59 protein-coding genes (2 of these 59 running past the window's edge) are annotated in these 54,824 nt (G+C 62.9%); 32 read left to right on the top strand and 27 right to left on the bottom strand.

Annotated elements, in window-relative coordinates; translation table 11 throughout:
• Both LOZ74_RS17925 and LOZ74_RS17920 read left to right on the top strand, forming a co-directional pair.
• Positions 1-488, top strand: partial view of a DUF2497 domain-containing protein gene (locus LOZ74_RS17925; RefSeq protein ID WP_230292320.1) — the 3' portion only. It extends 394 nt beyond the left edge of the window; 488 of the gene's 882 nt are visible here — the last part of the coding sequence; its start codon lies beyond the left edge, outside the window; the stop codon is at positions 486-488.
• A 4-nt stretch (positions 489-492) separates the two neighbouring features.
• On the top strand, positions 493-912 hold the full coding sequence (locus LOZ74_RS17920; protein ID WP_230292319.1) for a ferredoxin: 420 nt from the start codon (positions 493-495) through the stop codon (positions 910-912).
• Between the two features lie 14 nt (positions 913-926).
• On the opposite strand, the gene LOZ74_RS17915 is transcribed toward LOZ74_RS17920, so the two are convergent.
• A complete protein-coding gene (locus LOZ74_RS17915; RefSeq protein ID WP_230292318.1) occupies positions 927-1,247 on the bottom strand; it encodes a hypothetical protein in 321 nt (106 codons plus the stop codon).
• 155 nt (positions 1,248-1,402) lie between these two features.
• On the opposite strand from LOZ74_RS17915, the gene LOZ74_RS17910 reads away from it, so the two are divergent.
• The 3 genes from LOZ74_RS17910 to xth all read left to right on the top strand — a co-directional run bounded on the left by LOZ74_RS17910 (position 1,403) and on the right by xth (position 3,028).
• Positions 1,403-1,834 (top strand): CBS domain-containing protein, encoded by a 432-nt coding sequence (locus tag LOZ74_RS17910; RefSeq protein ID WP_230279554.1) that lies wholly within the window; start codon positions 1,403-1,405, stop codon positions 1,832-1,834.
• A gap of 71 nt (positions 1,835-1,905) precedes the next feature.
• Positions 1,906-2,238, top strand: a complete 333-nt coding sequence (gene erpA / locus LOZ74_RS17905) for an iron-sulfur cluster insertion protein ErpA (RefSeq protein ID WP_230292317.1) — start codon at positions 1,906-1,908, stop codon at positions 2,236-2,238.
• A 13-nt stretch (positions 2,239-2,251) separates the two neighbouring features.
• The gene (xth, locus tag LOZ74_RS17900; RefSeq protein WP_230292316.1) at positions 2,252-3,028 is read left to right on the top strand and encodes an exodeoxyribonuclease III; all 777 of its coding nucleotides are present in this window, start codon (positions 2,252-2,254) and stop codon (positions 3,026-3,028) included.
• Positions 3,029-3,155: 127 nt separating this feature from the next.
• Here the strand turns inward: xth and LOZ74_RS17895 are convergent, their stop codons facing one another.
• From LOZ74_RS17895 to dnaQ, 6 genes are all read right to left on the bottom strand, one after another.
• A complete protein-coding gene (locus LOZ74_RS17895) occupies positions 3,156-3,827 on the bottom strand; it encodes a cell wall hydrolase (protein ID WP_230292315.1) in 672 nt (223 codons plus the stop codon).
• Between the two features lie 225 nt (positions 3,828-4,052).
• Positions 4,053-4,376 (bottom strand): DUF1491 family protein, encoded by a 324-nt coding sequence (locus tag LOZ74_RS17890; protein ID WP_230292314.1) that lies wholly within the window; start codon positions 4,374-4,376, stop codon positions 4,053-4,055.
• 4 nt (positions 4,377-4,380) lie between these two features.
• Complete coding sequence (locus LOZ74_RS17885) at positions 4,381-4,872, bottom strand: PaaI family thioesterase (RefSeq protein WP_230279559.1); 492 nt, start codon at positions 4,870-4,872, stop codon at positions 4,381-4,383.
• Positions 4,862-5,323 carry a PTS sugar transporter subunit IIA gene (locus tag LOZ74_RS17880; RefSeq protein ID WP_230292313.1) on the bottom strand — a complete coding sequence of 154 codons (462 nt, stop codon included), beginning with the start codon at positions 5,321-5,323 and terminating at the stop codon, positions 4,862-4,864. The genes LOZ74_RS17885 and LOZ74_RS17880 overlap by 11 nt, the downstream gene beginning before the upstream one ends.
• 242 nt (positions 5,324-5,565) lie before the next feature.
• The gene (gene hpf, locus LOZ74_RS17875) at positions 5,566-6,150 is read right to left on the bottom strand and encodes a ribosome hibernation-promoting factor, HPF/YfiA family (protein ID WP_230292312.1); all 585 of its coding nucleotides are present in this window, start codon (positions 6,148-6,150) and stop codon (positions 5,566-5,568) included.
• Positions 6,151-6,218: 68 nt separating this feature from the next.
• Positions 6,219-6,935 (bottom strand): DNA polymerase III subunit epsilon, encoded by a 717-nt coding sequence (gene dnaQ, locus LOZ74_RS17870; RefSeq protein ID WP_230292311.1) that lies wholly within the window; start codon positions 6,933-6,935, stop codon positions 6,219-6,221.
• Between the two features lie 112 nt (positions 6,936-7,047).
• Here dnaQ and LOZ74_RS17865 point away from each other — a divergent pair, with 112 nt between their 5' ends.
• Positions 7,048-8,049: a ligase-associated DNA damage response exonuclease gene (locus LOZ74_RS17865; RefSeq protein ID WP_230292310.1), complete on the top strand. Its 1,002-nt coding sequence runs from the start codon at positions 7,048-7,050 to the stop codon at positions 8,047-8,049.
• Positions 8,050-8,061: 12 nt separating this feature from the next.
• Entirely contained in the window at positions 8,062-9,690 is a 1,629-nt protein-coding gene (locus tag LOZ74_RS17860) for a cisplatin damage response ATP-dependent DNA ligase (protein WP_230292309.1), read from the top strand.
• Here the strand turns inward: LOZ74_RS17860 and wecB are convergent.
• Genes wecB through LOZ74_RS17835 form a run of 5 tightly spaced genes read right to left on the bottom strand, consistent with a single transcriptional unit; the run spans position 9,687 to position 14,487 of the window.
• Positions 9,687-10,775, bottom strand: a complete 1,089-nt coding sequence (wecB, locus tag LOZ74_RS17855) for a non-hydrolyzing UDP-N-acetylglucosamine 2-epimerase (RefSeq protein ID WP_230293956.1) — start codon at positions 10,773-10,775, stop codon at positions 9,687-9,689. The two genes, LOZ74_RS17860 and wecB, sit on opposite strands and share 4 nt — an antisense overlap.
• A 29-nt stretch (positions 10,776-10,804) precedes the next feature.
• Positions 10,805-11,377 (bottom strand): gamma carbonic anhydrase family protein, encoded by a 573-nt coding sequence (locus tag LOZ74_RS17850; protein WP_230292308.1) that lies wholly within the window; start codon positions 11,375-11,377, stop codon positions 10,805-10,807.
• Positions 11,374-11,955 (bottom strand): GNAT family N-acetyltransferase, encoded by a 582-nt coding sequence (locus tag LOZ74_RS17845; RefSeq protein ID WP_230292307.1) that lies wholly within the window; start codon positions 11,953-11,955, stop codon positions 11,374-11,376. The genes LOZ74_RS17850 and LOZ74_RS17845 overlap by 4 nt, the downstream gene beginning before the upstream one ends.
• Complete coding sequence (gene hemB, locus LOZ74_RS17840; protein WP_230292306.1) at positions 11,952-12,941, bottom strand: porphobilinogen synthase; 990 nt, start codon at positions 12,939-12,941, stop codon at positions 11,952-11,954. The genes LOZ74_RS17845 and hemB overlap by 4 nt, the downstream gene beginning before the upstream one ends.
• Before the next feature lie 49 nt (positions 12,942-12,990).
• Positions 12,991-14,487, bottom strand: a complete 1,497-nt coding sequence (locus tag LOZ74_RS17835) for a M23 family metallopeptidase (protein ID WP_230292305.1) — start codon at positions 14,485-14,487, stop codon at positions 12,991-12,993.
• Positions 14,488-14,744: 257 nt separating this feature from the next.
• Here LOZ74_RS17835 and LOZ74_RS17830 point away from each other — a divergent pair, with 257 nt between their 5' ends.
• From LOZ74_RS17830 to LOZ74_RS17805, 6 genes are all read left to right on the top strand, one after another.
• Positions 14,745-17,369 carry a helicase-related protein gene (locus LOZ74_RS17830; RefSeq protein ID WP_230292304.1) on the top strand — a complete coding sequence of 875 codons (2,625 nt, stop codon included), beginning with the start codon at positions 14,745-14,747 and terminating at the stop codon, positions 17,367-17,369.
• Positions 17,366-17,674 carry an RNA-binding S4 domain-containing protein gene (locus LOZ74_RS17825; protein WP_230292303.1) on the top strand — a complete coding sequence of 103 codons (309 nt, stop codon included), beginning with the start codon at positions 17,366-17,368 and terminating at the stop codon, positions 17,672-17,674. The genes LOZ74_RS17830 and LOZ74_RS17825 overlap by 4 nt, the downstream gene beginning before the upstream one ends.
• A gap of 58 nt (positions 17,675-17,732) precedes the next feature.
• Positions 17,733-18,071, top strand: coding sequence for a ferredoxin FdxA (gene fdxA, locus LOZ74_RS17820; RefSeq protein WP_230279571.1), 339 nt, complete (start codon positions 17,733-17,735; stop codon positions 18,069-18,071).
• A gap of 332 nt (positions 18,072-18,403) precedes the next feature.
• Positions 18,404-18,934, top strand: a complete 531-nt coding sequence (locus tag LOZ74_RS17815) for a CarD family transcriptional regulator (protein ID WP_066773380.1) — start codon at positions 18,404-18,406, stop codon at positions 18,932-18,934.
• 199 nt (positions 18,935-19,133) lie between these two features.
• A complete protein-coding gene (locus LOZ74_RS17810; RefSeq protein ID WP_230292302.1) occupies positions 19,134-19,934 on the top strand; it encodes a head GIN domain-containing protein in 801 nt (266 codons plus the stop codon).
• Between the two features lie 80 nt (positions 19,935-20,014).
• Positions 20,015-20,344, top strand: coding sequence for a hypothetical protein (locus tag LOZ74_RS17805; RefSeq protein WP_230292301.1), 330 nt, complete (start codon positions 20,015-20,017; stop codon positions 20,342-20,344).
• Positions 20,345-20,360: 16 nt separating this feature from the next.
• On the opposite strand, the gene LOZ74_RS17800 is transcribed toward LOZ74_RS17805, so the two are convergent.
• Positions 20,361-21,320, bottom strand: a complete 960-nt coding sequence (locus tag LOZ74_RS17800) for an L-threonylcarbamoyladenylate synthase (RefSeq protein ID WP_370638851.1) — start codon at positions 21,318-21,320, stop codon at positions 20,361-20,363.
• A gap of 82 nt (positions 21,321-21,402) precedes the next feature.
• On the opposite strand from LOZ74_RS17800, the gene LOZ74_RS17795 reads away from it, so the two are divergent.
• On the top strand, positions 21,403-22,245 hold the full coding sequence (locus tag LOZ74_RS17795) for a DUF815 domain-containing protein (protein ID WP_230292300.1): 843 nt from the start codon (positions 21,403-21,405) through the stop codon (positions 22,243-22,245).
• Here the strand turns inward: LOZ74_RS17795 and LOZ74_RS17790 are convergent.
• On the bottom strand, positions 22,242-23,621 hold the full coding sequence (locus LOZ74_RS17790) for a sorbosone dehydrogenase family protein (protein WP_230292299.1): 1,380 nt from the start codon (positions 23,619-23,621) through the stop codon (positions 22,242-22,244). The two genes, LOZ74_RS17795 and LOZ74_RS17790, sit on opposite strands and share 4 nt — an antisense overlap.
• 97 nt (positions 23,622-23,718) lie before the next feature.
• On the opposite strand from LOZ74_RS17790, the gene LOZ74_RS17785 reads away from it, so the two are divergent.
• Positions 23,719-24,201, top strand: a complete 483-nt coding sequence (locus LOZ74_RS17785) for a GAF domain-containing protein (protein WP_230292298.1) — start codon at positions 23,719-23,721, stop codon at positions 24,199-24,201.
• Here LOZ74_RS17785 and LOZ74_RS17780 read toward each other — a convergent pair.
• The 6 genes from LOZ74_RS17780 to LOZ74_RS17755 all read right to left on the bottom strand — a co-directional run bounded on the left by LOZ74_RS17780 (position 24,198) and on the right by LOZ74_RS17755 (position 30,124).
• A complete protein-coding gene (locus LOZ74_RS17780; RefSeq protein WP_230292297.1) occupies positions 24,198-25,166 on the bottom strand; it encodes a ParB/RepB/Spo0J family partition protein in 969 nt (322 codons plus the stop codon). The two genes, LOZ74_RS17785 and LOZ74_RS17780, sit on opposite strands and share 4 nt — an antisense overlap.
• Entirely contained in the window at positions 25,163-25,939 is a 777-nt protein-coding gene (locus LOZ74_RS17775; protein ID WP_230292296.1) for a ParA family protein, read from the bottom strand. Before LOZ74_RS17775 ends, LOZ74_RS17780 begins: the two co-directional genes overlap by 4 nt.
• Complete coding sequence (gene rsmG / locus LOZ74_RS17770; RefSeq protein ID WP_230292295.1) at positions 25,936-26,607, bottom strand: 16S rRNA (guanine(527)-N(7))-methyltransferase RsmG; 672 nt, start codon at positions 26,605-26,607, stop codon at positions 25,936-25,938. Before rsmG ends, LOZ74_RS17775 begins: the two co-directional genes overlap by 4 nt.
• Complete coding sequence (mnmG, locus tag LOZ74_RS17765) at positions 26,604-28,463, bottom strand: tRNA uridine-5-carboxymethylaminomethyl(34) synthesis enzyme MnmG (protein ID WP_230292294.1); 1,860 nt, start codon at positions 28,461-28,463, stop codon at positions 26,604-26,606. Before mnmG ends, rsmG begins: the two co-directional genes overlap by 4 nt.
• Before the next feature lie 74 nt (positions 28,464-28,537).
• Complete coding sequence (gene mnmE / locus LOZ74_RS17760) at positions 28,538-29,821, bottom strand: tRNA uridine-5-carboxymethylaminomethyl(34) synthesis GTPase MnmE (protein ID WP_230292293.1); 1,284 nt, start codon at positions 29,819-29,821, stop codon at positions 28,538-28,540.
• 45 nt (positions 29,822-29,866) lie between these two features.
• Complete coding sequence (locus LOZ74_RS17755) at positions 29,867-30,124, bottom strand: DUF6489 family protein (RefSeq protein ID WP_230292292.1); 258 nt, start codon at positions 30,122-30,124, stop codon at positions 29,867-29,869.
• Between the two features lie 115 nt (positions 30,125-30,239).
• Between LOZ74_RS17755 and LOZ74_RS17750 the strand changes: the two genes are divergently transcribed.
• Together LOZ74_RS17750 and LOZ74_RS17745 are read left to right on the top strand one after the other, a co-directional pair.
• Entirely contained in the window at positions 30,240-30,938 is a 699-nt protein-coding gene (locus LOZ74_RS17750; RefSeq protein WP_230292291.1) for a dienelactone hydrolase family protein, read from the top strand.
• Between the two features lie 9 nt (positions 30,939-30,947).
• Positions 30,948-32,564 (top strand): FMN-binding glutamate synthase family protein, encoded by a 1,617-nt coding sequence (locus LOZ74_RS17745; RefSeq protein ID WP_230292290.1) that lies wholly within the window; start codon positions 30,948-30,950, stop codon positions 32,562-32,564.
• A 12-nt stretch (positions 32,565-32,576) separates the two neighbouring features.
• On the opposite strand, the gene rho is transcribed toward LOZ74_RS17745, so the two are convergent.
• The 3 genes from rho to hemE all read right to left on the bottom strand — a co-directional run bounded on the left by rho (position 32,577) and on the right by hemE (position 35,612).
• Positions 32,577-33,830 (bottom strand): transcription termination factor Rho, encoded by a 1,254-nt coding sequence (gene rho / locus LOZ74_RS17740; protein WP_230279585.1) that lies wholly within the window; start codon positions 33,828-33,830, stop codon positions 32,577-32,579.
• A gap of 235 nt (positions 33,831-34,065) precedes the next feature.
• Positions 34,066-34,509, bottom strand: a complete 444-nt coding sequence (locus LOZ74_RS17735; protein WP_230292289.1) for a CopD family protein — start codon at positions 34,507-34,509, stop codon at positions 34,066-34,068.
• A gap of 74 nt (positions 34,510-34,583) precedes the next feature.
• Entirely contained in the window at positions 34,584-35,612 is a 1,029-nt protein-coding gene (hemE, locus tag LOZ74_RS17730; protein WP_230279587.1) for a uroporphyrinogen decarboxylase, read from the bottom strand.
• Between the two features lie 333 nt (positions 35,613-35,945).
• Here hemE and LOZ74_RS17725 point away from each other — a divergent pair, with 333 nt between their 5' ends.
• From LOZ74_RS17725 to coaE, 4 genes are read left to right on the top strand one after another with little or no spacing between them, the layout of a single operon-like run.
• Positions 35,946-36,791: a pyruvate, water dikinase regulatory protein gene (locus LOZ74_RS17725; RefSeq protein ID WP_230279588.1), complete on the top strand. Its 846-nt coding sequence runs from the start codon at positions 35,946-35,948 to the stop codon at positions 36,789-36,791.
• A gap of 10 nt (positions 36,792-36,801) precedes the next feature.
• Positions 36,802-37,380, top strand: a complete 579-nt coding sequence (locus LOZ74_RS17720; protein WP_230292288.1) for a Maf family protein — start codon at positions 36,802-36,804, stop codon at positions 37,378-37,380.
• Positions 37,377-38,240: a shikimate dehydrogenase gene (locus LOZ74_RS17715; RefSeq protein ID WP_230292287.1), complete on the top strand. Its 864-nt coding sequence runs from the start codon at positions 37,377-37,379 to the stop codon at positions 38,238-38,240. The genes LOZ74_RS17720 and LOZ74_RS17715 overlap by 4 nt, the downstream gene beginning before the upstream one ends.
• Positions 38,237-38,863 (top strand): dephospho-CoA kinase, encoded by a 627-nt coding sequence (gene coaE, locus LOZ74_RS17710; protein WP_230292286.1) that lies wholly within the window; start codon positions 38,237-38,239, stop codon positions 38,861-38,863. Before LOZ74_RS17715 ends, coaE begins: the two co-directional genes overlap by 4 nt.
• 54 nt (positions 38,864-38,917) lie before the next feature.
• On the opposite strand, the gene clpA is transcribed toward coaE, so the two are convergent.
• Entirely contained in the window at positions 38,918-41,311 is a 2,394-nt protein-coding gene (gene clpA / locus LOZ74_RS17705) for an ATP-dependent Clp protease ATP-binding subunit ClpA (protein WP_230292285.1), read from the bottom strand.
• A gap of 207 nt (positions 41,312-41,518) precedes the next feature.
• Positions 41,519-41,740: a DUF1192 domain-containing protein gene (locus tag LOZ74_RS17700; RefSeq protein ID WP_230292284.1), complete on the bottom strand. Its 222-nt coding sequence runs from the start codon at positions 41,738-41,740 to the stop codon at positions 41,519-41,521.
• Positions 41,741-41,949: 209 nt separating this feature from the next.
• Between LOZ74_RS17700 and LOZ74_RS17695 the strand changes: the two genes are divergently transcribed.
• The 4 genes from LOZ74_RS17695 (at position 41,950) to LOZ74_RS17680 (ending at position 46,367) form a co-directional block, all read left to right on the top strand.
• Positions 41,950-42,924 (top strand): NAD(P)H-quinone oxidoreductase, encoded by a 975-nt coding sequence (locus LOZ74_RS17695; protein ID WP_230293954.1) that lies wholly within the window; start codon positions 41,950-41,952, stop codon positions 42,922-42,924.
• Between the two features lie 22 nt (positions 42,925-42,946).
• Positions 42,947-43,570 (top strand): glutathione S-transferase family protein, encoded by a 624-nt coding sequence (locus LOZ74_RS17690; protein WP_230293953.1) that lies wholly within the window; start codon positions 42,947-42,949, stop codon positions 43,568-43,570.
• 161 nt (positions 43,571-43,731) lie between these two features.
• The gene (locus LOZ74_RS17685; protein WP_370638850.1) at positions 43,732-44,454 is read left to right on the top strand and encodes a DUF1013 domain-containing protein; all 723 of its coding nucleotides are present in this window, start codon (positions 43,732-43,734) and stop codon (positions 44,452-44,454) included.
• 182 nt (positions 44,455-44,636) lie between these two features.
• Positions 44,637-46,367 (top strand): long-chain fatty acid--CoA ligase, encoded by a 1,731-nt coding sequence (locus LOZ74_RS17680; protein WP_230292283.1) that lies wholly within the window; start codon positions 44,637-44,639, stop codon positions 46,365-46,367.
• Positions 46,368-46,415: 48 nt separating this feature from the next.
• On the opposite strand, the gene LOZ74_RS17675 is transcribed toward LOZ74_RS17680, so the two are convergent.
• Both LOZ74_RS17675 and LOZ74_RS17670 read right to left on the bottom strand, forming a co-directional pair.
• Positions 46,416-46,799: a polymer-forming cytoskeletal protein gene (locus LOZ74_RS17675; RefSeq protein WP_230279595.1), complete on the bottom strand. Its 384-nt coding sequence runs from the start codon at positions 46,797-46,799 to the stop codon at positions 46,416-46,418.
• A 4-nt stretch (positions 46,800-46,803) separates the two neighbouring features.
• A complete protein-coding gene (locus tag LOZ74_RS17670) occupies positions 46,804-47,985 on the bottom strand; it encodes a M23 family metallopeptidase (protein WP_230292282.1) in 1,182 nt (393 codons plus the stop codon).
• A 332-nt stretch (positions 47,986-48,317) separates the two neighbouring features.
• Between LOZ74_RS17670 and LOZ74_RS17665 the strand changes: the two genes are divergently transcribed.
• From LOZ74_RS17665 to LOZ74_RS17635, 7 genes are all read left to right on the top strand, one after another.
• Positions 48,318-49,613: a glutamate-5-semialdehyde dehydrogenase gene (locus tag LOZ74_RS17665; RefSeq protein WP_230292281.1), complete on the top strand. Its 1,296-nt coding sequence runs from the start codon at positions 48,318-48,320 to the stop codon at positions 49,611-49,613.
• A 70-nt stretch (positions 49,614-49,683) separates the two neighbouring features.
• Positions 49,684-50,733, top strand: a complete 1,050-nt coding sequence (locus LOZ74_RS17660; protein WP_230292280.1) for an aldo/keto reductase — start codon at positions 49,684-49,686, stop codon at positions 50,731-50,733.
• Between the two features lie 22 nt (positions 50,734-50,755).
• Entirely contained in the window at positions 50,756-51,421 is a 666-nt protein-coding gene (locus tag LOZ74_RS17655) for a nicotinate-nucleotide adenylyltransferase (RefSeq protein ID WP_230292279.1), read from the top strand.
• A 181-nt stretch (positions 51,422-51,602) separates the two neighbouring features.
• Positions 51,603-51,992 (top strand): ribosome silencing factor, encoded by a 390-nt coding sequence (rsfS, locus tag LOZ74_RS17650; RefSeq protein WP_370638084.1) that lies wholly within the window; start codon positions 51,603-51,605, stop codon positions 51,990-51,992.
• An 82-nt stretch (positions 51,993-52,074) separates the two neighbouring features.
• Positions 52,075-52,497, top strand: a complete 423-nt coding sequence (locus LOZ74_RS17645) for a 23S rRNA (pseudouridine(1915)-N(3))-methyltransferase RlmH (protein WP_230292278.1) — start codon at positions 52,075-52,077, stop codon at positions 52,495-52,497.
• Between the two features lie 4 nt (positions 52,498-52,501).
• A complete protein-coding gene (locus LOZ74_RS17640; RefSeq protein WP_230292277.1) occupies positions 52,502-53,671 on the top strand; it encodes a murein hydrolase activator EnvC in 1,170 nt (389 codons plus the stop codon).
• A 117-nt stretch (positions 53,672-53,788) separates the two neighbouring features.
• Positions 53,789-54,824 carry the 5' portion of a S41 family peptidase gene (locus LOZ74_RS17635; RefSeq protein WP_230292276.1) on the top strand. It continues 323 nt past the right edge of the window, so 1,036 of the gene's 1,359 nt are visible here — the first part of the coding sequence; its start codon is at positions 53,789-53,791; the stop codon falls past the right edge of the window.

Here is a 54,824-nt window from a genome sequence, read left to right as displayed (position 1 = left end):
TGGCCGAACTGCCCGAAACGGACAGCGAGCCGGACGACGACGCCTATACGCCCTATGTCGAAGAGGCATTTCCGCCCGTCGGCGAGGATGATGACGGGGATGATGACGGCGACAGTGGCGACGACAGCGACAGTTACGCTGCCCCCGTGGACGTGGCGGACCATGAAGAACCGCTCGATCTCGCCGCAGTCGAACCGGAACCGGCGCCCGAGCCCAACCCCGAGCCGGAACCCGCCCCGCAAACCGCCGCCGAAGGATTGATCGCGGGGGCCGCCGCCGATGCGCTGCGCAACCGTTTTTCCGCCTTGCAAGAGGCGGCGAGCACGTCGACCGGCCAGGTTGCCGCCCCTGCCCCCGCCAATCCGCTGGAGGATATGGTGCGCGAGATGATGCGCCCGATGCTCAAGCAATGGCTGGACGACAACATGCCGGGTCTGGTCGAGAAAATTGTCGAGCGTGAAATTGCCCGGATCACCGGACGCCTCTGACCCTATGGATCATGCGGATGATGCGGACCCGGAACTAACCGTCCGCCCGCATGTCGCCGTACCGCAAGCCAGGGCCACGCTATCCGCGATTGGCGGCGGCGCGCCGTTTACGCGGCATATCTTCCTGTGCGCCGACCAGACCAAGCCGAAATGCTGCCCGATGAAGGCCGGTCTGGAAAGCTGGGACTATCTGAAAAAGCGGCTGGCCGAACTGGGGCTCGATCGCAAGGGCGGCATCATGCGCAGCAAGGCCAATTGCCTGCGCGTCTGTGCCGCGGGGCCGCTGGCGGTCGTCTATCCCGAAGCTGTCTGGTACTGGGGTTGCAAGCCGCCGGTGCTGGAACGGATCATTCAGGAACATCTGGTCGGCGGCGTGCCGGTCGAAGACTATCGCCTTTATCCCGCCGACGAGCAGCCGGCATAGCCAAAGGGGCGGAACTAACGCCGTTCGGGATCGTCGCTCCAGAAATCCTTTGCCTCGTCCCCCATGCGGTCGTCGATCGCCGCATCGTGGCCCGTGCCGTTCGACAGGAACACCAACCCCATCAGCGCGGCGACCAGCATCATCATGAAACCGATGCCCAGCGTCCACGCGATATAGAAATGGATCGACAGCAACCCGTTTTCCGCCGTCAGCCAGCCCAGCACCAGCACGATGGTGGTCAGCGTCAGCGCCAGCATGAATTTCATCATCCGCTTATAGCGGGCCCATGCGAATTGCGCGTTATGCGGATCGTCGAGCGGGGAACGGCCAGTCATGCGCCGTTAGATGGCGATTGCAACGCGTGCTGGCAAGCGGGACCGATCAATGGCATTATGGCTTCGTCGGATCGGCCCAACGCATCACAAGCGGGGCATTCAGATCCCGCGCGAACCGGCTGGTCCCCGTCTGTTTAACCGGGGAAGGAAAGCCTATGAGCATCAAGCAGATCATCGCCCATCGCGACGCGGGCATCGTCAGTTGCCGCGCGGACCATACGGTTGCCGAAGCCGTCGCCCTGTTGCGCGGCCGCAGGATCGGGGCGATGCCGGTGATCGACGAAATGGGCACGGTGCAGGGGATATTCTCCGAACGCGACGTCATCCGCTGTCTGGATGAAATGGGAGCCGATTCGCTCTCTGCCCCCGTCAGCACGGCGATGACATCACCGCCGGTCACGGTCGATTCGGAAATGTCCGAACTCGATGCGCTGGCATTGATGACGCGGCGGCGGATTCGCCATTTGCCCGTGGTCGATCAGGGCCGCATGGTCGATTTCATCTCGATCGGCGATCTGGTGAAAGCCCGCATCGACCAGATCGAACAGGAAGCGCAGGACATGCGCGCCTATATCCGCAGCGCCTGACATCGCATTGCGGTCATGGTCGCCGCCGCGCATGGCTTGCCGCGCGCGGTGGTGCGCCCTATCTGTAGGGCATGGAAGAACAGCCGATCCAGCTAAGCCCCGCCGCCGCCAAGCGTGTCGATCTGATTGCCCGCAAACAGGGCAAGCCTGCGATCCTGCGCCTTGCCGTCGAAGGGGGCGGCTGTTCGGGCTTTCAATATCGTTTCGGCCTGACCGATGCGATAGAGGCGGACGATGTCTCGGTCGAAACGGACGGGGTGACATTGGCGGTCGATACGATCAGCCTCGATCTCGTGCGGGGCAGCGTGGTGGATTACGTCGAATCGCTGGGCGGCGCGGCGTTCAAGGTCGAAAATCCGAACGCGGCGGCCGGATGCGGCTGCGGTTCCAGCTTCGCCGTCTGATCGCCGGTTCCGCATGAAGATCGCCAGCTTCAACATCAACGGGGTCAAGGCACGCCTGCCCCGCCTGCTCGAATGGCTTGAAGAAACGCAGCCCGACATTGCCTGTCTGCAGGAAATCAAATCCAGCGACGAAACCTTTCCCGCGCATGAGTTCGAGAAGGTGGGATACACCCCCATCTGGCACGGGCAAAAGGGCTTCAACGGCGTGGCGATCCTGTCGCGCGGCGACGAACCCACGACCGAAGTGCTGCGCGGCCTGCCGGGAGACGACGAGGATACGCATTCCCGCTATTTGGAAGCGGATTACAGGGGCGTGCGGATCGTGTGCATCTATCTGCCCAACGGCAATCCGGTGCCCGGACCGAAATTCGATTACAAGCTGGCGTGGATGGAGCGGCTACGCAACCGCATGGCCGAACTGCGCGCGGATGAAATTCCCAGCATCGTGTTCGGCGATTACAATGTGATCCCCGAAGACAAGGATGTCTGGTCACCGCAGGCGATGGCGAGCGACGCGCTGATGCAGCCCGAATCGCGCGATGCGTTTTTCCGGCTGATCAATGATGGCTGGACCGATGCGATCGACCTGCACCACCCGCGCGGCGGCATCTGGACCTTTTGGGATTATCAGGCCGGCGCGTGGCAGCGCGACCACGGTTTCCGCATCGATCACGCACTGCTGTCGCCCGAACTGGCCGACCGCCTGGTCGCCAGCGGCGTCGACAAGAGCTATCGCGGGCGCGAAAAGGCCAGCGATCATACCCCTGTATGGGTCGAATTGCGCGATTGATCTTCCGGTAAACGAGAAAGGGCCACCGGCCACGATAGGGGGGACTGGCCGGTGGCCCTTTGCGCATCCGGCCCTTTGGGGGGACAGGCCGGTGCGGGGGAACTGTGCTGCGCGGATTCAGCCGCGATCAGCGATAGAAGATATGGTTATCGATCTGCGCCAGACGGGTCATCTTCCGGCTCCAGCGCGGACGGACATAATTGGCATGGAAATACAGGGCGCCCTCGGCCTCGCTTTCCCAGCCATTCTCATCGGCAATCAGCGCCAGCTTCTTGGCGCGCTGCCATGCGCGGCTCGACCTGTTGATCGCGGGCATCGATTTGCCGCGAACAAAGCTGAACTGGTGCCGCTGATAGACCACGCCGCAATAGCTCGACGGGAATTTCGGCGATTCGGCGCGCGCCACGATTACGCGGGCCACGGCCAGCTGACCCGACAGCGGTTCGCCCTTTGATTCGTGATAGATCGCACCGGCAAGACAGTTCAGCTGCTTGTCGAGGCCCTCGGGCGTGGGAAGGCCCGCCAGATAGTCGCCAAGATTGGCAGCCATCGGCACGGCAGCCTGCGTCTCGACCTCTGGCGTTTCGGGGATCGTCTGCACGACCGGCTGCGAAACGAAACTGGGTGCGGGCTGATCGTCCTGCTGGGTGGTGACGGATTCCGCCACGCTTTCGATCGCTTCCACGGGAACATAATCGCCCATTTCAGCGTAAGCACTCGTGCCCTCAAATCCGAAGAGAGCGATTCCTGCCATGACAGCCAGCGACAGCGCGCTGGCGCCTTTAACCTTACGGCCCATTAATTACGTCGATCGAATGCGGTGAACGCGCCTGTCGCAAGGTTTCGGCGGGCCTGCACCCCGGGGGATGCGTTTATCTGGCCTGCCGGAAAGACCCTTGCCGGTCGTTCCCCGTCTGCGCGCTTGCCATGCGGTGCCGATATGCACGCCATGACTGCCTACGCCCGTCCGTTGCGGGCGCTATCTGTGTTTGTGGCGAGAATGTGTCAACCCGCGGGTTCCCGATTAAGGGATAAAACGTTCCGCCTGTGCGATTTCGACATCGATAATCCAGCAATCCGTGTCCTGATTGCCACGCTTGCTTAGATAGTCAGAAAATTCCCGTTCTTTTTCAATGGGTTCTTCGCGCGTTTTGGTCCATTTCCGGTTACCGTCCAGATCGGGCATCCGTTCATAAAGACATAAATTGTCGTGCTGGTGGCGCGTTGCGATCAATATGGTGCCCGCGTCGCGCTCTCCCTTGTGCAGGATTGTTGCGAAACCGCCGGCATTATTTACGGATCTTACAATGCCCGAAACCTCGATATGGGCGGGCAAACGGGCATTCATCGCCCTATTCGCCCGAATCGGGGCCGGTCGATTCGGCCATGCGATATCCCGGCAGGCCCGAAAGCGGGATCTGCGACCGCATGAAAGTGCCCGTTCCGCGGCCCACTTCCTCGCCCTCTTCGTCCAGCAGCCGCGATTCCGCCACCAGCACGCGGCGGCGGCCGCTGATCCAGCGCCCCTCGGCACGGATCTGCCCGCCCTTGATCGGGCGCAGGAATTGCAGGTTGAACGATGTCGTCAGCAGGAACCGGTCGCTGATCAGCGTATTGGCCGCATAGAACGCGGCATCGTCCAGCATCTTGAAATAGATCGTGCCATGCGCCGCGCCGGCGGCATGGAACACGCTTTCGTCGATGTCGAACAGGATCGTCGCGGCACCCTCCCGCTCGATCGAAAGGGTCGAACGGAAGGTGCGATTGATCGGAGCCGAGGCGTAAAGCCGCTCCAGCGCGCGCCAGTGCAGCGCCGCGCCATCGCCCGAACCGTCAGGCAGCATCCCGCTCGGACACATTGGCAAGAAGCGCATAGACCGCTTCGTCGCCCGGGGCTTCGATCAGCCGGTCGCGCATGCGATCGTCGCGCATCGTGCGGCTGATCGCGGCCAGGGCATGCAGATGCATCGCCCCCGCTTTTTCGGGCGACAGCAGGCCGAACACCAGTTCGACCGGCATGCCATCGGCAGAATCGAACGAAACCGGCGTCGCAAGTCGCATGAAGACGCATACCGGCTGCGACAGCGCATCCAGCCGGGCATGCGGGATCGCGGTGCCGCGCCCGAAACCGGTGCTGCCCAGCTTTTCCCGCTCTTCCAAAGCTTCCAGGACCGAGGACTGGTCGAGCCCGTACACAGCGGCAAAGCGCTGGGCCAGCGCTTCCAGCACGCCCTGCTTGTCCTCTGCATCGCAGCTACCGACAGCTGCGGGATCGAGTACGAATAGCGATGTCATCGTTTCGGTATCATCATTTCTGCGGCCCCATGCGGGACCATCCCAGTTCCGAATGCCCGTATCTGGCCGGGCGGCGGCCTGCAATGCAGACCCGTCGCGAAGGGTGCCATTAAAGGGCAAAGCCCCCTGCGTCGGCGGCTCCATCGCACAAAAGGCTTGGCAAAATGCTAAGCCCGCCGCGCAAGAGCAGAATCGGCAGGGGGGCCGGAAATTCCCGATCCGGGTGCGACTATGTCCCGAAATCAGCTGGTTGCGTTGGGTTCAACCCATCCGATCGTCCCGTCGGAGCGGCGATAGACCATATTATGCCGTCCAGTGCCAGCATTTTTAAAGAATAACGCGGGCGTATCGCGCAGATCCAGCATCATCACCGCATCGGATACTGATGTTTCGGGAATATCGGTGCGCGTTTCGGCGACAATCGCGGGCGCATCGCTCGCTTCGACTTCTTCGTCGCCCGTTTCCGGTTCGGGACCGGCAAAGACCGTATAGGCCGCGACTTCTTCGCGAATGGCGTGATCGGCCTGTTCGTGCCGGTCTTTCAGACGCCTTTTATACCGGCGCAACTGCTTTTCGATCTTGGTCACAGCCTGATCGACAGCCTGATGCGCTTCCTGCGCCTCGCCATGGCCCTTTACGATCAGGCCCTGCATCACATGGGTCACGATGTCGGCGGTAAAGCTTTCATGCGGTCCCCGCCCTAATGTGACCTGCGATGAAAGCGCTCGATTGAAATATTTTTCGACGATTCCCGTAAGCCGTTCCGAGGCGTGTTCCTGAAGGGCTGCACCGGTTTCGACCTGGTGACCGGAAACGCGAATATCCATCGACTACTCCTTCGTCTTATTCTCGCCCCGTATCGTGGCGGGGGGCTTGCCGCCATTCGGGTCGCCGCTCAGCGCCTCCTGTTCAGAGGCTGGGCGACGCCCATATCCCAGATGGGGTCGGTCAGTGTCGCAATAAAGGCCGAATGTGCGGCCAATTCGTCCTCGCTTGCAAAATGCGGGCGCGGTTCGCGGAAAGGCCGGTCGACCTGCACCGGCGCTGCGGCGGCCCGTGCGACCGGCACTGCCGCCTCTGCCGCCAGCTCCAGCCCGATCTGCCGCCCGCCCGTCAGCTCGACATACAGCTGCGCCAGCAATTCGGCGTCGAGCAGCGCGCCATGCTTGGTACGGTGCGAACGGTCGATGCCATAGCGGGTGCACAAGGCGTCCAGCGACAGCTTTGCCCCGGGATGCTTGCGCCGCGCGATGGCGACCGTATCGACCATGCGGTCCATCGACACGGCCATGCGCTCGCAAAATTCCAGCTCGGCATTCAGAAAGCCGAAGTCGAAACCCGCATTATGCGCGACCAGCGGCGCATCGCCGATAAATTCGAGCAATTCGTCCACACGCTCGTGGAAACGCTGCTTGTCGGCCAGAAAAGCCTCGGACAGGCCATGCACGGCCTCGGCCTCGGACGGCATAGACCGGTCGGGGTTGAAATAGGCGTGGAACACGTTTCCCGTGGCCACGCGGTTTATCATTTCGATGCAGCCGATCTCGACAAGACGGTCGCCGTTACGCGGGTCGAGGCCGGTCGTCTCGGTATCGAAGACAATCTCGCGCATGGGCATTTTATGCGCCCGACGCAGCCTATAGGCAAGCATAACCGGCATCAGGAACGAAGCTTTGCCGCGGCGCATTTTACCGTCATGCCGCCTGCGACACTTACTTGCGCTTATGCGTGATTTCGGCTGGATCCGCGCCGAACCGCATGGAATCCATGTGATTCCCTGCGACGCATGGGTCGATCCGGCCCGCGCGGTCGATCGCGCATTGGTCACCCATGGCCACGCCGATCACGCGCGCGGCGGGCATGGCCGCGTTTTCGCCACTTCAGAGACTCTGGCGATCATGGGGCTGCGCTATGGAGTCGCGGCAGAAGGAATCGCCGTGCCCTTACGCGAATCCGTGGATCTGGGCGGCGGCGTCACTGCCAGCTGGCATCCGGCCGGCCATGTGCTGGGCAGCGCACAGATCCTGCTGCAACATGCGGGGGAGCGGGTCGTGATCACCGGCGATTACAAGCGCCGCCCGGACCCGACATGCCCGCCGTTCGAAGTGGTGCCCTGCGACATCTTTGTGACAGAGGCGACCTTTGGCCTGCCGGTTTTCCGCCATCCGCCGATCGAGGAAGAGATTGCCAAGCTGACCGATGCGCTGGCCGCCGCGCCCGACCGATGCGTCGCCGTCGGGGCCTATGCGCTGGGCAAGGCGCAGCGCGTGATCGCGGAACTGCGGCGGCTGGGCCATCACGATCCGATCTATCTGCATGGCGCGCTGGAAAAAATGTGCGCGCTGTATGAGGATCACGGCATTGCGCTGGGCGAACTGCGCCCTGCGACCGCGGCCGACAAGGACGAGATGCGCGGTGCCATTGTGGTCTGCCCACCATCGGCGCTGAACGACCGGTGGAGCCGCCGCCTGCCCGATCCTGTCACGGCGATGGCATCGGGCTGGATGCGCGTTCGCCAGCGGGCGCGCCAACGCAATGTCGAACTGCCGCTGATCATTTCCGACCATGCCGACTGGGACGAGCTGACCGCCACGATCGCGGAAGTGAACCCGCAGGAAAGCTGGATCACCCACGGGCGGGAGGAAGCGCTGCTGCGCTGGTGCCAGTTGCATCAACGCCGCGCGCGGGCGCTGGCTCTGGTCGGGTATGAGGACGAAGATGACTAGGGGGGAGGACTGATGCAGGCTTTCGCTGCCCTCCTCGACCGGCTGACCTATACCGGATCGCGCAATCGCAAGCTTGAGCTGATTGCCACCTACCTGCGCGATACGCCCGATCCCGATCGCGGATGGGCGCTGGCGGCCTTGACCGGAGAGCTGGATTTTCCAGCCGTAAAACCCGCGACCATCCGCAATCTGCTGACCGAGCGAGTCGATCCGGTGCTGTATGCCCTGTCGCGCGATTACGTGGGCGACACGGCGGAAACGGCCAGCCTGCTATGGCCCGAACCCGCCAGTGGGGCCGAACCCGCCATGGCCCCCGAAGCCGCGCCGTCGCTGGACCGCACCGTCGCGCTGCTTCGCGGGATGACCCGCGCGAATGTGGCGGTGGAGCTGCCGCGCCTCCTCGACCGGCTGGACGCGAACGGGCGCTATGCGCTGATCAAGCTGGCGACGGGGGCGATGCGGATCGGCGTGTCGGCGCGGCTGGCGAAAACCGCCTTTGCACAAGCGTTCGATGTCGCGGTGGAGGATGTGGAGGAATATTGGCACGGGGTCGACGCGCCCTATGCCGCGTTGTTCGCATGGGCCGCCGACGGCGCCGATCCGCCGCGCCTCGACCTTGTCCCGCTGTTCCGGCCGTTCATGCTGGCCCATCCGCTGGAAGACCGCGAAGTCGATCTGGCGGATTATGCCGCCGAATGGAAATGGGACGGCATCCGCGTGCAAGTGGTGCACACGGCCGGAAAAACCCGTGTTTATTCGCGCTCTGGCGACGATATTTCAGACACATTCCCCGAAATAGCGGACGCATTGCCCTTCCCCGCCGTGCTCGACGGCGAATTGCTAGTCCGCGGCACCCATCAGGGCGGCGAAGAAGGCGGCGCGGCGAGTTTCAATGCGCTTCAGCAAAGGCTGGGCCGCAAGACCGTGTCGGCCCGAATGCAGCGCGAATATCCCGCATTCGTCAGGCTTTACGATGTGTTGCTGGCCGATGATCAGGATTTGCGCGAACTAGGCTGGAGCCAGCGAAGGGCTGCGCTGGAATCTCTCATGAATCGGCTGGATGATGCTAGATTTGATCTGTCATCCGTGATTCAAGCAGCGGATTTCGCTACACTTTCCGATTTGCGTGATAGATCGCGTGATGATGCGATCGAGGGCATCATGCTGAAAAAGCGCGATTCGCCCTATGTCGCAGGCCGCCGGTCGGGGCTGTGGTACAAGTGGAAGCGCGATCCGCTGCTGATAGACTGCGTGTTGATGTATGCCCAGCGCGGCAGCGGCAAACGGTCCAGCTTTTACTCCGATTTCACATTCGGCTGCTGGAACGGCGATCCCGAAGATCAGGGCAACAGTGGAGGCGCCGAATTGCTGCCGGTGGGCAAAGCCTATTTCGGCTTTACCGACGAGGAGCTGAAATGGCTCGACCGGCATGTCCGCCAGCACACGGTGAACCGCTTTGGCCCGGTGCGAGAGACGGATAAATCGCTGGTGCTCGAAGTCGCCTTTGATTCGGTTCATGCCAGCAAACGGCATAAATCGGGGCTTGCGATGCGTTTCCCGCGCATCCACCGCATCCGCCGCGACAAGCCTGCGCATGAGGCCGACCGGATCGAGACCCTGAAAGCGCTGATCAGGGACTAGAGATCGCGCGCCAGCCGCGCTGCGATCCGTTGCGCCGCCCTTCCATCGCCGAACACTGTGCTGGGTTCGGGCATCGGGGCGGCCAATGCGTCTTGCGCCCTGGCCAGCATCAATCCGGGATCGGCCCCTACCAGCGTGGCGGTGCCCGCCTGCAAGGCTTCGGGTCGCTCGGTCTCTGCCCGTAGCACCAGCATCGGGCGGCCCATGGCGGTCGCCTCTTCCTGCACACCGCCGCTATCCGAAACGATCAGCCGCGCGGCACGCATCAGCCGCAGGAAAGCGAAATAGCCCAGCGGCTCGACGATCCGCACATGCGGCACACGCCCAAGCATGTCGCGCAGTACCGCGTTTTCTTCTCTGGGATGTAGCGGGAGGACCAGTTCGACCTTCTCGCGCGCAGCCAGCGCGCGCAGCCCTTCGGCAATGGCGCGCAAATCGCCCTCGCCATGTTCGCGCCGGTGAACGGTGGCGAGCACGATCGGCCGTTTGCCCGCACGCGCGATGACTGGCACGGCTTCCGCCCCCAGCGTGTCGTCCGCATCCAGCCGCCCCAGTGCCCAATGCAGGGCATCGATCACCGTATTGCCGACTTGCTCGACATGGGCGGGCGATACCCCTTCGTTCAGCAGCGCCAGTTTCGCTGCGGCGGTCGGCGCGAAATGCCAGCGCGCGAGCCGCGATATCATCCGGCGATAGGCTTCCTCGGGCCATGGCCGGTCGATCTGGCCGGATCGTAAGCCTGCCTCGACATGGGCGACAGGAATCTGGCGGTGAAACGCCGCCAGCGCACCCGCCAGCGCCGTGGCCGTATCGCCCTGCACCACCACCGCGCGCGGGCATTGCCGGTCCAGCGCGGTGCCGATCGAGGTGGTCAAACCGGCCAGAAGCGCGCCCAGATCGACCACATCGGGGCGCAAAAGCTGCTCGTCCGGCGCAATCTGCGCGGCATCCAGCACGCTGCGGCCCAGATTTTGATGCTGCCCGCTGTGGCAAAAGCGCGGCGACACGACCCCGCCCGCAGCCAGTGCCTGCATCACGGGGACAAGTTTGATGATCTCCGGACGGGTTCCGGCAACAACCAGCACGGACAAGGCTGCGACCCTTTATGAAAGACTTAGCGCGTGTTTTGAATATGTTCGGAAAGTGCAGCGGCATGGGCGCGGCCATTCTCGACATAATGGTCGATACCCTCGGCCATGTCCGCCAGCGCGGCATCGGGCAGTTCGCGCACCAGCTTTGCCGGACGCCCCACCCACAACTCGCGCGGGCCGATCCGCTTGTTTTCCGTCACCATGGCCCCTGCCCCGACCATGGCTTGTTCGCCGATGACCACGCCGTTCATCACGATGGCACCCAACCCGACAAAGCCGCCACGCTCAATCGTGCAGCCGTGGATCATCGCCATATGGCCGATCAGCACATCTTCACCGATGACGGTCGGCCAGCCGGCGGGTTGCGCGGGTTTCGGGCTGTCGCAATGGATGACGCTGCCGTCCTGCACATTGCTACGCGCGCCGATGGTGATTGGGTTCACGTCTGCGCGGATAACGCAATTGTACCAGATGCTCACATCGGGTCCGATCTCCACATCGCCGATGATGCGGCAACCCGGTGCGATAAAGGCTGTGTCGTCGATGCGCGGGCTCTTGCCGTTGATCGCCATGATGGTGACGTCGGGGCGGTTCATAGACGGTCCTCCCATTGCTGGCGCGTGATCGACCATGCGGCGATATCCTTGGCCCATGCTGCATCGCCTTCGGCCTTGAAATCAAGGTCTTCGCGCCGTTCCATGCCCAGCCGTAGCATCAGGCCCCAGCTGGCCGTATTTTCCAGCACCGTCAATGCGATAACATGCGGTGCTGCAACATGGTCGAAGGCTGCGCCCATGGCCGCAACGGCTGCCTCTCTGGCAAAGCCGTGGCCCCATGCATCCTGTCGCAAACGCCAGCCGAGCTCAAAATCTCCGATGGGCCCGGGAACCAGATTGGCTCGTTTCAATCCGCAAAAGCCCAGAATCTCACCAGCCAGCGGGCCATTGTCCGCCTTCCGCTCGACAATCCAGAACGTAAAACCGTGATCGCGGCGATAGGCCTCCAGCCGGTCCAGCATCGCGCCGGCCTTTTCATCGTCCAGCACGCCGCCCAGCCAGCGCATGACGGCGGGCGTGTTGGTATGGCGCAAAAAGGGTTCGCGGTCTTCGGGCATCCAGTCGCGCAGGACCAGCCGTTCGGTTTCCATCCGGAAGGGCGCGCGCCCGATGGTCATCCCAACAGCTTTGCCGCCAGCGGCGCGTGATAGGTCAGCACCCCGCTTGCCCCCGCGCGTTTGAACGCGGTCAGCGTTTCCAGCACCAGTGCGTTGCGGTCGCCTGCTCCGGCGGCGGCAGCAGCCTCGATCATCGCATATTCGCCGCTGACCTGGTACGCGAAAACGGGGACTTCGAATGTGTCTTTCACGCGGCGCACGATATCCAGATAGGGCAGACCGGGCTTGACCATCACGCTGTCCGCGCCCTCGGCCAGATCCAGTTCGACCTCGCGCAGCGCTTCCTCGCTATTGGCGGGGTCCATCTGATAGGTCTTCTTGTCGCCCTTCAGCAGGCCGCCCGAACCGACCGCATCGCGGAACGGCCCGTAAAACGCGCTCGCATATTTGGCGGCATAGGCCATCAGCTGGACATTGGCATGGCCGGTTTCCTCCAGCCCTTCACGGATCGCGGCGATGCGTCCATCCATCATATCGGACGGGGCAACGATATCCGCGCCCGCATTGGCCTGATTCATCGCCTGCTGCACCAGTGCATCGACCGTGGCGTCGTTCACCACATAGCCCGCTTCGTCCAGCAATCCGTCCTGCCCGTGGCTGGTATAGGGATCGAGCGCCACATCGGTCAGCACGCCGATTTCCTCGCCGCAGGCATCCTTGATCGCGCGGATCGCGCGGCACATCAGATTGTCGGGATTATGCGCCTCGGTCCCTTCGTCATCGCGCAGACCGGCAGGCGTATTGGGGAACAGGGCCAGACACGGAATGCCAAGCTCCACTGCCTCTTTCGCGCGTTTTGCAATCACGTCGACCGATCCGCGCGATACGCCGGGCAGCGAGGCGATATCCTCGACCACGCCGGTCCCTTCGGTCACGAAAACCGGCCAGATCAGATCGGCCGGGGTCAGCACGGTTTCGCGGTAAAGCGCGCGGCTCCATGCGCTGGCGCGGGTACGGCGAAGGCGTAGATTGGGATAGCTGCTCATGGATAAAGCCTCTGCCCGATGCGCAGGCGCTTGGGAAGAGGTCCGCAGTCTAGCCGGGCGCGTTCGACAGGCGGTCGGCTTCGCGCTCCGGCTCCGCGGGCTGGGCACTTGCCTGCACCAGCGGTTCCAGCGCGGCCCCCGGCTTCACTTTCTTCAGCTCGACCAGCTGGCTGCGGAACTGGCGCAATTCAGCGGCGGACAGCTGTTGCCGTACCACGAAATCGACCGAGGCCGGATTGATCACCCGCCCGTTCCGATACATCTCGTAATGCAGATGCGGGCCGGTCGACAGGCCGGTCGACCCGACATAGCCGATCACCTGCCCGCGCTTGACCCGCTGGCCGCGATTGACGGCGATCCTGCTCATATGCGCATAGCCGGTGGCCAGCCCTCCGCCATGGTTCAGCTTTACGAAATTGCCGAAACCGCCATTGCGCCCCGCCATGATCACCGTGCCATCGGTAACGGCAAAGATCGGCTGGCCCGATCGCGCACGAAAGTCGAGGCCGTTATGCGGGCGGCGAATTTTCAGGATCGGATGGCGGCGCATGCCGAAACCCGAACCGACCGCGCCGTTTACCGGCTTGATCAGCCCTTCGCGTAATTCGCCTTGCCCGTTGGCATCGTAGAAACGGTTGTCCTTGCCCCAGCGCAGCAATTGGGCGCGCGGCGATCCGCGGCGGTCCAGCCCGGCGTAAAGCACATCGCCGACCTCGACCTCTCCGGTCTCGGCACGCTTATAGGCGATGATCATGTCGAATGTGTCGCCCGCACCGACTTCGCGATTGATATCAAGCGCATCGCCAAGGGCCTTCAGATATTGCTGAACCGACTTGGCCGGTGCGCCCGCCGCCCGCGCGGCGCGATAGAGGCCCGATCCCACCGTGCCGGTAATGCGCAGCGGCGTATCGTCCACGCGGATCGCACGACGTTCCAGCGCCAGCGGCCCCCCTTCGCGCGCGACTGCCAGTTCCAGATCCAGCCGCGCACGAAAGCTCAGCCTTTCCAGCGGGCGGGGCTGGCTGGGAGTGGCACGGCGGCCAAGGCGGATGTCAAAGCTGGTACCGGTGGCAATCTGGTCGAGCGGCAGGCTGCCGCCGATCAGTTCCTCGACACGCGCGGCATCGTTCCCGCTGACACCTGCGCGGCGCAACATCGCGGAAAGCCTGTCGTCCTTGCCCATGGTGGCGGTCAGTTCGACGACCGGACGTTCAGGGGCGTTCGCCAGCGGCACGACCAGCCGCGAGGGCCCCATGCGCCGCCCGCTATCCGCCCCCAGAGCCAGCGGCGTGATGATCTGGCTGCGATATTCGTCCCGCTCTTCCTGAGTCAGGCGTGACGGGGCAGCTGCCTGCAGCGCCGAGAAATCGGGCCAGAACGCGAATGTCACGATGATCAGCGCGACCAGCAGGCCCAGCGATCGGAACCAGCGCGCGCTGCCGATATCGGCGCCAAGATCGCCGACCCATTTTTCCGCCAGAGTCCTGTCATCGCCGTTCGCGCGGAGTGCCTTTACCACGCTGCGGCCATCGCTTGCTTGCGTCATATCCGTCCGGGCATTCAAGTTCGGGCCAAACCGGGTCCGGCCATGTGTCATCTGCCATATCTCAGCGGGCGCAGATCCCGTTTGCACCATCGCTGGCCATGATCCTGCTTCGCCGAAACTTAATTCCCGCCCAAATTCGCAGACGGATCGACGAACGGAGCCAAGTTTGCGGCAAGTCGTTGGATTCGTTCCGCTTGGGGATTGGCGATGTGCGCTCTCTTGCGGCTGCGATGATGCAATGCCACATTGTCCATGCGATGAGTTCGCCCGCGATCAAGGCCGTTCTGGGCCCCACCAACACCGGCAAGACGCATTTGGCCGTCGAGCGGCTTTGCGCCCATTCCAGCGGCGCCATCGGTTTTCCCCTGCGATTGCTGGCGCGCGAGGTTTACGACCGCGTCGTCGCGATCAAAGGCGCTGACAATGTCGCGCTGATTACGGGCGAGGAGCGGATCGACCCTCCCAACGCACGCTGGAAGCTGTGCACGATGGAGGCGATGGACCGCGATGCCGATCTGGCCTTTATCGCGATTGACGAGGCGCAGCTGGGCGCGGATCGCGAGCGCGGCCATGTCTTCACCGACCGTTTCCTGAATACCCGCGGTCGCGAGGAAACGATGATCCTCGGCTCCTCCTCGCTGATCCCGATGGTGCAGGCGCTGGAACCGAAAGCGGAAATCGTGACCCGCCCGCGCTTTTCGACGCTGAGCCATGCGGGGCCGGTCAAGCTGTCGCGCTTGCCCCCGCGCAGCGCCGTGGTCGCCTTTTCGGCAGAGCAGGTTTACGCCGTAGCCGAAATGCTGCGCCGGTTTCGCGGCGGGGCGGCTGTCGTGATGGGCGCGCTTTCACCACAGACGCGAAATGCGCAGGTCGAAATGTTCCAATCTGGTGAGGTCGACTATATCGTCGCCACCGATGCGATTGGCATGGGCCTTAATCTCGACGTCAATCACGTGGCCTTTGCCAGCCTTGCCAAGTTCGATGGCGAACGCCGTCGCCGCCTGACCATTGCGGAAATGGCGCAGATTGCGGGGCGCGCGGGGCGGCACCAGACCGATGGCACATTCGGCGCGCTGGCAGGCGAAGGCGGGGCCGAATTCCGCGATGACGAGATTTTCGCCATCGAAAATCACAGCTTCCCGCCCTTGCAGCGCCTGTATTGGCGCGATGCGCGGCCGCGTCTGGATTCGCTGCGCACCCTGATCGAGGATCTGGAGACGGCGCCCGACCATCCCGCCCTTGCCGCCGCGCCCGAAGCGATCGACCTGACCGTGGCGCGCATGCTGTCCGCCGAACCCGCCATTGCGCAGGCGGCCCAAGGCAAGGCGATGGTCGGCCGGTTCTGGGATGCCTGCTCGCTACCCGATTTCCGCCAGCTTGGCGCGGAGCATCATGCGCGTTTCGTGGCACGGCTGTGGCAGGACCTGTCTACCGGCACCGGCCATATCGCGCATGATTTCGCTGCCGCCCGCATTGCAGAGCTGGACCGCACGGGCGGCGATATCGGAACGCTGCAGGGCCGCATCGCCGCCATTCGCAGCTGGTCCTATATCGCGCAGCGGCCCGACTGGCTGCTTCAGCGCGAGGAAATGGCCGAACGCGCGCGCGGTGTAGAACGCAAGCTGTCCGAGGCGCTGCACGCCCGCCTGACCGAACGTTTCGTCAATCGCCGCACGGCCGTATTGATGCGCAAGCTGGGTGCCGATGCCGGTCTTTTGCCGGTCACATTGGGCGAGCACGACAGCGTGCTGGTCGACGGCGAGGAGATCGGGCATCTGTCGGGCTTCGCCTTTCACGTCGATCCGCAGGCGCGGCTTGAAATGCGGCGGCTGTTGCTGGCGGCGGCGGAAAAGCATCTGCCGCGATTGTTGGATAAAAGGGCACGCGAATTGCTGGAAGACGCGGCGGAAGGCCGGAATATCGCCTGGAATGGCACGCATCTGGCGTGGAACGGGCAGAATGTGGCGCAATTGCGCGCCGGTCGGGACATGTTCCGGCCCGCAATTCGGCTTGAACCGGGTCTCGACCTGCTGTCGCCTGCGCGGCGTGCAGAGATCGAGGCAGCGCTGAACGCGTTTCTGGACGAGGAGTTGCAAACGCTCGATCCCTTGCGGCGCGTGGCGGAGGGGGCCAAGGAATTGTCCTCTGGCCCGGAACTGCGCGCCTTGCTGATCCGGCTGTCCGAACAGGGCGGGATTATCGACCGCGAGGAATCGGGTCTGGTCGATCTGTCACCCGAACAAAGGCAGATGATGCGCAGGCTGGGGGTAAAGGTCGGCGCGCTCGATATTTTCATGCCTGCGATGTTGCGCGCAAGATCGCTGGACCATTGGGCTGCGCTGGCACGGCTGGCGGGGCAGCATGTCGCGCCGGTCGAAGCGCAGATGCCTGCCGCCATGCCTGCCGCCAAGGGGTCGGCGCCGCTTGCCTATCGCAAGGCGGGCGATCGTTTCGTGCGGATCGATCTGGCCGAACGCCTGCTCCATGCCGCGCATCAGCGGCGCACGCGCTGGACCGATGCGGGGAAAAAACGCCATCGCCAGCCGCCCCGCTTTACGCTCGACCCCACGATGGCCCTGTCGATGGGCCTGTCGACCAAGGCCTATGCCCATCTTCTGCGTCTGGCGGGATTCACGGCCGATGCGCCGCCAGCGTGGCCCGAAGGCAAGTTCGGCCCACCCACACCGCCGCGCTGGCGCTGGCGTCCGCGCAGGGCGGGTGAAGCGCATGACGGCGCTGGCCAGCGCCATACGCACCGGAACACCGGCGACAATCGCAAGGCTGCGCCGCGCAAGAACGGCGGGCGCAACCGGCCAGATCGGCCCGCGCCGCGGCCAGTGGCGGGCAATCCCTTTGCAGAACTGGCGGAGCTTCTTTCATGACATTGCATGCAACCGGCGCCCAATCTTCGCTGCGGATTGACCGGTTGTTATGGATGTTACGGCTCGCCCACAGTCGCGGGGCTGCGCAGGATATCGTTGCCGCCGGACATATCCGCCGCAACGGCCAGCGCGTCACGCGCATGGCGCAACCCGTATGCGCGGGCGATGTGCTGACCGTGCCGGTGGGCCGCGCGATCCGCGTCATCGCGCTCGATTCGCTGCCATCGCGCCGCGGCCCCGCGTCAGAGGCGCAGAGCCATTACCATGATCTTGCGAACCACACGCAACAGAACCCAAGTGCTTGACGCGCAGGAATCGCGCCCATAGCAGACCGGATGCAACGTCTCTCAGGGATGGAATACAATGACCTACGTCGTCACCGATGCCTGCATCAAATGCAAATACATGGATTGCGTCGAGGTTTGCCCCGTCGACTGTTTCTATGAGGGTGAGAACATGCTGGTGATCAATCCCAGCGAGTGCATCGATTGCGGCGTTTGCGAACCCGAATGTCCCGCCGAAGCCATTCTGCCCGATACCGAAAACGGTCTGGAAAAATGGCTTGAGATCAACACCCAGTATTCCGCCGAATGGCCGAATATCACGATCAAGCGCGATCCCCCCGCCGATGCCGACGAGCATAAGGGCGAGGAAGGCAAGTTCGACAAATATTTCTCGACCGAACCCGGCGAAGGCGACTGATTCCAGCGGTTTAGGTCCACCGGTTCGGTGGAAAAAGGCTCCCTGTTAACCGTGCAAGTCACGGTTGACGCGGGAGTCTTGTGCGTTTTGCGCACAAGACTCGCTTTCACCGTCATTTTATGGTAAAAAACCCTACGGTCGGCGGAAATTACTCCGTCCGGCTTCGTCAGGAAAGGCGATTATTCCCGCAGGCACAGCTTCGCATTGGGCCGATCACTTCGGCGCAAGAAGGAGTTTTGGCCCCCCGAGACGAGGCGGCACCAGCCGTCTTTTCTATGCCAGAAGCTCCGGTCGGACTGCTGCGGGACGCATTGCCACAGAAAGGACTCTGCATGACTGCCAAGGCACTTGCCTTCGACGTCGGTGACTATGTCGTTTATCCCAAGCACGGTGTTGGCCGCGTTATCGAGCTTCAAAGCCAGGAAATCGCCGGCATGCAGCTCGAGCTTTATGTACTCCGTTTCGAAAAAGAGCGCATGACCCTGCGCGTGCCCGTGAACAAGGTCGAATCGATCGGCATGCGCAAGCTGTCGTCGGACAAGACCCTGCGCGAGGCGATGGATGTTCTGAAATCCAAGCCCAAGGTGAAGCGCACCATGTGGTCGCGCCGCGCACAGGAATATGAAGCGAAGATCAATTCGGGCGACCTGGTGTCGATCGCCGAAGTGACCCGCGACCTGTTCCGCGCCGACGACCAGCCGGAACAAAGCTATTCCGAACGTCAGATTTTCGAAGCCGCTTCCAGCCGCCTCGCGCGCGAACTGGCCGCGATGGAAAAGACCGACGAGCCGGCCGCACTCGCCAAGATCCTCGAGATTCTGAACGAATATGCGCCGAAATATTACGAGCAGCAGACCGCCTGATCGGCCTGTCGCATCGTAAGGCAAAGGGGCCGCCGGTTCGATCCGGCGGCCCTTTTTCGTTGGTTCGCTGTGCACGCCCCCGCCCGTTCATGTCATTCGCAGAGCGAAATCGCGCCTTGGCAGAGCACGGAAGGGCCAATGCTTGGAACGACTCGTTCCCATAGTGTATTGGTATCGTAATACAGCTATGGAGTTTGCAATGCCCAATAACCGGCAATTCGACAATCTTGGCGATTTCGTCTCGGCAATCGCGGGCGTCGCCATGACGAAGGCCTTTGCCAATCTGGATAATCTGGACATCGACCTGAAAAAAGTCGGCCCGTTCAGCGCCAATTTCGGGGAGAAGATGCGCGTCGAATGCGACAGCGGCGTCACGCTGGAACAGCTTGACCTCGACGATGCGGATATCCGCCATATCGCGATCCTCGGCCCCGACGATGTCACCATCACCAAGGGCGACGATCCTGCCATTCTGGTCGAGGGCGACGAGGATGTCGCCGATGCGATCCGTTTCAAGGTAGAGGATGGCAGGCTGGCCGTGATGCGCCTTGGCGGCAAGCGGCAGCACGGCACCGCCACGGTGCAGATCACCTTGCCCAAGCTGCGCAAGATTTCCCTCGCCGGATCGGGCAGCGTCACGTGCGATTCGATCACCGGCGGCAAGGCCAAGATCGCGGTGGCCGGTTCTGGCAATGTGACTTGCGGCACCATCGAGGCGGATCAGCTGAAAGTGCAGATGCTGGGCTCCGGCTCGATCAGCACCAAGGGCGCGGTGAAGAGCCTGTCGCTGAAGATCGCGGGTTCGGGCAATGCCAGCCTTGACGGGCTGAGCGCCGAGAGCGTGCATGTCAGCATGGCCGGATCGGGCAATGCCAGCTTTGCCAGCGACGGCGAGGTGTCGGCCAAGATGGCGGGTTCGGGCAATGTGACCGTCAAGGGTCGCGCGCGCTGCACCGTCAAGGGCATGGGATCGGGCAGGCTGGTCTGCGAACCGGCCTGATCGCGGTTTCGGGCGCAGGAGTTCATCCTTCGTCCATCCCGATCCGTCATGCTAGGCGGCATTCGAAGGAGAATGCCGCCATGCGATTGCGTGCTGTTGCCCCGATCCTACTGGCCGCCCCTGCCCTTGGCGGATGCGTCGGCACGGTGGTCGATGTCGTTACCCTGCCGGTAAAGGCCGCGGGCAGCGCGGTCGATGCCGTCACCACCAGCCAAAGCGAAGCGGACGAGAATCGCGGCCGTGAATTGCGCAAGCGCGAGGAGCGTCTGGGCAAGCTGGAACGCGAATACGCCGACGAAATGGAAGACTGCAATCGCGGCAAGGAAAAAGCGTGCGAGGAAGCACGCCGGATCTATGCCGAGATTCAGGACTTATTGCCGACGATCCCCGCCGAACCGCCGCAAGGCTGAGGGTAATAGCCTCCGGTCAGGCCGCGGCGCGGGAAAGCCGGTCGTTGATGGCAGCACCAATGCCCGATTGCGGTACGGGCGCGACCGCGATGCGCGGCTGCACGCTTTCGGCCCCGTGGTGCAGGCAGGCATAAAGGCGCGCGGCGGCTTCATATAAGTCGCCACCGGCCGACAGGTTGATGTCCCCCGCGATCGCGCCGAAACCGATGTGATATTCGTCCGCATTTGCCGTTTGCGCATTCAGACGCACGGGTTTGCCGGGCGCATAATGGCTGGCAAGCTGCCCGGGTGCCTCGATCGTGCCGCCTTGGGTGGTGGCGGCAGGTTCACTGCCCAGCACAGCGACGAGATCCTCCAACGCCACCGGACCGGGGCGCAGGATGCGCCAGCCGGCCGGATCCAGCGCGACGATGGTCGATTCGATCCCTTGCTGCGTCGCGCCGCCATCGATCACAAGCCCAATCCGCCCTTGCAGGGAAGTCCCCACATGCGCCGCCGTGCTGGGGCTGATCGCGCCGCTGCGATTGGCCGATGGCGCGGCGAGCGGAAAAGGACAACGCTGCAACAGCGCCTGCATCGCGGGATGCGCGGGACAGCGGATCGCAACGGTGGGCAATCCCGCCGTCACCGCATCGGCCAGCGGCGCACCGGCGCGGCGCGGCAACACCATGGTCAGCGGCCCCGGCCAGAATCGATCGGCCAGAATTGCGGCACGGCTATCGAACTCCGCCAGCCCGCGCGCGGCATCAGTATCGGGCACATGGACAATCAGCGGGTTGAAACTGGGCCGTCCCTTTGCGGCATAGATCGCCGCCACCGCCCTGTCGCTGTCTGCGCGGGCTGCCAGGCCGTAAACCGTCTCGGTCGGCACAGCGACAGGCTCGCCCGCCTCTAACGCGCTGACAGCGCGTGTCAGCGCTTCCTTGCCCATGGTCAGGATCAGGGGTGTCGTATTCTCGGCATTGGCAGCGCTCATGCGCCGTCGCTATAGGCTTGGCGTGCGAGCGACAAGATCATCCGTTCAGAAGCATTTTACAAACCCGAGGCTTTCCCAACCTATGTCCGATAGCGAAACCAATTCCCTGCTTGCCCGCATTGCCGCCGCGCTGGAACGCATCGCGCCCGCAGACGACAGGGCAAGCGATCCGGATGCCATGCCGTCCTATGGCTGGGACGGATCGGCACTGCACGGGCACGCCCGGATCGCCGCGCCCGCGCTGGAACTGATGCGCGGGATCGACCGGCAGCGCGACGTGATCGCCGATAATGTCCGCCGCCTTGCGCAGGGAGCCGAGGCGCATGACATGTTGCTGTGGGGCGCGCGGGGCATGGGGAAATCGGCACTGGTCCGCTCTTCGGTGGTCGCCGCCAGCGCGGCCGGCGATATCGCGCTGGTACAGGCGGCCAGCGATGCGTTGCACACGCTGCCCGCCTTGTTCGCATTGCTAAAGGGGCGGACGCGGCGCTTTCTGGTGTTCATCGACGATATCGGTTTCGACAATGAGGAAGATGCCCGCGCGCTGCGATCCATGCTGGAAGGCGGCGTAACACCCCGCCCTGCCAATGTGCGGATCGCGGTGACCAGCAACCGCCGCAATATCGTCGCCCGAACGCAGGACCAGCAGGACGACCCCGTCAATGCGCGCGACGATATGGACGATGCGCTGGCACTGGCCGACCGTTTCGGCCTGTCGGTCGGTTTCCATAAATGCGATCAGGACGAATATCTCGCCATTATCGCCGGTTATGCCGAACACTACGATCTGGACTGGAACATCGACGACACAGAGAACAGAAATGAGGCACTGAACTGGTCGCGCCGCCGCGGTTCGCGTTCGGGGCGCGTGGCGCGGCACTATATCGCCGAACTGGCGGGCCGCGCCGGACGGGTGCTCGATTAATCCTGTGCCGGTTGTGCGGCGGGCGTTCCGGTGATGCGCCAGATGATCCCCGCCGTATCGTCGCTAAGCAGAAGACCGCCCGCCGTACTCCCTCTTGCCGCATCCCACGCCAGCCATGTCGGGCGGCCGCGGGTGGTTTTCAGGTCATCGCCCAGAAAGCCCGACAAGACGGTCAGCGGTTTTCCGTCGACCGGATTGCCGCGATCGTCAAACGGTACGAAGATCACGTCGTAACCGGCTGGCGGCGAACGGTTCCATGACCCGTGCCGCGCGATAAAGGCACCGCTTTTATATGTCTCGCCCAAGGCACCGCCATTGGCGAATACCAGCCCCAGCGGCGCGACATGCGCGCCAAGCGCATATTCGGGCCAGCGCGTGTATTCTTGCAGATATTGCGGCATCGGCGCTTCCACCCGCTCGTCATAGGTGAAACGCCAATAGATCCACGGCCAGCCATATTGCGCGCCGATCGGAACATTGGTCAGGTAATCGGGCGGCACATCGGGGCCCAGCATGTCCCGTTCGTTGACCGTGGTCCAAAGCTCGCCGCTGTCGGGATTAAAGGCAAGCCCCATCGGATTGCGCAGACCCCCCGCGAACTTGCGATGGGTTTGGGTGGTGAAATCATATTCGTGAATCGCGGCGCGGCCCTCTTCCAGTGCCATGCCATTCTCGCCGATATTGCTGGCCGAACCGACGGTCACGTAAAGCTGGTTGCCATCGGGCGACAGCAACAGGTTGCGGGCCCAGTGATTGCCGCCACCGGGCAGCGCCATCAATTGCCATTCCTCGCCCTTGGCAATCGTGGTGTCGCCGGGTGTGAAGGGAAAGGACAGCACTGCATCGGTATTGGCAACAATCAGCCGCCCTTCGCGCACGGCCATGCCGAACGGCGATTTCAGCCCGTCCAGCAGCACACTCTGGCTGTCGGCCACACCATCATTGTCGGTATCGCGCAGCAACATGATCCGGTCGGGCGACGGATCGCCCGCCCCCGCCCTGCCCATCAACCAACCCGCGGCGCGATCGGTGAAATTGCGGGGTTTCGACGGTTGGCGATTGGTTTCCGCCACCAGCACGTCGCCGTTTTCCAGCACCAGTATCGAACGCGGATGCGACAGCCCCTGCGCAAAGCGGGTGACCTGCAAGCCTTCGGCCGCAACGGGTGCCTCGCCATCGGCCCAGCCCACAGGGTCCATTATGCCAAGCGAGGGGATCGTCTCCTCCTCGATCTCGGCGATCAGCGGATCGGTGCCGGTCAGCTCCTCATCACCGAATTTGGCCTTGTTAGGCTGCAGGAGATACCAGCCGATGGCGACGATCGCGACAATGATGATCGCGATAATGACAAGCGTTTTGCGAAGCGTTGCAGACATGGCGCGATCAATAGTCTGCCAGGGGGAAACCGGCAACGGCCCATTGCCCCCCATTGCCCATTGCTATTCGCGGTTGGAAGGGCGTAGAGCGCCGCCCATGTTCAGCTTTCAGCCTAGCGACCCCGCCGACAAGCCCCTCCGCTATCGCGAATTGTGCGAGGCTGCCGATGCCATCACCGCGGGCGAACCCGATGGCGTGGCGAATATGGCCAATGTCGCGGCGCTGATCTGGCATTTCGTGCCGGGTCTGAACTGGGGCGGATTTTACCGGTCGGTGGGTTCAGAGCTGGTGTTGGGCCCGTTCGTGGGTCTGCCCGCCTGTATCCGCATCCCGTTCGGCAAGGGCGTGTGCGGCACGGCAGCGGAAACCGGCGAGAGCCAATTGGTGCCCGATGTCCACGCCTTCCCCGGCCATATCGCTTGCGACGCTGCCAGCCGGTCGGAACTGGTCGTCCCCGTCATGCGCGGCGGCATCGCCATCGCCGTCATCGATTGCGACAGCCCCGAACCGGACTTCTTCGACGAGGATGATCGTAAGGGATTAGAAGCCCTTGCCGCCATCCTTTCAGAGCGGATCTAGATTTCGCCGCCCGTCAGGCGCTGGCACACCAGATCAAGCTGATCCAGCGTCTTATAGCGGATCGTGACCGTGCCCGACGCCGGATCGGCGTCGACCTGGATCGATACCGGCAATCCCAGCGCATCCTCCAGCTGCGTCTGGACGGCCGCAATATCGGCATTCTCCGGCCCGCGCGGTTCGCGCGCGACGCGCCGTGTCGGCTGCGCCGTTTCGCCCGCCGCCTGTTTGCGGACAAGCTTTTCGACATCGCGAACCGACAGCTTTTTGGCCACGGCCTTTTCGGCAATCGCCTCCGCCTCGGGGCAATTGATCAGCGCGCGGGCATGGCCCATCGACAGGGCGCCCTTTTCGACCATCACCAGTACCGGCTGGGGCAAGGCCAGCAGACGCATCAGATTGGTGACATGACTGCGCGACTTGTCGACGAGGCGGGCGATTTCGGCCTGCGCCATGCCATCACGGTCGGACAGCCGGTGATAGGCACGCGCTTCCTCCACCGGATTGAGGTCTTCGCGCTGAATATTCTCGATCAGGGCCAACGCGGTGACTTCGCGGTCATCCAGATCGCGAATAATTGCTGGAATTTCATGGAGTTGCGCCTTTTGTGCTGCCCTCCACCGGCGCTCACCCGCCACCAGTTGATAGCGCCCGCCACCCGCAGGACGCACGATCACCGGCTGAATCACGCCGCGCGACGCAATCGACGCGGCAAGCTCTTCCAAGGCGCCCTCCTCGAACTCGACACGGGGGTTCTCAGGGTGCGGCTCGATCGAGGCAATTGCCAGTGCGGCGAGTCCGCTGGTCGGGCCATCACTTGGGGGCGCAACATGCTTCGTGCTTTCCTGCGGGCGCGAAACCGGCTCTTCACGCTGGGCATCGCCAAGCAAAGCTCCGAGACCACGGCCAAGCGCTGCGCGGCGCTTTGCAGCAGGTTTCGTATCTTCTTTCGCGGCGGTCTTGCTCATGCCGCTTTCCTCCGTTTCGGCAACCGGTCAATCAATTCGCGAGCCAGATCCATATAGGCAAGCGAACCGGCGCAATTGTGATCATAGACAAGCGCCGGCACACCGTGGCTCGGCGCTTCGGACAGGCGGACATTGCGCGGAACGACGGTATCAAAGACCAGATCGCCCAATACCTCGCGCACGTCTTCCGCCACCTGGTCGGTCAGGCGGTTTCGCCTGTCGAACATGGTCAAAGTGATGCCGACAATGCCCAGCCCTTCGTTAAAGCGCTGCTGCACTTGCTCGACCGTCTGGAGCAACTGGCTAAGCCCTTCGAGCGCGAAAAATTCGCATTGCAGTGGCACCAGCAGCTTGTCCGATGCCACCAGCCCGTTCAACGTCAATAGGCCGAGCGATGGCGGGCAATCGATAAAGGCGATGTCGTAATCAGTGGTTCCATCCAGCGCGCTGCGCAGGCGCTGGGTCCGGTCCTGTGCATTCACCAGTTCAACCTCTGCACCCGACAGGTCGACCGTTGCGGGAACGATGTCGAGCAGCGGTATCGAGGTAGCACGACTGCACTCCTTCAGATCGAGGCCATCGAGAAGCAGCTCAAAACTCGAATTTTCGCGCTCGTTGCGGGGGATACCCAGCCCCGTCGACGCATTGCCTTGAGGATCGAGATCGATCAGCAAGGTCCGCCAACCCGATGCCGCGAAAGCCGTCGCAAGGTTAATCGCCGTCGTCGTTTTCCCCACACCACCCTTCTGGTTGGCGATCGCAATCACAATCATCGGCGCACCCCGTTTTTAGCCCGTGCCGGGAGTCTGGCTGGATCGATCCGTCCGATGACGATTCCCGATTCGTCATCTGTTATGGAGGGTTCCACGTGGAACGTGTCTTGCCAACCCGGTATCGTCTTCAACTCGTCGTTTGCACTGCGTCCCTTGGGCAAAATCCACAGGGTTTTCCCCGTCGCAAACTTTCGGGCCATGTCGAACAGCTTGGGCATGGGCGCAAAGGCGCGAGCCGTAATGACATCGAAAGTGCGGTCGGGAACCCCCGATACCGGTGCCGTGAGAACCTGCACATTGCTCAAGTCGAGTGCCACAGCCGCCCGTTCAAGCCACGCGGTGCGCAATGGTCGCCGCTCCACCAGCGTGAAGTTGCTGTCCGCCGCAATGATGGCGTTCACCAGCCCGGGCAGACCGGCACCAGATCCAAGGTCGATCCAGTCCAGTGATGTTTCACGTGGAACATGGGACAGGAGTTGCGCGCTATCCTGGATATGACGCGACCAAACGGTGGGAATGGTGGCCTTAGCGATCAGATTCTGCCGCTTCGCTTCATCCAGAAGCAATGCGACAAACCGGTCCAGTCGCTCGACGCATCCCTCATCGACTACCAGCACGTTACGGAGCCAATCGACGGCGACTTGTCGATCGGTGGGGTCAATAGTCATGCGGCACGATCTCGCAGCTGCTTACGCAAATTGACAACAAGCGTTGCCAATGCCGAGGGGGTCACCCCTGCCACCCGCCCCGCAGCCGCAACCGATTCCGGTCGGGCAGCGGTCAGCCGTTCTACCATTTCATTCGATAGCCCGGGGATCGCCGAATAGTCGAACCATTGGGGAATAAGATTGGCCTCGGCCGCTCGAAGATCGCGCAGTTCTGCATCCTGCCGGTCGAGATAGGGCGCGTAGAGGAGATCCTCTTCAATCTCGGCAAGCAAGTCTCTATCCGATGCAATGCCATCTTCCATGGCCCAATCGCCAATTCGACTTCGAACATCCTCGAACCGAGTCCATTCGCGCAGCGCCATTTTTCCGGGATCGCTTCGCACCGATGTTCCACGTGAAACAATTTCAGCCGGACTTAGGGGGCGATCAAGCCATTCCCTTACCCGATCACCCTCTTCTCTCCGACGCTCAAACCAATCGCGACGATCAGCACCAACACAGCCAATCTCTATGGCGATCGGTGTCAGCCGGGTCGTCGCATTATTTGCGCGCAGGCGAAGGCGGTATTCCGCGCGGGCAGTCAGCATGCGATAAGGCTCTGACACACCCTGGAGAGTCAGATCATCGACCATGACCGCCATATAGCTATTCGCGCGATCGAGTACCGGACCCTCGCGCTCCGCCACCTTGGCTGCCGCATAAAGTCCCGCCAGCAACCCTTGGGCGGCAGCTTCCTCATAGCCGGTGGTCCCGTTGATCTGACCCGCGCAATAGAGACCGGGAATATCCTTGACCTCCAGCTCACGGCTCAGGGCACGGGGATCGATATGATCATATTCGACGGCATAGCCTGGCTCGACAACGCGAACATGCTCCAGCCCCTCGATCGAGTGGAGCATGGCATGCTGCACATCCACCGGCAGCGAAGTGCTGATACCGTTGGGGTAGATCAAATGTGTGTCTAGCCCCTCCGGCTCCAGAAAGATCTGGTGACCGTCCCGATCCGGAAACCGATGGATCTTGTCCTCGATAGAAGGGCAGTATCGTGGACCGCGAGAATCGATTGCGCCCGAGAATAGAGGCGAACGGTCCAATCCCGAGCGGATCGCATCATGCGACTTTTCATTGGTGCGGGTGATCGCGCAGAACAACTGCGGGTTGGCCCGCCCTTTCGTAAGCGGAGACATCACCCAATGCTGCGAGTCCGAAGGCTGGCGTTCCAACCGCTGCCAGTCGATGGTTCGACCGTCCAGGCGTGGTGGGGTTCCCGTCTTCAGCCTTGCCATCGGTAGGCTGGCCTCGCGCAACTGCACCGCGAGCCGGTGTGCACCATTCTCGCCGATGCGTCCGCCTTCGAACCGCTCTTCACCACGAAACAAGCGGCCGCCAAGGAATGTGCCAGTGCAAAGGATCACAGCCTTTGCATTGATGATTGTTCCATCAGCAAGTTCGACACCTGTAACCGTGCCACCCCTGATGACGAGTGCGGCAACCTCCCCCTCCACTTCCGTGCAGTTCTTTGTTGCAGCAATCATCGACTGGATCGCTCGTCGGAACAGGGTCCGGTCGGCCTGCACACGAGGGCCCTGCACCGCGCTACCCTTTGACCGGTTCAGCATCCGGTAGTGGATCGCCGCCTGATCTGCCGCACGAGCAATCAAACCGTCGAACGCATCGACCTCGCGGACGAGGTGCCCTTTTCCCAATCCGCCAATGGCCGGATTGCAGGACATGGCGCCGGTCTTGCGCCGATCGAATGTGACCAAACCTGTCGACGCACCCATGCGCGCGGCCGCAGTGGCGGCTTCGCAACCGGCATGTCCGGCCCCGACAACGATCACATCGAAATCATGCATGCAGCCGCCTTACTACCGCCGCGCAACAGCGTCAAAGCAGAACCGAAGCCGAAAATGTTCCACGTGGAACATTTTCATTTGCCGATGCAAAACCGACCGAACAAGGCATCGAGCATATCTTCAGTCCCGGTGTTGCCCAGCAGCCGATCAAAGGCGAGCCGCGCCCGACGCAATCCCTCGGCGATCAAAAGTGGATCGGTAATCTGGCCACCGTCGCGTAACGCTGCAGTCGCCTCCGCGATCAGCGAGGCCTGACGGGCGTTCACCGCCAGCTGGCCCGGCTTCGGCATCGCTTCACGCGCGATTTCGATCAACGCGGCGCGCAGCCTCTCAATCCCCTCGCCCGTCACAGCAGATACATGGAACAATGCGCCTGACTCTACTGCACCGACAAGATCGGTCTTGGTCTGCACTTCCCAGCAACCGGCAGGCCCTTCGCCACCTGGCCCCAGCCACAAAACCAGATCGGCACGCGCCAGCTCCTGCCCCGCCCGCTCGATTCCGATGGCCTCGACCACATCGCCGGTCTCATCGCGTAAACCGGCCGTATCGACGAACAGAAACGGCACTCCGCCCAAAGCGATGGGCCGATGCAACGCATCACGCGTCGTGCCGGCGATGGGAGTGGCTATCGCTGCCTCTTCCTCAATTAAAGCATTGAAAAGGCTACTTTTACCCGCATTGGGCGGCCCGCCGATGGCCACGCGAAATCCCTCTCGCAATATCTCCGCGCGCGGTGCATCCAGCCAGTGGCTCAATTTCTCGGCCAAGTCGCTGCAATCGTTCGAAAAACCGGGATCGATACCCTCCGCATCCTCCTCGTCCGCGAAATCGATCGACGTTTCCACCCGCGCAGAGATCGCCAGCACCTCGTCACGCCATTCATGCACCATGCGTGAGAGTGCACCTCCGCTCAGCGCCTGTGCATTGCGCAATTGCAGTTCGGTTTCGGCGCTCAGCAGATCGGCCAGACCTTCCGCCTCTGCCAGATCGATACGCCCGTTGCGAAAGGCGCGCATGGTAAACTCGCCAGCCTCGGCCTGTCGCAGGCCTTCCAGACGGCCCAGAACCTGCTGCACGCGCGCGACTAGGGCGCGGCCGCCATGCAGGTGCAGTTCCGCGCAATCCTCACCCGTCGCCGTGGCCGGACCGGGCAACGCCAGCACCAGAGTCTCATCCAGCAGACTGCCATCAAGGGGATCGCAAAGCCGCATCACGCTGGCCCTGCGCCGCGGCGGCACGCGCCCGCCCAGACTATCCAGAACCGCCAACGCGCGCGGCCCGCTGATGCGGATTACCGCAATCCCCGCAGGCGGATTACCGCTCGACAGGGCGAAGATCGTGTCGCTGCCAGCCATGGGTCAGCCCCCTGCCCTTACCGGGGGCGAAGGTCCAGCATCAATTCAATTGCTGGGCTTGCTACCCTTTCCGAACGCAGCCAGCGCGCCGGTTTCCATCATCTGCTGGAACATCTTCATGCCGAACTCGCCCATCGGGGTGAATTGCTTGATCATGTCCTGCAGCTGTTCAAGATTGCCGGTGCCCTTCATCGTATTGATCAGCGCATCGACATAAAATTCGTTCGCCTTGGACACATCGGGCAGGCCGAGAAAGCGCCGCGCCTCTTCCGGCGAGCAATCGAATTCGACATTCACTTTCATCGGCTTTCCCCGTGGAGCAATTTCCGTTCTCATACGCTTTCACAGACGGGTGGCAAAGTCCAATCGCGCTTCCTATGCATTGGTTGCAGCCGCGCGCGCAAAAGGAGAGACAGCCATGGAATTCGCAGAAACGATCGCCACGCTGGAAGGGGACGCCAGCTTCGGCGCCTATGTCGCCCGTCCCGCCGGTTCGCCAAAGGCAGCCATCATCGTGATTCAAGAGATTTTCGGCGTAAACGCAGGCATCCGCGACAAATGCGACCGGCTGGCCGGCGACGGTTATCTGGCGGTCGCGCCCGATCTGTTCTTCCGTTTCGAGCCGGGCATCGAGCTTGACCCCGATGTCGAAGCGCAAATGCAGGAAGCTTTCGGCTATTTCGGTAAGTTCGATTTCGATCAGGCGGTCAAGGATCTGGAAGCGACGATCCACTGGATCCGCCTCGAACAGGGTGTCGCCAAGGTCGGCTGCGTCGGGTACTGCGCAGGCGGGCGGCTTGCCTATCTGATGGCGACGCGCACCGATATCGACGCCTCGGTCGGCTATTATGGCGTGATGATCGACCAGATGCTGAACGAAAGCCACGCCATCGCCAATCCGCTGATGCTGCATATCCCGACAGCCGATGGCTTCGTCGGCCCCGATGCGCAAAAAGCGATGCACGAAGGGCTGGACCCGCACCCCAAGGTAACGCTGCACGATTACGAAGGGCTGGACCACGGATTCGCCACCCAGTTCGGCAAAAGGCGGGACGAGGAAGGCGCACAGCTGGCAGACAAGCGCACCGCCGAATTCTTTGCCGCGCATCTGGATTAAGGCTTCCCTATGCAAAATCAGGCGCATTGGCGCAGTTCCGCCGATTTGCTGACCCGCTATGGCCTGCCACTGGCCTTGCTGTTGTTAAGCGGGTTGGCGCTGGCATGGGCGCCAATGCGCTGGCTGGCATGGGTCACATTACCCTTGCTGGCGCTGGCCTTGTGGGACTTCTTTCAGAAAAAGCACACATTGCGCCGCAATTATCCGCTGGTCGCGCGGTTCCGCTGGCTGATGGAGGATTTCCGGCCCTATTTCCGGTCCTATCTGATCGAATCCAATCTGGAAGGCCGCCCGTTCAGCCACGACCAGCGCCGCATCATCTATGCCCGTTCCAAGGGCCAGCTGGATTCGCATCCCTTCGGCACCGAACTTGACGTATATTCCGAGGAATATGAATGGCTTAGCCACTCCATCGCGCCCAATGCGGCCGCGCCGGAGGAATGGCGCTGTCAGGTCGGATCGGACCAGTGCAGCAAGCCCTACTCGGCGGCGCTGCTCAATATCTCGGCGATGAGCTTCGGCTCCCTGTCCGCGAATGCCATCATGGCGCTCAACAAGGGCGCGGCCGAAGGCGGTTTCTATCACGACACCGGAGAGGGCGGCATTTCACGTTACCACAGCGCGCATGGCGGCGATCTGGTGTGGGAACTGGGCAGCGGCTATTTCGGGTGCCGGAACAAGGATGGCAGTTTCGATCCCGCCCGCTTTGCCGACAGCGCCCAAACCGACGCCGTCAAGATGGTCGAGGTCAAGCTGAGCCAGGGTGCGAAACCAGGTCATGGCGGCATGTTGCCCGGTAGCAAGGTGACCGGGGAGATCGCCGAGGCCCGCGGCGTGGGCGTGGGCGAGGATTGTATCTCTCCGGCTGCCCATCCGGCGTTTTCCACTCCGATCGAAATGATAGAATGGTGCGCGACATTGCGCGATCTGTCGGGCGGCAAGCCGGTGGGCGTAAAGCTGTGCGTGGGACAACCGCACGAGCTGATGGCGATGGCCAAGGCCATGCTGAAAACCGGCATCACGCTGGATTATATTGTCGTCGACGGAGCCGAAGGCGGCACGGGTGCGGCGCCGGTCGAATTATCGAACCGCGTCGGCATGCCGCTGCGCGAGGGCACGATCATGCTGCGCAACATGCTGGTTGGCACGGGGCTGAAACCGCAAGTGAAGATCGCCGCGGCCGGCAAGGTGCATTCGGGTGCCGGTCTTGCGATGAATTTCGGTCTGGGTGCGGACTGGTGCAACGCGGCGCGCGCCTTCATGTTCGCGCTTGGCTGCGTGCAATCGATGAAATGCCACACCGACGAATGCCCCACCGGCGTCGCCACGCAGGACGCGACACGCCAGCGCGGGCTGGTGGTTGACGACAAGGCGGCACGCGTCGCCCGCTTTCAGCGCCAGACCCTGCACGGATTGCGCGAAATCGTGGTCGCCATGGGGCTCGACAATCCGTGGCAGATCCAGCCGCACCATATCCGCGAACGGATGAACCCGGTGCGCTCGGATTCGATGGACCGGTTCTACAGCTTCCTCGAACCCGGCGTGCTGTTGGAAGATGCCGATGCCACCCCCTATGCCCGCCACTGGAATGCGGCGAGCGCGGAGACGTTTCGGATGGTGGGCTAACCCGCCGCCGGATTACTGGTTCATCGTGGCGAAGAAGTCTTCGTTGGTCTTCGAATCCTTCATCTTGTCGAGAAGGAATTCCATCGAATCGATCGTGCCCATCTGCATCAGGATGCGGCGCAGGACCCACATCTTCGACAGCTGCTCCTTGCCGACCAGCAGCTCTTCCTTGCGGGTGCCGGACTTGCCGACATCCAGTGCAGGGAAGATGCGCTTGTCCGCGACCTTGCGGTCGAGCACGATTTCCGAGTTGCCGGTGCCCTTGAACTCTTCGAAGATCACTTCGTCCATGCGGCTGCCGGTATCGATCAGCGCGGTCGCGATGATGGAGAGCGAGCCGCCCTCCTCGATATTACGCGCCGCACCGAAGAATCGCTTGGGACGCTGCAGCGCGTTCGCATCGACACCGCCGGTCAGCACCTTGCCCGACGACGGGACGACGGTGTTATAGGCACGGCCCAGACGCGTGATCGAATCGAGCAGGATCACCACGTCCTTCTTGTGCTCGACCAGGCGCTTCGCCTTTTCGATCACCATTTCGGCAACCTGCACGTGGCGCTGCGCCGGTTCGTCGAAGGTGGAGGAGATGACCTCGCCCTTCACCGAACGCTGCATGTCGGTCACTTCCTCGGGCCGTTCGTCGACCAGCAGGACCAGCAGGAACACTTCAGGGTGGTTGTCGGTGATCGCCTTGGCGATGTTCTGCAGCAGCACGGTCTTACCGGTTCGCGGCGGCGCCACGATCAGCGCGCGCTGGCCCTTGCCCTGCGGCGAGATGATATCGATCACGCGGGCCGACTTGTCCTTCACCGTCGGATCCTTGGTGTCGAGGATCAGCTTCTCGTCCGGATAGAGCGGAGTGAGGTTGTCGAAATTGACGCGGTGACGGACGACATCGGGATCGTCGAAGTTCACCTTCAGCAGCTTGGTCAGCGCGAAATAGCGTTCGCCGTCGCGCGGGGCGCGAATCTCGCCCTCCACCGTGTCGCCGGTGCGCAGGCCGAATTTGCGGACCTGATTGGGCGAGACATAGATATCGTCGGGGCCGGCCAGATAATTGGCTTCGGGGCTGCGCAGAAAGCCGAAGCCGTCGGGCAGAACCTCGATCGTGCCGATGCCAAGGATTTCCTCGTCCTCGGCAACCTCTTTCAGGATGCCGAACATCAGATCCTGGCGCCGCATCGTCGACGCGCCCTCGACGCCCAGCTCTTCGGCCATTTCGACCAGCTCGGCGGGGGTCTTTTGTTTGAGTTCTTTCAGATGCATTTTCTTGTTCCGATTAGGGAGGTCCGCTTGGCGTCCTTGAACCGGAAATTCGCACGCAGATTCGGCGAAGGCAGGACGTTATTCGGTTTTAAAGGCTGGGGCAGAAGCACTGCATGGATGCGCAGTCCCTGCCGAAAGACGAGAGCAAGATAAGGGTCGCGCGGCGCAAGGTCAATCGCCGTTCGGCGCTTACCCTGTCACCTTTTGTCGCAAACCGGTGCCGCACGGGGCACAATCAGAACGGTTTGACGACCACCAAAGCGACAATCAGCGCCAAAAGCACTGCGGGCGCTTCGCCCCACATGCGCAATTGTTTTTCGCTCATCGGCCTTTCGCCGCGCGCCATCCTGCGTGCCTTGCCCATCATGATCCCGTGATAGGCGGACATCAGAACGACCAGCAGCAATTTGGCATGGAACCACCCCTCGCTCCATGCGCCCAGCACATAGGCGAGCGCCAGCCCGAGCACCCAGACGACCACGATGCTGGGGTTGAGGATGATCTTGCCGAGCAGGCCGATCCGTTTGGCCCACAAAGCCTCTTCATCCGAAGCCGGCGCGGCGGAATGCATATAGATCATCTGGCGCGGCAGCATGAAAAGCCCCGCCATCCAGAACACGACAAAGATGATGTGGCCGGTCTTCAGCCAGAGGTAGATCATCGAAAGCGCCTCTTGCATAACCGCCTAGATAGCGGCGCCGGTCCGCGGGTTGAAGAGGGTGCCCGCCGGAAATTCCGGATGGCCGGCCCCGGTCACGGCCGTTCCCAGTCGCGCACCACCTTCAGCAGCGTTTCGACATGCTCGATCGGCGTGAACTGACCAATGCCATGCCCCAGATTGAACACATGCGGCCGGTGCGCACAGGCGTCGAGAATGAAACGCGCACGCCGCTCGAGCTCTTCGCCGCCTGCCAGCAGACGCAGCGGATCGAGATTGCCTTGCAGCGGCATGCCATCGGGCAATTCACGTGCTGCCCACGCGATATCCACCGTCTCGTCCACACCGACCGCATCGACCAGCGTTTCGCGCGCATAGGCGACCAGCTTCTCGCCCGCGCCCTTGGGAAAGCCGATGATCGGCACGCCGGGGCAACGCTGGCGCACGGCGCTGACGATGCGGGCGGTGGGCGCGATCACCCAGCGGCCGAATTCGTCAGGCGCAAGGCTGCCTGCCCAGCTGTCGAAAATCTGCACAGCCTCGGCCCCTGCCTCGATCTGGCCGATCAGATAGGTCGTCGTCACCTCGACGATCCCGTCGATGATCGCCTGAAACGCAGCCGGATCGCGATAGGCCAGTTCACGCGTCGCATGCTGGTCCCGGCTCCCCTCGCCGTTCACCATATAGGTGGCGACTGTCCATGGCGCCCCCGCAAAGCCCAGCATCGTCTGCTCAGGGCCAAGCTGGGCCTTTACCAGCCCCACGGTCCGGTAAATGGGATCGAGGCGCTGTGGCACGGCTTCCAGCGCCTTTAACGCGCTATCGGCAAGGCGGGGGGACAGCTTGGGTCCCTCACCCGCCAGGAATTCCAGGTCCTGCCCCATCGCATAGGGCACGATCAGAATGTCGGAGAACAGGATTGCCCCGTCGAACCCGAAGCGGCGCAAGGGCTGCATCGTGATCTCGGCCGCAGCCTCGCTGTCATAGACCAGGGCGAGAAAACCGCCCTTTTCCGCCCGCAAGGCGCGATATTCGGGCAGATAGCGTCCCGCCTGCCGCATCAGCCACAGGGGCCGCCGGTCAAGATTCCTGCCTTTCAGCGTTTCGAGAAGAGGGCCTGCCATGATTCTCCAAAATAAAGATTCTTATTGAAAGGATTTAGGACTCTGTTGGCCCTGTGGATTGCGGGGATTGCCGCGATTGCCCGAATTATCACCGCAAGGCCACTGCAAATCGCGTTTCCCGAATCCGCACGGCTCTTGAGTCAAACGCTAGTTCTTCGCCTTATGAACAGGCTGTGGGCGAAACCGGCGCCTGTCCACAAGCCGACCGATGCATGGACTCGCAACGGGGATGGAATCCGTGCTTTCGCTTGTCCCCGCCTTCGTCCCGTGATTTATCGACGCAATCGTCCACAAGCCGTTTTGAGCCCTGCTAACAGGAATCCGCCCAACTCCATGACCCGCCTTCACCTGCATCTGTTGTCGGATTCCACCGGCGAGACGCTGGAAATGATTGCCAAGGCCGCGCTGGCGCAATTCGAAGGGGCCGATGTCGACCGGCATTTCTGGCCGATGGTGCGCTCGCAGCAGCATCTGGACCGGATTATGGGCGAAATCACGCGCAATCCCGGGCTGGTGCTGTTCACTCTGGCCAATCAGGATATCCGCGAACGGCTGGAAGCGAAATGCCGCGAGGCCGGTCTGGCCACCGTTTCCGCATTGGACGAAGTGACGCGCAGCCTGTCGAGCCTGCTGGGGCAGGAGGCGCATGCAAGGCCCGGCCGCCAGCACCGCATGGACGAAGCCTATTTCGCGCGGGTCGAGGCGATCCAGTTCACCATCGCCCATGACGACGGTTTGATGTGGGAGGAATGGGAAGAGGCCGATATCGTGCTGGCAGGCGTATCGCGCACGTCGAAGACGCCAACCTCGATCTATCTGGCCAATCGCGGATTTCGCACCGCCAATATCCCCATCGTGGTCGAATCGCCGCCGCCCAAGGTGCTGTTCGGCCTGCGCCGTCCGCTGGTCGTGGGGCTGACGACTTCGCCCGACCGGCTGATCCAGATCCGCCGCAACCGGCTGTTGTCGCTGAACCAGACACCCGAAACCGATTATGTGGATCAGGACCGCGTCGAAAAGGAACTGAAATATGCCCGCCGCATGTTCGCCGATAACGGTTGGCCGGTGATCGACGTCACCCGCCGCTCGATCGAGGAAACCGCCGCGGCCGTTATCAATCTGGTCAACGAACGGCAGAGCGGCATGTCAAAGGGCAATCCCGGTCCCAAGCCGGTATGAACGGGTACGCATGATTATTCTCGCATCGAAAAGCGCGTCGCGGCAGGCAATGCTGCAGCAGGCAGGCGTTCCGTTTGAATCGCATCCCGCGGATCTGGACGAGCGTGCGCTGGAGGCGCAGATGGCGGGCGCTGTCCCGCAGGATATCGCGCTGGCACTTGCGAAAGCCAAGGCGCTGGCCGTGCCGCAGACCGGCGGATTGGTATTGGGCAGCGACTCGCTGGTCGAGGTGGATGGCCGCCGTTTCGACAAGCCCGCCAGCCGCGGCGATGCCGCCGAACATCTGCGCTTCTTTTCGGGGCGGTGCATGAACCTGCACAGCGCCGCCGCGCTGGTCCGCGACGGCGATATCGTGTGGAGCCATAAGGCGCTTGCCCGCCTGCATGTCCGTGTCCTGAGCGATGATTTTATCGAAGCCTATTTGGACAAGGAATGGCCCGAAGTGGGCTGGTGCGTCGGCGTATTCCGGATAGAGGCACTGGGCGTGCAATTATTCGATGCAATCGAAGGGGATTATTTCACTGTGCTGGGAATGCCATTGCTGCCGGTACTGGGCGCATTGCGCGAGTTCGGGGCGATGCCGCGATGAGCACGGATCTTCCCTATGCCGAAGTCATCGGCGATCCGATCGCGCAATCGAAATCGCCGCCGATTCACAAATTCTGGCTGGATAGGTTGGGATTGGAAGGCGATTACCGGCGCTGTCACGTTACTCCTGATGCCTTGGCCGGATATATCGCCGACCGCCGCGCCGATCCGGCATGGCGCGGTTGTAATGTGACCATGCCGCACAAGCAGGCGATCATGTCGATGATCGACACCATCGATCCCGCTGCCGCCGCTATCGGCGCAGTCAATACGGTGGTGCGTCAGCCCGACGGATCGCTGACCGGTTTCAACACCGATGCGCCCGGTTTTCTGGAACCGCTGCTCGACGATCTGGCCCAGCCGCATCTGTTTCGCATGGCACGGATCATCGGAAACGGCGGCGCGGCGCGCGCTTTGGTCAAGGCATTGTCCGACCATGGCTTTGTCATCGTGATATTCGGCCGCGATCCCGCCAAGGGCCGCGCCCTGCTGGACGAGCTGGACCCCGAGGGGGAGCATCACACCGCCCCGCTTTCGTCGCTGGCCGAACCGACCGGTTTCGCATTCGACGACCGCGTCGGTTGCCTTGACGTGGTCGTCAATGCCAGCCCGCTGGGCATGGCAGGTAACCCTCCGCTGGCATTGCACCCCAGCCATATTCCGCCGCGTTCGATCTGCTATGAAATCGTCACCAGCCCGCTGGAAACGGAGTTTCTGAAAACCGCTGCCGCAGGGGGCTTTCGCACTATCGACGGTCTATCGATGCTGATCGGACAAGCCGCCTATGCGTTCGAGAAATTTTTCGGCCAGCCCGCTCCGCGCGGCGAGGACGCCGCTTTGCGCGATATATTGACGGCATGAGCGTTAACGGAACGAGCGTTGCCAGCACGAGCGGGCGCCGCCCTTTCATTCTGGGCCTGACCGGATCGATCGGCATGGGTAAGTCCACCGTGGCATCCATGTTCCGCGATGCCGGCGTGCCGGTTTTCGATGCTGATGCCGAAGTGCACCGGCTGCAAGGGCCCGACGGGCTGCTGATCCCCGCCATTGAAGAGGCGTTTCCCGGCACTACCGGCCCCGAAGGCGTCAGGCGGGCTGATCTTGGCGCGATCGTCTTTGCCGATCCGCAAGCGCTCCGGCGATTGGAAGCCATCGTTCATCCCGCCGTCGCGGAAGAGCGTTTTGCGTTCATGGAAGAACATCGCGATGCGCCGTTGATCGTGTTCGATATCCCGCTGCTTTACGAGAAAACGGGCACGCGCGGGCTGGACGGGGTGGCAGTCGTTTCCGCCCCCGCCAGCGTGCAACGCACGCGCGTGCTGGCACGACCCAACATGACCGAGACGAAATTCGGCGAGATTCTGGCTCTGCAAGTGCCCGATGCCGAAAAGCGCGAGCGGGCCGATTATATCATAGAGAATGGCGGCCCGCTGGAGGAAACGCAAGCGCAGGTCCACGCGCTGATCGCCGCGTTGACAGCATAGCAAAAGGGCGGCCCCAAAGGACCGCCCTTTCGTTTCTGAAACCAGACCGGAAAGTCAGCTCTTGCCGGCATCCTCGTCCGATTCTTTCGACCCTTCGGTCTTGCCGACCGGCTTTTTCGCAACCGGCTTCTTCTTACGGCGCTTGACGATCTTGGGCGGAGCAGGGGTCAGCTCGAACGCAAGCTCGGGCTTGCCGTCCTCGTCATCCCTGGTGCTGACATGCACCTCGCCCCCGCCGGCCAGCTTGCCGAACAGCAATTCCTCGGCCAGCGGCTGTTTGACCTTTTCCTGTATCACGCGGCCCATCGGGCGCGCACCATAGAGGCGGTCATAGCCGCGATCGGCCAGCCAGCTGCGGGCATCGCCGTCGAACTGGATGTGGACATTCTGGTCGGCCAGCTGAAGTTCCAGCTGAAGGATGAACTTGTCGACCACGCGGCTGACGATTTCCTTGCCCAGATAGGCAAAGGGCACGATCGCATCAAGGCGGTTGCGGAATTCGGGGCTGAACATCTTCTTCACGGCCTCGTCGCCCGCGTCCGCCTTGGACACGTCTCCGAAACCGATGCCGCTGCGCGCCATATCCGCCGCGCCCGCATTGGTCGTCATGATGAGGACGACATTGCGGAAATCGACCGTCTTGCCGTGGTGATCGGTCAGGCGACCGTTATCCATCACCTGCAGCAATATGTTGAACAGGTCGGGATGCGCCTTCTCGATCTCGTCCAGCAGCAGCACGCAATGCGGTTGCTGATCGATGGCATCGGTCAGCAGACCGCCCTGATCGAAACCGACATAGCCCGGAGGCGCACCGATCAGGCGCGATACCGAGTGCCGCTCCATATATTCCGACATGTCGAAACGCTGCAGCGGAATGCCCATGATGCTGGCCAGTTGGCGCGCCACCTCGGTCTTGCCGACGCCGGTGGGGCCACTGAACAGGAACGAACCGATCGGTTTATCGGCATCGCGCAGACCCGCACGCGACAGTTTCATCGCCGTGGACAGCACCTCGATCGCCTTGTCCTGTCCGAACACCACCTGTTTCAGGTCGCGTTCCAGGTTTTCCAGCGCCTTTTTGTCGTCCTTGGACACCGACTTCGCCGGAATCCGCGCCATGGTAGAGATCACCTTCTCGATCTCGCGCGCGGTGATCGTCTTCTTGCGGCGGCTGGGCGGGACCAGCATCTGCATCGCGCCCACCTCGTCGATCACGTCGATCGCCTTGTCGGGCAGCTTGCGGTCGTTGATGTAACGGGCCGACAGTTCTACGGCGGTCTTGATCGCGTCGGGGGTGTATTTCACCTTGTGGTGATCCTCGAACGCAGAGCGCAGACCCTTCAGGATCTTGATCGTATCCTCGACCGTGGGTTCGTTCACATCAATCTTCTGGAACCGGCGCAGCAAGGCGCGGTCCTTTTCGAAATGGTTGCGGAACTCCTTGTATGTGGTCGACCCGACGCAGCGGATCGCCCCTGACGACAATGCGGGTTTCAGCAGGTTCGAGGCATCCATCGCCCCGCCGCTGGTCGCGCCCGCGCCGATAACGGTGTGAATCTCGTCGATGAACAGGATCGCCTCGGGCATTTTCTCAAGCTCGGAAACAACCTGCTTCAGCCGCTCCTCGAAATCGCCGCGATAGCGGGTGCCCGCCAGCAGCGCGCCCATGTCGAGCGAGTAGATCACGGCTTCGGCCAGCACTTCGGGCACGTCGCCTTCGACGATCTTGCGTGCCAGACCTTCGGCAATGGCGGTCTTGCCCACGCCGGGATCACCCACGTAAAGCGGGTTGTTCTTGGAACGGCGGCACAGGATCTGGATCGTGCGATCCACTTCGGGCCCGCGCCCGATCAGCGGATCGACCTTGCCGGCCAAGGCCTTGGAATTGAGGTTCACCGTAAACTGGTCGAGCGCCGAATCCTTTTTGCCCTTCGATCCGCTCTCGGCCTTTTCCTCGGCCTTCGGGTCTTCGTCGCTGCCCTTGGGCTGGCGCTGTTCGACCTGCTTGCCGGTCTTGCCGATGCCGTGGCTGATGAACGATACCGCGTCCAGACGGCTCATATCCTGTTGCTGCAGGAAATAGACGGCATAGGAATCACGTTCGGAAAACAGCGCGACCAGCACGTTCGCGCCCGTCACCGTATCCTTGCCCGATGACTGCACATGCAGGATCGCGCGCTGGATCACCCGCTGGAAACCGGCAGTGGGCGAGGGATCGGCCTTTTCCGTCGTTTTCAGCGACTGGTATTCCTGATCCAGATATTGCTTCACCACGCCGGTCAGCTCGGCAAGGTCGACACCGCAGGCTTCCATCACCTGCGCGGCATCTTCATCCTCGATCAAGGCAAGGAGAAGATGTTCCAGAGTCGCATATTCATGGGCGCGCTCTGCCGCATTGGCGAGCGCGGTGTGCAGCGTTTTCTCAAGGCTCTGGGCGAAAGATGGCATTGGGCGCTATTTCCTATCCAAAGGGAACCGGAGTCGCGATTATGGGACTATGCCCATGAACGTAAGGCGAAAGCGTTAATTTGCTTTCGCGGGTCTGTCGGCGGGAGGGCCATGATCCTTCGCGCAATGGCGCGGCGGAGTTGAGGCTTGCAGGCCGTGTTGCAACGGTAGGCGCCGCCGGGCTTCGTGGAGAGGCGGCGCGGGCGATCATGCTGGCGGCTTTTCCGGCGAACCGAAAAGCGCTTCGGCAGCAAGGCGGTACTTGTCCGCACGATCCATATGGGATCGGGTCCGGACGATCTCAAGCTCCAGCAGATTGATGCGTTCCTTGAGCTCGTCCTGCGAAAGCGGGTCGAGGTTCTCGCTTGCGAGTTTGGCCGCAAGCTCGCCGTTTTGGCCGGAAGGCCGGGGGCGATCATCGTCGAACATTGCAAAATCCGATCATGCCTTTGTTTACCTTGCTGTCAATGCACCTTGCGGTTAACTGCATCCCGATGGCCCGAAATCCACAATTCGCGCCATGGAAAATCGTGCGGGCCAATGGTGCAGGGGGTATCCATGGCCAGCGTGAGTGCATCCATGCATCAGGGGTAGATGTGAACGAAATCGCGAGCAGCAATCGCCAGATCGCCGAATCGATGACCGCCATTGCCATTACCGGCAAAGGGGGACCCGAAGTGCTCGTCCCGCAGGACATGGCCGTGCCGGTCCCCGCTGCGGACGAGGTTTTGCTGCGCGTCCACGCAGCGGGCGTGAACCGGCCCGATGTGATGCAGCGCGCAGGGCTCTATCCGCCGCCGCCCGGCGCGCCTGACACGCCGGGGCTTGAAGTGGCGGGCGAAGTGGTCGCGGTCGGTGACAATGTCGATCCGTCCTTGCTGGGCACGCGCCAGTGCGCATTGGTGGCGGGCGGCGGTTATGCGCAATATTGCGTGGCCAAGGCCGATCATTGCCTGCCCGTGCCCGATGGCCTGCCGATGGAACAGGCCGCCGCGCTGCCCGAAACCCTGTTCACCGTATGGAGCAATGTGTTCGAACGCGGCCTTGCGGACGAGGGCGAATGGCTGTTGGTCCATGGCGGCACCAGCGGGATCGGCACCATGGCGATCAAGCTGGCAGTCCTGTTCGGATTGAAGATCATCGTCACCTGCGGCGGCGCGGCCAAATGCGATGCAGCGCTGGCCATGGGCGCGCATCATGCCGTCGATTACAAATCGCAGGACTTTGTCGAGGAAGTGAAGCGGATCACCGGAGGGCGCGGCGTCGATGTCGTGCTCGACATGATTTCGGGCGATTATGTCGCGCGCAATATCGCCTGCATGGCCGATGATGCGCGCCATGTGACGATCGCCGTGCAAGGCGGGGTGAAGGCCGAGATTCCGATGCACAAGGTGCTGACCAAGCGGCTGACGCTGACCGGTTCGACGCTGCGCCCCCGTTCCGACAGGTTCAAGGCGGGGCTGACCGAAGAGATCCGCCGTGAGGTATGGCCTTTCGTCGAAAGCGGGCAATTGCGCCCCGCGATGGATTCGACCTTTCCGCTGGAACGCGCCGCCGATGCCCATGCCCGCATGGATCAGGATCATATCGGCAAGATCGTACTGACGGTATGATGGGCGCCCGAAATTGACCGGACTGCCCGACTCCCTGATCCTGCACGAGGACCCTGTCAGCGGCAATTGCTACAAGATCAGGCTGACGGCGGCATTGCTGGGCATCGGACTGGAACGCCGGTTCTATGACATCACCAACGGCGACACGCGGACGAAGGCTTTCCTGACGCAGGTCGACGCCAACGGGCGCATTCCGGTGTTGCAGGCGGGGGACCGGTTTCTGCCCGAAAGCAATGCGGCCTGTTTCTATCTGGCAGACGGGTCGCAGCTGGTTCCGGATGACCGCTTTGCCCGCGCCGATATGTTGCGCTGGATGTTTTTCGAACAATATCAGCACGAACCCAATATCGCGACGATGCGGTTCTGGCTGCATGTTCTGGGCGAAGGGAACTTGTCACCGCAGCAGCGCGCCATGATGGAAACAAAGCGCGAAGGGGGGCAGGCGGCGCTGGCCTTGATGGACCGGCATCTTTCGACGCGCGACTGGTTCGTTGCGGGCGGAAATCCGACGCTCGCCGATATTGCGCTGTTCGCCTATACCCATGTCGCGCATGAAGGCGGCTTTTCGCTGAACGACTTTGGCGCGATCCGCGCATGGATCGAACGGATGCGCGCCCTGCCCCGATTCACGCCGATGCAGGGGTGAATCACCGCATCCCGTTGGAACCCCTTGCCTGTATGGGCCGGATCGCCTAAACGGGAAGGGCAAGCGGCCGCTCCGGTAAGGGGCGGCCCTTATCGTTTTTCCGCCCCGCGCCTTGCCGGTTTCCCCTTGAAAAAGAAGGTCCGGCCCGCGCCAAGGGGCCCATGCGAAAGGTTCACTTTGTGAGCACGAAACAGGCCACTCCGCTGATGCCGCACGCGACCGCCAGCTGGCTGGTCGACAATACCGGCCTTACCTTCGAACAGATTGCCGAATTCTGCGGTCTCCACATGTTGGAGGTGCAGGCCATGGCAGACGATCTGGCAGGCGCGAAATACACGGGCCGCGATCCCATTCGCGCGGGCGAGCTGACGCATGAGGAGATCGAGAAGGGGCAGAACGACCCTTCCTATGCCCTTAAAATTCACAAGGCGCCGGTTCAGATCCAGCGTACCAAGGGCCCGCGCTATACGCCGGTGTCCAAGCGTCAGGACAAGCCCGACGGCATCGCATGGCTGCTGCGAAATCACCCCGAAATCTCGGACGCGCAGATCGGCAAGCTGATCGGCACCACGCGCAACACGATCGGCGCGATTCGCGAACGGTCGCACTGGAACATCCAGAACATCAATCCCAAGGATCCGGTGACACTAGGCCTGTGCACCCAGCGCGAGCTGGACGCAGCGGTGGCCAAGGCGGCCAAGAACCTGCCGGAAGGGACGCAGCCCGTTACCGATACGCGCCTGGTCGATGACCGTCAGGCGCTGATCGACGAGCTGAAGAAGGAACGCGAAGACGCCGCCCGCGCCGCGGTGGAGGCTGCGCAGGAGGCCGAGGCCGAAGCATGGCTTGCCGCGCGCCGTGCAGAGGGTGTTCCCGAGGAATAAGCCCCCTTCCCCGCCGGAATTCACACCGGAATTCAAACCGGAATTCACAAGGGCCCGATGCGCAGATGCACATCGGGCCTTTTCGCTGTGCGCCGCGACGGGCGCTGCATCTGCGAAGGCGATGCCGCAGGCGCGAGGCTGCTATCTTGTCGTAAATGGCGGAAAAGGGCAGGATATCGCCCATGAACGCACACACTATACGGGAGAATTTGCCGCCATCCGAATGGCCCGTTTCGGATGGCAAACGGCTGGACCTTGATGGCCATTACCGTCACCCCGGCGCATGGGATTCGCATTTCGAGCCGCTGTCGGTACCCGACATGTTCGCACGCGGCGTAGAACTGGCGGGCGAAAAAGACGTCGCCGATTTCTATGGCCGGCGTCTGTCCTATCGCGATGCGATGCATCAGGCGCGGGCGATCGCGGCGGCATTGCAGAAAGCGGGCATCGGCAAGGGCGACCGTGTCGGATTGTTCCTGCCCAATGTCCCCCTCTATATTACGGCCTATTACGGCATCATGATCGCGGGCGCGACGGCGGTGAATTTCTCGCCGCTTTACACGGTTGAGGAACTGGCTGCGCAGGTCGCCGATTCGGGTGTGACCATGCTGTTCACCGTCAATTCCAGCGCGCTGTTGCCGACGGCGATCGACGTGCTGGATTGTTCTGCGGTCGACCGGCTGGTGGTCGGCGATCTGCCTGCGATGCTGCCGTGGTGGATGGGGCTGGCCATGCGGCTGTTCAAGCGCAAGGACATCACTCCCCTGCCCGCCAGTCCCGCGATCATCCCCGTCGAACGCTTTATCGCGGGTGCCGGCGATCCCGTGCCTGTTCCCATCGATCCCGAACGCGACATCGCCCTGCTGCAATATACCGGCGGCACCACCGGCAGGCCCAAGGGCGCGATGCTGTCGCACCAGAACCTGACCGCCAATGCGCGCCAGACCTTGCGGATCGATGCGCATCGGGGCGAACGCGACATCATGATCGGCGTGCTGCCGCTGTTCCATGTCTTTGCCAATACGGTGGTGCTGAACCGCACGGTGCTGGACGGCGGGATGATCGTGATGCTGCCGCGTTTCGACGCGAAACAGACGTTAAAGGCGTTGAATCGCACGCAGGCGACATCGATGCCTGGTGTGCCGACGATGTATCAGGCGCTGCTGGATTGCCCGCTGATCGGGACGACCGATTTCACCTCGCTCAGGGTATGTATATCGGGCGGCGCACCCCTGCCGCTGCCGCTGAAACACAAGTTTGAAGGCGTGACTGGCGCGCATGTGGTCGAAGGATACGGGCTGACCGAAAGTTCGGGCGTGGTATCGACCAATCCGTTCGACGGCGTGGACAAGGAACGCCCCGGCACGATCGGGCAGGTCCTGCCGGGCACCAGCATCCGCCTGCTGGACAAGGAAGACCCTACCCGCCTTGCCCCCGCGGGCGAGCCGGGAGAGCTGGCCATCAAGGGCCCGCAAATCATGCAGGGATACTGGAACCGGCCCGAGGGGAATTCGGTGTTTCAGGACGGCTGGCTGCGCACGGGCGACGTCGCCACCATCGATGGCGACGGATTTCTCACCATCGTCGACCGCATCAAGGACATGATCGCGGTGGGCGGGTTCAAGGTGTTTCCCAGCCAGATCGAGGAAGTGCTGCTGACCCGTCCGGGCATTCGCGAGGCGCTGGTGCTGGGCATTCCCGACGATTATCTGGGCGAAGTGCCCAAGGCGTTCGTCACGCTGGAACCTGATTGCAGCGACGATGCCGACACGCTTCGCACATGGGTAAACAGCCATGTCGGCAAGCACGAACGGCTGGCCGCGCTCGAAATCCGCGACAATCTGCCCAAGACGATGATCGGCAAGCTCGACCGCAAGGCACTGCGGGCCGAAATTGCCGAAGCATCCGGATAGCAGGCAGGCGAAAACCGGCAGCCGCAGCCGCCGGTCGTTCAGTCTGCCCTAGTTCGCAAGCGAGAGTTTCGGCTCCTGGTCGGCGTCGACGCCGGTCTTAGCGGGCGCCGAGCCATGCGCGCGCCGGGCGAACTTTCCCTCGACACTTGCTCCCTGTTCGATGGTGAGCGTGTCGTAATGCACATCGCCGGTGATCTTGGCGGATTTCAGGATCACCAGCGTCTTGGCGGTGATCGAACCGTCGACCGTTCCGGCAAGACGCGCGCTCTCGGCCTCGATCGCGCCGTTCACGACGCTCGATTCGCCCTGCACCAGCGATCCGCAATGGATGTCGCCATCGACGCTGCCGTCGATGTGCAGATCTTCGCTGGCGTGGATGTTGCCGGTAACCTTGATGTCGGAGCCAAGGACGGAAAAGCTGGATGATGCCATGGTATTAGTGCTCGGCCGTGGTGTGCTGGCCGGTTTTTCCTGTTTCGAGAACACGTCTTGCTCCAAGAATGCTGGCGCCTTTTTCCAGCATGGGGCGCGGATCGACCGCGCGATTATTGATGCGCACTTCGAAGTGCAGATGCGGGCCGGTCGAACGGCCCGTGCTGCCGATCCGGCCAATGGTTTCGCCCGCGTCGACCTTGTCACCCACACGTGCGTCGAACTTTGACATATGGGCATAGCGGGTCAGCACGCCATTGCCGTGGCGGATTTCCACCACATTGCCGTATCCGCCCTTGCGCCCGACAAAGCTGACGCGGCCCTTGGCGGCGGCGCGGATCGGCGTGCCCGTCGCACCGCGGAAGTCGAGTCCTGCATGCATCGCTGCGCGTCCGGTGAACGGATCGCGGCGATAGCCAAAGGGGGAAGAGATCATGTCGCGGCGACCGGGAAGGACATTGGGTATCCCTTCCAACCCGCGTTCCAGCGCGGCCATGCGCGAGAGCGAATTGGCCAGCTTTTCAAAGCGCGGGTCGAGATTGTCGTCGCCCGACCTGAATTCCTCGAACGGGCCGCCCATGGCAGCGTTGTTCCGGTTCATCCGCGCCACCGAAACAGGGTCCAGACCCAGCGTGCGGATCGCTTTTGCCGCATCGTCGGCGCGCTTGTCGGCAAGGCGGGTCAGCCCTTCGACAAAGGCGAGCTGCCGCGCCTCCAGCCGGGCAAGGCCCGCGGCCTCGGGCAGCACGGCGCTGACTTTTTCGACAGTGCGGCGCGTCTCGTCGGTCGAATCCTGCACGCCCTGAACGGCGCCCGCCTGCGGCATTTCGCCCAGATGATCCTCGACCATATCCTCGATAAAGGCCTGACGGCGCGACAGGTCGTCGGCAACCTCGTCCAGACCGTCGCGATACGCGCTGACACGGCTTTCGGCGGTGGCGATCTTGGCTGCGCGGGCATTCAGCTGGGCGGCATCGTGGCGGGTCTTCCACTCGCTGACCAGCGCGACACCCATGGTGGCGGACCAGACAACGGCCAGCGCCGCCGCCCCGCCCGCTGCCTTCATCTGCAGCGAGGAGGATATCCGGACGAACCGGACCTGACCTTGCGAGCGCATGATGAACTCGCGGTCAGGGAACCAGCCCTTGATCCGGGCGATAAGCGTGCTTTGGGCAGCTTGCGCCAAGGTTGACCCCGTATAATCCCAAACGAGCCTCGCAAGGGGATGCGAAACTTTCCCGTCCGCTTCTGGCTAGCAGCGCGAAGGTTAAGTTGAAGTTGCCTTGCTCCCCTTAGCGACGAAACGTTTCATCGACGGGACGAAATGCTACAAATATTGGTAATCGGGCTTAAACGGGCGGAACCATTGCCGTTTGAAACGGTTTTTGCGTGCCCGCACTTGGCTTGCTGACATCAGGGTCAGCCGATTCTCGCCATAACGCGCTGCACCATCGCCCGATCAGGGTTTTTTGCCGCCGAACCCTGACAAATCGGGTCGGAATTGCTAGATGGGGCGGCATGGACACAGTGATCGAAAAGCAAACCGAAGCCCCCCTTTCCGCTGAAGACAGCGCCGAACTGGTCGCCCGCCTTGCCGCCAGGGCACGCGCTGCGCAAAAGGTGCTGGCAGGGATGAGCGATGCCGACAAGGCCGCCGCCTTGCGCGCTGCCGCCGCTGCCTTGCGCGACCATGCGGGCGAAATCCTGTCGGCCAATGCAAAGGACATTGCCGCCGGTAAGGAACGCGGCCTGTCGGGCGCGATGCTCGACCGTTTGAAGCTGGACGAGGATCGTCTGGAAGGGATCGCCGCCGCGGTTGAAAACGTGGCCGACCTGCCCGATCCCGTCGGACAGGTGATCGACCGGTCCGAACGCCCCAACGGCCTGCAGTTCGCGCGCGTGCGCGTGCCGGTGGGTGTCATCGGCATCATCTATGAAAGCCGCCCCAATGTTACCGCCGATGCCGCCACGCTGTGCGTGCGCGCAGGCAATGCAGCGATCCTGCGCGGCGGGAGCGAGGCCGTGCATTCCAATCGCGCGATCAACAAGGCACTGGCCGAGGGTCTGGCCAAGGACGGCGTCCCTGAAGGCGCGGTGCAGCTGATCCCGACGCAGGACCGCGCTGCGGTTGGCGCCATGCTCAAGGCTGCGGGCCTGATCGACATGATCGTTCCGCGCGGCGGCAAGTCGCTGGTCGCCCGCGTACAGGACGAAGCGCGCGTTCCCGTGCTGGCCCATCTGGACGGCATCAATCATACCTTCATCCATGCCAGCGCCGATCAGGCCATGGCCGAGGATATCGCGCTGAACGCCAAGCTTCGGCGCACCGGCATTTGCGGCGCGATGGAGACGCTGCTGATCGACAAGGCCTATCCCCATGCCGCCAGCGTGGTGAAAAAGCTGCTCGACGCGGACTGCGAAGTGCGCGGCGATGCGGCGGTGCAAAAGCTGGATCCTCGCGTGAAGCCCGCCACTGACGAGGATTGGGACACCGAATATCTGGAAGCGATCGCCTCTGTGGCCATCGTCGATGGCATGGATGCGGCGCTGGATCACATTGCAGCGCATAGCTCGGGCCATACCGATGCGATCGTCGCCAGCGATGCAGGCGCGATCGAGACATTCCTGAACGGCGTCGACAGCGCGATCGTGATGGCCAATGCTTCCAGCCAGTTCGCCGATGGCGGCGAATTCGGGCTGGGCGCGGAAATCGGCATTGCCACCGGCAGGCTACATGCGCGCGGTCCCGTCGCGCTGGAAGGGCTGACGACGTATAAATGGCAAGTGCGCGGGACGGGCCAGACCCGCCCGTAACCGGCATAGTTGAACGATCGAGCGGGCGGCCCCATCTGGTGGCCGCCCTTTTTCCATCCGGAGAACCCCCATGCGCTATAACCGACTTGGCCGTACCGGCCTGTTCGTGTCCGAACTCTGCCTCGGCACGATGACATTCGGTGAGGGTGAGGGGATGTTCGCCCAGATGGGTGCATTGGGCCAGTCGGACGTGAACCCGCTGGTCAGGGCGGCCGTCGATGCGGGCGTGAATTTCATCGACACCGCGAATGTCTATTCTGCCGGAAAGTCCGAAGAAGCCGTTGGCCGCGCCGTGCGCGATCTGGGCCTGTCGCGCGACGATCTGGTGATCGCGACCAAGGCGCTGGGCCCCATGGGCGAAGGCGTCAATGCGCGTGGTGCATCGCGTTTTCACTTGCTGAACCAGATCGATGCCAGCCTTGCGCGGCTGGGGATGGATCATGTCGATCTGTACCAGATTCACGGATGGGACCCGTCAACCCCGATGGAGGAAACGCTGCGCGCGCTCGACACCATCGTGACATCGGGCCGCGCCCGCTATGTCGGTGTATCGAACTGGGCCGCGTGGCAGATCGCCCGCGCTTTGGGCAAGACCGAGCAGCTGGGCCTTGCCCCGCTGGTGTCGCTGCAGGCCTATTACTCGCTGGCGGGCCGGGATCTGGAGCACGAGGTGGTGCCGATGCTGGAAAGCGAAGGCGTGGGGCTGATGGTCTGGTCGCCATTGGCGGGCGGCTTCCTGTCGGGCAAATATCGCCGCGGTGCCGATGCCGAAGGCCGCCGCGCAACTTTCGATTTTCCGCCGGTGGACAAGGACCGTGCCTATGACGCGGTCGAGGTGATGGACGATATCGCCGCCGCCCATGGCGCTACGGTGCCGCAGGTCGCGCTGGCATGGCTGCTGGCGAAACCGGTCGTCAGCAGCGTCATCATCGGTGCGCGCAAGATGCACCAGCTTGAGGATAATCTGGGTGCCTGCGACGTGAAACTGAGCGCAGACGAGATGGCGCGGCTGGATGCATCTTGCGCCCCCGCGCCGCAATATCCGGGCTGGATGATCGCGCGGCAGGGCGAATATCGCAACGGTGCCTTTGCGGGCGCGCCGCCCAGCAAAGACGACTGACGCGGGCGGTCGGGCAGCGGGGATGCGAACGGGACTATTGGGGGGCAGCTTCAACCCTGCCCATGGCGGGCACCGCCGGATAACATTATTCGCCATGGATGCGCTGGGCCTGGACGAGGCGTGGTGGCTCGTCTCTCCCGGCAATCCGCTGAAAGCCGCGAAGGGCATGGCGCCGCTGTCCGCGCGCGTTTCCTCTGCCCGCAAACAGGCGCGGCGCGCGCCGGTCCGCGTGACCGCGATCGAACAGCAACTGGGTACACGCTATACCGCCGATACGTTGCGGCAACTGGCGCGGCGCTATCCCAAACGGCAATTCGTGTGGCTGATGGGCAGCGACAATCTGGCGCAATTCCACCTGTGGCGCGACTGGCGGTTGATAGCGCGGACCATGCCGATTGCGGTCATTGCCCGCCCGGGTTATGATGCTGACGCCATGACGAGCCCCGCCATGGCCTGGCTCCGGCGCTACCGTGTACCGGCCGCCAGATTGCGTAAACGGGGAAGATGGAGCGCGCCGGCACTGGTGTTCCTGCGTTTCGATCCCGATCCGCGCTCGGCCACGGCCCGGCGCAAGGCATGGCCCGACTGGGCTGCCGCTTTTGCTGCTGCAACGCCGCGCGACGCGGTGACGCACCGGCCCATAAAGCACGACAGCATGGCAGATATCCGGGAAGGAATCGGGGTTTGACCGCCCGGATGCCGGTGCTGCCAACCCCTGTGCCCAGCCTTGCCCCTGCGCGCTTTATTTGCCTTTTGCCCGTTTCGGGTGCAGGGCGCGCGCAAATGGCTGTTCCCGATTCCCTAAAAACGCATTCAGTGGGCATGCAGCCAAAGGAGTATAGAATACCCCTATGAATCAGGCTCAACATATGCCGGAAAAGTCCGGTTTCGTACCGACGGGTGACATTGCCGAATTCGACGCAGAACCCGGAAGTCTGCACGAACTCGTCCTTAAATCGCTGGACGACGATCAGGGACAGGACATCGTTTCGATCCCGCTCGCAGGCAAAAGCTCTATCGCAGACCACATGGTGATCGCCAGCGGCCGTTCCAGCCGTCAGGTCGCCGCCATGGCCCAGAAACTGGGCGAACGCGCCAAACAGGCAGGCTTCGGCTCGGTCCGGATCGAGGGGTTGCCCGCGGCGGACTGGGTGTTGATCGACGCAGGCGACGTCATCGTCCACCTGTTCCGTCCCGAAGTGCGCAGCTTCTACAACCTGGAAAGGATGTGGGGCTTTGGCGAGGGCGGCAACGCCTGACACGCCCATGACGCAGGATGCCCGTCCACATGCGGGCGGGCACCTGCTGGATTTATCGTGTCGGGGGCGATAGCACGAAGCCATGCGGCTCCATGTCATCGCTCGCGGCAAGATCGGCCGCTCGCCCGAGGCGGAGCTGGTCGCGCGCTATGAAAAGCGCATCGCATGGCCGTTCAAGCTGACCGAACTGCCCGATACGGGGGGCACGATCCCTGCCCCGCTTTCCCCTGCAAAAGATATATTGCTCGACGAACGCGGCAGGCTGATGTCGTCCGAGGATTTCGCCGCCCTGCTGGGCCGCTGGCGCGACGACGGCATGCGCGAGGCCCGCTTTCTGATCGGCGCTGCCGACGGCCACGGGGACGAGGCACGGGACAAGGCCGATCTGCTGCTGGGTTTCGGCGCGATGACATGGCCGCATCTGATGGTCCGCGCGATGCTGGCCGAACAGCTTTACCGCGCGACGACGATCATCGCGGGCCATCCCTATCACCGGTCGGGCTAGGACTATGCGTCGCGCTGTCCTGCTGGCTGCGGTGCCTGTGGCGGTTCTGGCCCTTTTGGTGCCTGCTGCCGCGCAGATCGCAGACGATACAATTTCGGCCGATACTTTGGCCGAGGCGCAGCAAGCGCGCATCGCTGCCCAGAACCGCGCGCGTATATTGGCAGAGCGCGCTGCGCGGATTCAGGACGATGCGCTGAAGGCCGAGGCGGAGGCCGAAGCCCTGTCGGCACAGATCGCCGCATCGCAGGCGCGGATAGAGGAAGCACGCCAGCAAGAGACCATGGCGACCGACCGGCTGGGTTTCCTGCGCGAGGGATTCGCTCGCCAGCGTGCGCCCTTGTCGCGCATGATGGCCGCGCTGCAGCGACTGGCGCTGCGTCCGATGATTTTGCTGGTCCTGCGTCCCTCTTCGGTGCGCGATTATGTCCGCACACGCGCCATGGTGGCCGCGATCACACCCCAGATTGCGCAGCAAACGCGCAATATACGCGCCGATCTGACCGAAATGCGCACTCTGGCCGATCGCAGCGCCGCTGCCCGCGCGGCGCGTGAAGACGCCAGCAGGGAACTGGCCGACCGCCGCGCCGAATTGCGCGCCAGCGGGGCCGAAGGCCGCCTTGCCGCGCGTTCGTTGCAGGCCGCGGCGGGAGAGGCGCGCCGCGAAGCCACCCTGCGGAGCGTAGAGGCCGACAGCATCGCCGCGCTGGCCGCGACCCAGACCCGCAACCGCCAGACAGAGGCGCGGCTGGCTGCCTTGCTCGGTCCCGTGCTGCCTGCCGGTCGTCCCGCGGCAAGCGCCCCCGCGATCCGTCCGCGCCTGCCGGTCACGGGCACCATTGTCGCAGGTTACGGCGAACGCGATGCAGCAGGCGGCAGGGCGCGCGGGCTGACCATTGCGGCCACGCCCGGTGCCCTGATCGTCGCCCCGCTGGCGGGCGAAATTGCCTTTGCGCGCGAATGGCGCGGTTATGGCACATTGGTGATGATCCGGCACAAGGGCGGCTATCTCTCGCTGGTCGCAGGGCTGGCCGATGCGCAGGTCAAGGAAGGGCAGATCGTGAAGCAGGGCGATACGCTGGGCCGCGCTCCACGCCGCGCGCCACAGGGGAATCCGCGCATATTGTACGAATTGCGCCGTTCGGGCAGGCCAGTGCATCCGTTGCTGGCCGTTTGACGCCAAAAAAGCGACGTGACGCATAATCTGGCGTTAAGCCGGACTGCGCGATAAGATGAGCCGATAATGAACGACGGGTGGCCCACCGATCCGCCCCGTGGAAAGGCATGTTGTACGATGGCGATCCGTTTCGCGCCCCTGTTGCGTAGTGCTGCGCTGGTCACCGCATTGGCGATGCTGCCTGCGACGACTGCCGGCCTCGCTGCCGTGGATGGCCGCTCCGCCCCCGAATTCGGCAAGCTGATGCTCGTCTATCAGCGGGTGAAGGCCTATTACGTCGACGACGTGACCGACGACCAGCTGATCCGCGGCGCGATCGACGGCATGCTCGCCAGCCTCGATCCGCACAGCTCTTACCTCGACGGCACAGCGGCGGAAAACCTGCGCACCCAGACCGAGGGCAGCTATGGCGGGCTGGGCCTGTCGGTCACCATGGAAGACGGGGTGGTCAAGATCATCGCCCCGACCAAGGGCACGCCCGCTGACAATGCCGGTCTGAAGGCGGGCGATTACATCACCCATCTGAACGGCAAGCTGCTCTATGGCGGCACGCTGGACGAAGCGGTGGAACAGATGCGCGGGCGTCCCGGTACGGCGGTCGATCTGACGATCTATCGCCCCGGACGCGAAGAGCCCTTTGACGTCAATGTGGAGCGCGCAATCATCGATCTGAAGCCGGTCGAATATTCGGTCGACGGCAAGATCGGCATCATCACCGTCTCCAGCTTCAGCGCCCATGTCGGCCGCGAAGTGCAAAAGGCGATGGCGGGCATCCGCAGCGATCTGGGCGGCTCCATGCCCGAAGGTCTGGTTCTCGACATGCGCTCCAATCCCGGCGGCCTGCTGGACGAGGCTGTGGCGATGAGCGATCTGTTCCTTGAACGCGGGCAGATCGTGTCGCAGCGCGGGCGTTTCGCACGCGACAACGAAAGCTATTCCGCGCGGCCCGGCGACATTGCCAAGGGCGTGCCCATCGTAGTGCTGATCGATGCGGGCACGGCCTCCGCCTCTGAAATCGTGGCGGGCGCGTTGCAGGACCACCACCGCGGGCTGGTGATGGGCGAACGCAGTTTCGGCAAGGGCAGCGTGCAGACCGTCGTGCAGATCAGCGCCGACAGTGCGCTGAAACTGACGACGGCGCGCTATTTCACCC

The organism is Croceicoccus sp. Ery5 (assembly GCF_020985325.1).
Classification (GTDB): Bacteria; Pseudomonadota; Alphaproteobacteria; order Sphingomonadales; family Sphingomonadaceae; genus Croceicoccus.
Note: the sequence above shows the minus strand (reverse complement) of the source record. Positions and strands in the feature narration are given on the sequence as shown.

Excerpts from the sequence above, each read along its gene's own strand:
- LOZ74_RS17920 (WP_230292319.1), top strand. The coding sequence starts at position 493 with ATGGATCATGCGGATGATGCGGACCCGGAACTAACCGTCCGCCCGCAT.
- LOZ74_RS17915 (WP_230292318.1), bottom strand. The coding sequence starts at position 1,247 with ATGACTGGCCGTTCCCCGCTCGACGATCCGCATAACGCGCAATTCGCA.
- LOZ74_RS17910 (WP_230279554.1), top strand. The coding sequence starts at position 1,403 with ATGAGCATCAAGCAGATCATCGCCCATCGCGACGCGGGCATCGTCAGT.
- erpA (WP_230292317.1), top strand. The coding sequence starts at position 1,906 with ATGGAAGAACAGCCGATCCAGCTAAGCCCCGCCGCCGCCAAGCGTGTC.
- xth (WP_230292316.1), top strand. The coding sequence starts at position 2,252 with ATGAAGATCGCCAGCTTCAACATCAACGGGGTCAAGGCACGCCTGCCC.
- LOZ74_RS17895 (WP_230292315.1), bottom strand. The coding sequence starts at position 3,827 with ATGGGCCGTAAGGTTAAAGGCGCCAGCGCGCTGTCGCTGGCTGTCATG.
- LOZ74_RS17890 (WP_230292314.1), bottom strand. The coding sequence starts at position 4,376 with ATGAATGCCCGTTTGCCCGCCCATATCGAGGTTTCGGGCATTGTAAGA.
- LOZ74_RS17885 (WP_230279559.1), bottom strand. The coding sequence starts at position 4,872 with ATGCTGCCTGACGGTTCGGGCGATGGCGCGGCGCTGCACTGGCGCGCG.
- LOZ74_RS17880 (WP_230292313.1), bottom strand. The coding sequence starts at position 5,323 with ATGACATCGCTATTCGTACTCGATCCCGCAGCTGTCGGTAGCTGCGAT.
- hpf (WP_230292312.1), bottom strand. The coding sequence starts at position 6,150 with ATGGATATTCGCGTTTCCGGTCACCAGGTCGAAACCGGTGCAGCCCTT.
- dnaQ (WP_230292311.1), bottom strand. The coding sequence starts at position 6,935 with ATGCGCGAGATTGTCTTCGATACCGAGACGACCGGCCTCGACCCGCGT.
- LOZ74_RS17865 (WP_230292310.1), top strand. The coding sequence starts at position 7,048 with ATGCGTGATTTCGGCTGGATCCGCGCCGAACCGCATGGAATCCATGTG.
- LOZ74_RS17860 (WP_230292309.1), top strand. The coding sequence starts at position 8,062 with ATGCAGGCTTTCGCTGCCCTCCTCGACCGGCTGACCTATACCGGATCG.
- LOZ74_RS17850 (WP_230292308.1), bottom strand. The coding sequence starts at position 11,377 with ATGAACCGCCCCGACGTCACCATCATGGCGATCAACGGCAAGAGCCCG.
- LOZ74_RS17845 (WP_230292307.1), bottom strand. The coding sequence starts at position 11,955 with ATGACCATCGGGCGCGCGCCCTTCCGGATGGAAACCGAACGGCTGGTC.
- hemB (WP_230292306.1), bottom strand. The coding sequence starts at position 12,941 with ATGAGCAGCTATCCCAATCTACGCCTTCGCCGTACCCGCGCCAGCGCA.
- LOZ74_RS17835 (WP_230292305.1), bottom strand. The coding sequence starts at position 14,487 with ATGACGCAAGCAAGCGATGGCCGCAGCGTGGTAAAGGCACTCCGCGCG.
- LOZ74_RS17830 (WP_230292304.1), top strand. The coding sequence starts at position 14,745 with ATGAGTTCGCCCGCGATCAAGGCCGTTCTGGGCCCCACCAACACCGGC.
- LOZ74_RS17825 (WP_230292303.1), top strand. The coding sequence starts at position 17,366 with ATGACATTGCATGCAACCGGCGCCCAATCTTCGCTGCGGATTGACCGG.
- fdxA (WP_230279571.1), top strand. The coding sequence starts at position 17,733 with ATGACCTACGTCGTCACCGATGCCTGCATCAAATGCAAATACATGGAT.
- LOZ74_RS17815 (WP_066773380.1), top strand. The coding sequence starts at position 18,404 with ATGACTGCCAAGGCACTTGCCTTCGACGTCGGTGACTATGTCGTTTAT.
- LOZ74_RS17810 (WP_230292302.1), top strand. The coding sequence starts at position 19,134 with ATGCCCAATAACCGGCAATTCGACAATCTTGGCGATTTCGTCTCGGCA.
- LOZ74_RS17805 (WP_230292301.1), top strand. The coding sequence starts at position 20,015 with ATGCGATTGCGTGCTGTTGCCCCGATCCTACTGGCCGCCCCTGCCCTT.
- LOZ74_RS17800 (WP_370638851.1), bottom strand. The coding sequence starts at position 21,320 with ATGAGCGCTGCCAATGCCGAGAATACGACACCCCTGATCCTGACCATG.
- LOZ74_RS17795 (WP_230292300.1), top strand. The coding sequence starts at position 21,403 with ATGTCCGATAGCGAAACCAATTCCCTGCTTGCCCGCATTGCCGCCGCG.
- LOZ74_RS17790 (WP_230292299.1), bottom strand. The coding sequence starts at position 23,621 with ATGTCTGCAACGCTTCGCAAAACGCTTGTCATTATCGCGATCATCATT.
- LOZ74_RS17785 (WP_230292298.1), top strand. The coding sequence starts at position 23,719 with ATGTTCAGCTTTCAGCCTAGCGACCCCGCCGACAAGCCCCTCCGCTAT.
- LOZ74_RS17780 (WP_230292297.1), bottom strand. The coding sequence starts at position 25,166 with ATGAGCAAGACCGCCGCGAAAGAAGATACGAAACCTGCTGCAAAGCGC.
- LOZ74_RS17775 (WP_230292296.1), bottom strand. The coding sequence starts at position 25,939 with ATGATTGTGATTGCGATCGCCAACCAGAAGGGTGGTGTGGGGAAAACG.
- rsmG (WP_230292295.1), bottom strand. The coding sequence starts at position 26,607 with ATGACTATTGACCCCACCGATCGACAAGTCGCCGTCGATTGGCTCCGT.
- mnmG (WP_230292294.1), bottom strand. The coding sequence starts at position 28,463 with ATGCATGATTTCGATGTGATCGTTGTCGGGGCCGGACATGCCGGTTGC.
- mnmE (WP_230292293.1), bottom strand. The coding sequence starts at position 29,821 with ATGGCTGGCAGCGACACGATCTTCGCCCTGTCGAGCGGTAATCCGCCT.
- LOZ74_RS17755 (WP_230292292.1), bottom strand. The coding sequence starts at position 30,124 with ATGAAAGTGAATGTCGAATTCGATTGCTCGCCGGAAGAGGCGCGGCGC.
- LOZ74_RS17750 (WP_230292291.1), top strand. The coding sequence starts at position 30,240 with ATGGAATTCGCAGAAACGATCGCCACGCTGGAAGGGGACGCCAGCTTC.
- LOZ74_RS17745 (WP_230292290.1), top strand. The coding sequence starts at position 30,948 with ATGCAAAATCAGGCGCATTGGCGCAGTTCCGCCGATTTGCTGACCCGC.
- rho (WP_230279585.1), bottom strand. The coding sequence starts at position 33,830 with ATGCATCTGAAAGAACTCAAACAAAAGACCCCCGCCGAGCTGGTCGAA.
- LOZ74_RS17735 (WP_230292289.1), bottom strand. The coding sequence starts at position 34,509 with ATGCAAGAGGCGCTTTCGATGATCTACCTCTGGCTGAAGACCGGCCAC.
- hemE (WP_230279587.1), bottom strand. The coding sequence starts at position 35,612 with ATGGCAGGCCCTCTTCTCGAAACGCTGAAAGGCAGGAATCTTGACCGG.
- LOZ74_RS17725 (WP_230279588.1), top strand. The coding sequence starts at position 35,946 with ATGACCCGCCTTCACCTGCATCTGTTGTCGGATTCCACCGGCGAGACG.
- LOZ74_RS17720 (WP_230292288.1), top strand. The coding sequence starts at position 36,802 with ATGATTATTCTCGCATCGAAAAGCGCGTCGCGGCAGGCAATGCTGCAG.
- LOZ74_RS17715 (WP_230292287.1), top strand. The coding sequence starts at position 37,377 with ATGAGCACGGATCTTCCCTATGCCGAAGTCATCGGCGATCCGATCGCG.
- coaE (WP_230292286.1), top strand. The coding sequence starts at position 38,237 with ATGAGCGTTAACGGAACGAGCGTTGCCAGCACGAGCGGGCGCCGCCCT.
- clpA (WP_230292285.1), bottom strand. The coding sequence starts at position 41,311 with ATGCCATCTTTCGCCCAGAGCCTTGAGAAAACGCTGCACACCGCGCTC.
- LOZ74_RS17700 (WP_230292284.1), bottom strand. The coding sequence starts at position 41,740 with ATGTTCGACGATGATCGCCCCCGGCCTTCCGGCCAAAACGGCGAGCTT.
- LOZ74_RS17695 (WP_230293954.1), top strand. The coding sequence starts at position 41,950 with ATGACCGCCATTGCCATTACCGGCAAAGGGGGACCCGAAGTGCTCGTC.
- LOZ74_RS17685 (WP_370638850.1), top strand. The coding sequence starts at position 43,732 with ATGCGAAAGGTTCACTTTGTGAGCACGAAACAGGCCACTCCGCTGATG.
- LOZ74_RS17680 (WP_230292283.1), top strand. The coding sequence starts at position 44,637 with ATGAACGCACACACTATACGGGAGAATTTGCCGCCATCCGAATGGCCC.
- LOZ74_RS17675 (WP_230279595.1), bottom strand. The coding sequence starts at position 46,799 with ATGGCATCATCCAGCTTTTCCGTCCTTGGCTCCGACATCAAGGTTACC.
- LOZ74_RS17665 (WP_230292281.1), top strand. The coding sequence starts at position 48,318 with ATGGACACAGTGATCGAAAAGCAAACCGAAGCCCCCCTTTCCGCTGAA.
- LOZ74_RS17660 (WP_230292280.1), top strand. The coding sequence starts at position 49,684 with ATGCGCTATAACCGACTTGGCCGTACCGGCCTGTTCGTGTCCGAACTC.
- LOZ74_RS17655 (WP_230292279.1), top strand. The coding sequence starts at position 50,756 with ATGCGAACGGGACTATTGGGGGGCAGCTTCAACCCTGCCCATGGCGGG.
- rsfS (WP_370638084.1), top strand. The coding sequence starts at position 51,603 with ATGCCGGAAAAGTCCGGTTTCGTACCGACGGGTGACATTGCCGAATTC.
- LOZ74_RS17645 (WP_230292278.1), top strand. The coding sequence starts at position 52,075 with ATGCGGCTCCATGTCATCGCTCGCGGCAAGATCGGCCGCTCGCCCGAG.
- LOZ74_RS17640 (WP_230292277.1), top strand. The coding sequence starts at position 52,502 with ATGCGTCGCGCTGTCCTGCTGGCTGCGGTGCCTGTGGCGGTTCTGGCC.